Genomic DNA, 55,582 nt, shown 5'->3' with positions numbered 1-55,582 from the left:
TCGTCGCGAGCACGTCGTGCCCGTGGTCCTGGTGTGCGCGCTCTCCGACCTGGTGCTCATCGCGGCCGGGGTCGCCGGCCTGGGCGTGCTCGTCTCGAACGCGCCCGTGCTGCTCGCGGTCGTGCGCTGGGGAGGCGCCGCGTTCCTCCTGGTCCTGGCCGTGCAGGCAGCCCGGCGCGCGCTGCGTCCCGCGGCCCTCGAGGCGGCCGAGGGAGGCCTGCGGACGGCGGTGGGTGCCGCCGTCGGGACGGCGCTCGCCCTGACCTGGCTCAACCCGCACGTCTACCTCGACACGGTCCTGCTGCTCGGCTCGGTCGCAGCCGGGTACGGGGATGGCGGGCGCTGGGCCTTCGGGGTCGGGGCCGGGATCGCGAGCATCGTGTGGTTCACCGCGCTCGGCCTGGGGGCGCGCGTCCTCGCCCCGGTCTTCGCGCGACCGGCCGCCTGGCGCGTGCTCGACGGCGGGATCGCGCTCGTCATGGCGGTGCTCGCGGTCGTGCTCGTCGTGCGGTAGCCGGGCCGGGCAGGGAGTCGGGGCCTCCTGGCACGACAGCGGCCCTCTCCGGTGTCGTGCTCGGCGGGCGGGGCCTCGGGGACCATCGATGGGCACGGCCTCCGCCGGGCCTCGTCGTCTGGCACGCTGGGCGCGTGGACGAACAGAGCACCGAGACACCGGCCCGTGTGCAGATCACCTACTGCACGCAGTGCAGCTGGATGCTGCGTGCCGCGTGGCTCGCGCAGGAGCTGCTGACGACGTTCGGGACCCGGCTCACCGAGGTCGCGCTGGTACCCGGCACGGGCGGGATCTTCCAGATCCACGTGGGGGACGAGCTCGTGTGGGACCGCAAGGAGAGGAAGGGCTTTCCCGAGGTCCCGGTGCTCAAGCGGATCGTGCGCGACCGTGTGGCCCCGGGCCTCGCGCTCGGTCACACGGACCGTGCGGGCGGCACGCCCTAGCCTCGGCGCCGCACGTCGACTCCGCGTGCGCGTTCCTCCTGCTCCGGGCGGGTGGCGTCACCGGACGACCCGTCCGGGCCGCTGCCGGGCAGCCCGACGGTTCGCGGCACCCCGTGGGGTGCCACGAGTCGTCACTCGCTGCGGGGGGCCTTCTGCTCGGCCTCGCGGTTGGCGCGGGCGACCTTCTTGGCCTTCTTGAGGTCGCGCGCCTTGACGCGCTCCTCCTCGGCCCGGACCTCGGCCTGGATCTCGCGCTCGCGCACGAGCCACGCCGGCGGGTCCTCGCGGAGCTCGTTGATCTGCTCGGTGGTCAGCGCCTCCTCGACGCCGCCGCGGGCCAGGCCTGCGATCGAGACGTTGAGGCGACCCGCGACGACGGGTCGCGGGTGGGGTCCGTTGCGGCGGAGGTCGACGAGCCACTCGGGCGGGTTGGTCTCGAGCTCCTCGAGCTGGCCGCGCGTGATGGTCCCCTCCTGGAACTCCGGGGGAGTGGCGGGAAGGTACACCCCGAGCTTCTTCGCCGCGGTCGCGGGCTTCATGGTCTGGGAGGAGTGCGGGGTGCTCATGGTCCCAGGGTATCGGTCCCGGCCCCGTTCCCTCGTCCCGGGGCGGCTAGGGTTGTGGGGTGGAAGAGACTGCGCGCAGCGCCGAGCACGACGCCGACCTACCGGCCGAGGACGTCACCGACGCGCAGACCCCCGGGTTCCGCCTCGCGTACGTCCCCGGCGTGACGCCCTCGAAGTGGGTGCGGACGTGGATCGACCGGGTCCCGGACGTGCGCCTGGAGGCGCTCGCCGCCCCGGCATCGCAGGTCGAGGCCCTGCTGCTCGACGGCGGGGCGGACGTCGCGATCCTGCGTCGTCCCGTGCGCAGCGAGGGCCTGAGCCACATCGCGATGTACACCGAGGTGCCCGTGGTCGTGGTCCCGCGCGACCACGTTTTCGCAGCCCTCGAGAGTGACGAAGCGCTCACCGTGGCGGACCTCGCGGACGAGGTCGCGCTGCACCCGCTCGACGACGTGCTGGGCTGGGCGGACCCCGCAGAGGGATCTGCCGCCGACGACGAGGCCCGTCCTGCCCTGCCCGGCCGGCCCGCCCTGGAGCGCCCGGCGACGACCGCGGACGCGATCGAGCTCGTCGCCGCCGGGATCGGTCTGCTGGTCGTGCCGCAGTCCCTCGCGCGCCTGCACCACCGCAAGGACCTCACGTACCGGACGCTCGAGGGCGGGCCGGAGGCGCCCGTCGCGCTCGGGTGGGTGACCGAGGAGAAGTCGAACCTGGTCGAGGAGTTCATCGGGATCGTCCGCGGCCGCACGGCCAACAGCTCGCGCGGGGTCGCGGGCCCCACCCCGCCCACGCCCGAGGCGGACAAGAAGCGCGACGGCCGGACGCCGTCGGGCGCCAAGGGTGCGGGGGCGAAGTCCGGGCAGGCCACCAAGGGGACCCGGACCGCGAGCGCGGCGCGCAGCGGCGCCAAGCAGGCGCCGAAGGGCGGCAAGAAGTCGGGCAAGTCCGTCGCGAAGCGGCTCGGCAAGTCGCAGTCGATGAAGGGTCGCAAGAAGGGCCGCTGAGTTCCTTCACTCTTGACTTATATAAGCCGTGGATGAATGATCGATTGATGGAAGCGTTCGACGTCCTCGGCGACCCCGTCCGGCGACGGATCCTCGAGCTGCTGTCCGGCGGCGAGACGTCCGCCGGTGACCTCGCGGCCGTGATCCGCGACGAGTTCGGGATCAGCCAGCCCGCGGTCTCCCAGCACCTCAGGGTGCTGCGCGAGAACGGGTTCGCGACCGCCCAGGCGGCCGGCACCCGCAGGCTCTACGCCCTGGACCCCTCCGCGCTCGACGACGTCGACGACTGGCTCGACGGGCTCCGACGGTCCTGGGACCAGCGTCTCGACGCGCTCGGGACCGAGCTCGCACGCGGGCGCCGCGCCCGCCGTCGGGCCGCCTCGCACGAGCCGGACGCTCCCCGCACCGCCCCGGCCGCGGACCCGCGACCGGACCCCGCGAAGGAGGCCACGAGATGACGTTCGACCTGAGCACCGAGATCGACAAGGCCCGTCGGGTCACCGGCGACCGCGACGACGCCCGCGTCGTGCTGCTGAGCCGCACCTACGACGCCCCCGTCGAAGACGTCTGGGACGCGTGCACCGACGCCGACCGCATCGCGCGCTGGTTCCTGCCCGTGACCGGAGACCTGCGCCTGGGCGGGCGCTACCAGCTCCAGGGGAACGCGGGCGGCGAGGTGCGCGAGTGCGAGCCGCCGCGCCGGTTCCTCGTGACCTGGGGCATGAGCGAGGAGGACCGGAGCACGGTCGAGCTCCGCCTCGCGCCCGCCGACGGCGGGGCCACCGAGCTGACGCTCGAGCACGTCGCGGTCGTGCCGCCCGAGTTCTGGGACAGGTTCGGCCCCGGGGCCGTGGGGGTCGGGTGGGACCTCACGCTCGTCGGGCTCGCCGCGCACCTCGCGGGCGTCGACCTGGGCGACCCTGCCGAGCTCGAGACGAGCCCCCGGATGCGCGCGCTCCAGACCGCCAGCGCCCAGCTCTGGCGTGCCGCCCACGAGTCCTCGGGCGCGGACCCCGCCGCGGCCGAGGCCGCGGCCGCCGCGACCACGGCCTTCTACGTGCCGCCGCTCGACGGGGGAGCGACCCCCGCAGGGTGACCCGAGGTGCTCGCGACAGCGGGCGGGTGCCGGGCGAGCCCGCGGAGGGCGGCTCAGCGCCCGCCCGTGACGAACACGTCGAACAGCTCCGGGTGGTGGGCGTGCACCAGGACCGCGAACACGATCGCGTCGAACAGCAGGTGCACGCACACCACGTACGTGAGCGACTTGGTGCGCGCGAAGATCCAGCCCTGGACCAGCGCGAACGGGATGGTCAGGAGCGGGCCCCAGCTCCGGTAGCCCAGCTCCCACAGGAACGACACGAACACGGCCGCCTGCAGGAGGTTCGCGGGCCACAGCGCGAAGTGACGGCGCAGCAGCGCGAACACGACGCACACGAAGAACAGCTCGTCCCAGATCCCCACGGCGTTGACGCCCACGAAGAGCCGCGCGATCTCCTGCGGCGTCTCGATCGCGGGCCAGTTCCGGTACGACCCGGACCCGATGAAGTACGCGGGCAGGATCAGGTAGCCCGCCACCAGGACGACGAGCAGGTACACGATCTGGGTACGGTTCCACCGCCTGCCCGTGCGGACGGGGAAGCGGATCGCGTCGTCGCGGTACACGTAGCGGGAGACGGCCCACGGCACCAGGACCGCGAGCGACAGCACGACGGCGAAGCGCGCGATCCCCGCGTCGCTCAGGTCCGCAGCGAGCGGGATGGTGCTGATGATGCCCATGCCGACCGCGATCAGCAGCAGGTCGCGGCCGAGCCGACGGTCGATCACGAGACCCAGGGCGACGCCCGCGACGAGGGGCACGTACCCGAGCGGCCGGACGTGCACCGCGAACAGCAGGACGGCCGACCCGCACACGAGCGCCGCGGCGAGGAGGCGGGCTGCGACGAGCAGGGCGGTGTCGGCGGGCGCGGCGGTGCGCGTGTCGGTCACGCGCCCCACGATGCCACGGCGCGCTCGTGGAGGCGGAGTGTGGACCGCGCGGGGGATGCCGGGAGGTCGCCGGATCCGACCGCGGTCGGATGTCCGGGCGGCGCAGACGTCCGTACCATTCCGGGGTGAAGTCCCCCAGATCGTCCCTGCTCCTGGCCCTGCTCTGGCTGCTCGCGGCCGCCGTCGTCGTACCGTCCCTGCTGCTCCTGCGCGGGCCGAGCACCGAGCTCTACCTCGCCGTGACCGCCCGGACGGCGGACCTGCCCGGGGTCGAGCTCGTCGCCGAGGTCGGCGTGATCGCCCTGGCCCTGCTCTGGCTCCTCGCTGCCTGGCAGGCGCGCGGCGCGGGGACCGGCGCGGTCGCGACCGCCCTGGCCGGCGGCGTCGCGGCCGTGGTCGCGTACGCGACGTCGGAGGTCGCCAAGACGATCGTCCAGCAGCCCCGCGGTTGCTGGGACCTCATCGAGATCGCGCACTGCCCCGAGGCGGGCGACTGGTCGTTCCCGAGCAACCACACGACCATCGCGTTCGCGCTCGCGACCTCGGTCGTCCTCACGGCGCTCGCCACGGGCCGCCCGCGCGACTCGCTCGGCACGACGACGGCGCTCCGGTTCCGTCGAGCCCGTCGCCTCCCGCCCTACCGGGTCCTGGTCGCCGCGCCCGTCGTCCTCGCGGTCGTCACCGGGGCGGCGCGCCTGGTGCAGGGGGTCCACTTCCCGCACGACGTCCTCGCGGGCGCGACGGTCGGGGTGTGCGTCGTCGTGGCCCTCGTCCTGGCGCTGCGGGGGCCGGCGGCCGCGGGGCTCGCGGTGCTGTGCCGCAACGAGGCCGTGGGTCGGCTGCTGCTCGCGCAGGGGGCACGGGGTGACGCGGAGGTACCCGTCCGGCGCTGACGCCGGGGGCCGGTCCAGGGGTGTCCCGGGCGCTGCCGCGGGTCCCCTCGATACCTGTTTGTTCGAGTTGCTGACAATTGTGACCGTCGCTACCTTGTGACCGCGGCGCCAGCCGTTCACAAGAATTGTTCAGCGAAGAGCAAATGGGGGCTCGAATGTTTGGCAAGAGAACTGTCTCCGGCATGCGCCGAGGAGCCGCGATCGTGGCGGCCGGGCTCGTGAGCGCGGTCGTCGCGACGGCCGCCGCCGCACCGGGGGCCGCGACGACCGCTCCGACCGCTGCGCCGCTCACGGCCGTGACCGCCACCGCGGCGCCCGCGAACCCGTGCGCCGCGCCGTGGAGCGAGAGCACGGCGTACCAGGGCGGGGCCACGGTCTCGCACCACGGCCGCAACTTCACCGCGAAGTGGTGGACGCAGCGCGAGAACCCGGGCGCCGCGACGGCGTGGGCCGACAAGGGGGCCTGTCAGGGCGGCGAGTCCGACTTCGTGATCAGCGAGGCCGAGTTCGACGCGATCTTCCCGAAGCGCAACGCGTTCTACACGTACCAGGGGCTCGTCGACGCCCTGGCCGCGTACCCGAGGTTCGCCAACACGGGGACCGAGACGACGCGGACCCAGGAGGCGGCGGCGTTCCTGACGCACGCCGACTTCGAGTCGGTCGGGCTGCGGTACGTCAAGGAGATCAACGAGGCGAACTACTGGATCAAGTGCGACTACTCGCAGCCGTTCGGCTGCCCGGCGGGCCAGACCGCCTACTACGGCCGCGGCCCGATCATGTTCAGCTGGAACTTCAACTACAAGGCGGCCGGTGACGCGCTCGGCATCGACCTGCTGAACAACCCGTGGCTCGTCGAGCAGGACCCGTCGATCGCCTGGCAGACGGCGCTCTGGTACTGGAACACCCAGAACGGTCCCGGGGTCATGACGTCGCACGAGGCGATGGTCGGCGGGGCCGGGTTCGGCCAGACGATCAACTCGCTCAACGGCGCGCTCGAGTGCAACGGCGGCAACCCGGCGTCGGTCCAGAGCCGCGTCGACCGCTACCAGAAGATCACGGCGATCCTGGGCGTCGTGCCGGGGTCGGGGCTGACCTGCTGACCTGCTGAGCGACTGAGCGGGGTGCCGAACCCGAGGTTCGTCAGGCTGGCGTGGGGACGTGCCAGACGAACCTCGGGTTCGGCATCAGCGGGGGGACGACCAGGGCGTCACGCCGCGTCGGGGAACGGGATCCCCGTCGTCGCGTGGCAGCGGTACCCGTTGGGGTTCTTGTCCAGGTACTGCTGGTGGTAGTCCTCGGCGTAGTAGAACGTGCGGCCCTCGGCGGGCGCGACCTCGGTCGTGATGGGGTCGAGCCCACGCGCGGTCAGCACCTTCTGGTACCGGGCCTCGGTCTCACGGACCGCGGCCTCCTGCTCGGGCGTCGTCCAGTAGACCGCCGAACGGTACTGGGTGCCGACGTCGTTGCCCTGCCGGTAGCCCTGCGTGGGGTCGTGACGCTCCCAGAAGATCTTGAGCAGCTCCTCCTCGGTCACGACCGTCGGGTCGTACGCGACGAGCGCGGTCTCGGTGTGGCCCGTGCGCGCGGTGCAGACCTCCTCGTACGTGGGGTTGGGCGTGGTGCCGCCCATGTAGCCGACGGCCGTCGAGACCACTCCCGGCACCTGCCAGAAGATCTCCTCCGCGCCCCAGAAACAGCCCATCGCGAGGTACAGCACGCGCGTGCCCTCGGGCCACGGTCCCGTGATCGAGGTCCCGAGGACCGTGTGCGGGCGTGCCACGGGCAGCACGGGCTCGTCCCGTCCGGCGAGAGCCTTCTCGGGTGCGACCATCTGGGTCTTCATCGAGGACCCGAACAACGACTCGAACATCTTTACCTCCACCTGTAGCCGACACCTGGGCAACACCCTGCCGCCGGTGCCTGTTCCCCGCGCCCGGCCCGCGCCCGGCCCGCGCCCGGCCCGCGCCCGGCCCGCGCCCGACCGGACCCGACCCGCACCCGTCCCCACCTCCGCCCACGGTCCGTGCACAACCCACACGTCCGCTCTCCGAGAACCGTCGTGTTCCGCAGGAAGCTGCGGCCCCCGGCCACGTAGGCTCACAGGATGAGCAGCGCGAGCACTCCCCACCCCGACTGGTCGACCTCCGGCTTCTCGACCCGCGCCATCCACGCGGGGCAGGACCCGGACGCAGCGACGGGGGCCGTGGTGCCCCCGATCTACCAGGTCTCCACCTACAAGCAGGACGGCGTCGGCGGTCTGCGCGGCGGGTACGAGTACTCCCGGTCCGCGAACCCGACCCGCACGGCGCTCGAGGAGGCGCTCGGCGCCGTCGAGACCCCGGCGGGGGCCGCGCAGGCGCGCGGCTTCGCCTTCGCCTCGGGCCTCGCGGCGGAGGACACGCTCCTGCGTGCGACGCTCCGCCCGGGAGACCACGTCCTGGTGCCCGACGACGCCTACGGCGGCACGTACCGCCTCGTCGCCCGGGTCTTCGGTCCGTGGGGGATCGAGCACACGGCCGTGGACCTCACCGACCTCGACGCCGTGCGGGCCGCGGTCCAGCCGGGCCGCACCAAGGTCCTGTGGGTCGAGACGCCCACCAACCCGCTGCTCGGCATCAGCGACATCGCGGCCCTGGCGCAGATCGCGCACGAGCACGGCGCGACCCTCGTGGTCGACAACACGTTCGCGACGCCCTACCTGCAGCAGCCCCTCGGGCTGGACGCGGACGTCGTCGTGCACTCGACGACCAAGTACATCGGCGGGCACAGCGACGTCGTCGGGGGAGCGCTCGTCGTGGCCGACGGCGCCGAGCTCCCGGGCGACCTCCTCTCGCCCGCGGGCACGCGGGGCCTGGCCGACGCCGTCGGGTTCCACCAGAACTCGTCGGGCGCGGTCGCCGGGCCGTTCGACGCGTGGCTCACGCTGCGCGGCCTCAAGACCCTCGCCGTACGCATGGACCGTCACTCGGCCAACGCGGCCGCGGTCGCCGAGTTCCTCGAGGCGCACCCCGCGGTGACCCAGGTCGTCTACCCGGGCCTCGCGTCGCACCCGGGTCACGAGCTCGCGACGCGGCAGATGCGCGGGTTCGGCGGCATGGTGTCCTTCCGGGCGGGGAGCGAGGAGAAGGCGCTCGCGGTCTGCGCCCGCACGCAGGTGTTCACGCTCGCCGAGTCGCTGGGCGGCGTCGAGTCGTTGATCGAGCACCCGGGGCGCATGACGCACGCGTCGGTCGCGGGCTCGGCGCTCGAGGTCCCGGACGACCTCGTGAGGTTGTCGGTCGGTATCGAGGACGCGGCGGACCTGATCGCGGACCTCACGCGGGCGCTCGCGTGAGCGCGGCACCGCGCAAGGGGCGCGACGCCGAGGCCACCGCCCAGGGCCCGACGACGGCGCCCGCCACCGCGGGACCGTCCCTCTCGCCGGGGCCGGGGCAGCCGGCGGTCAGCACGAGCATGCGGGACGGCAGGCCGCACGGTGCCGACGCGGTCCCGCCGTCGATCCAGACCGCGGCCGCGTGGTCGTGGCGGCTGCTCCTGATCGGTGCGCTCGTCACGGCGGCCTTCTACGTCACGACGCTCTTCAAGGTGATCGTGGTCCCGGTCGCGATCGCGCTGCTCCTCACGGTCCTGCTGACTCCGGTGCGCCGCGTCCTGCAGAAGCACTTGCGCTTCTCGCGCGGGCTGGCCTCGATCACCGCCCTGCTGGGCATGCTCGCGGTGGTGGGTGGGCTCGTGACGGTCGCGGGCAGCACGATCGTGAGCGGGATCTCGGAGCTCCGGGAGAAGGCGATCGACGGGTTCAACGAGTTCATGGACTGGCTGGAGGCCGGGCCGTTCGGGATCGGCACGGACCAGATCAACGGGTACCTCAAGGAGCTCGAGGGGGTCATCAGCTCGAGCCAGGACACCATCGTGTCCGGGGCGCTGGGAGCCGCCACGACGGTCGGGCACGTCGCCGCGGGCGCCGTGATCGCGCTGTTCTGCACGTTCTTCTTCCTGCTGGACGGGCGGACGATCTGGTCGTGGTGCGTCGGTCTGTTCCCTGCGCGCTCCCGCTTCACCATCCACCAGGCCGGGCGTCGGGGCATCGTCACGCTGTCGGCCTACACCCGCACCCAGATCCTCGTGGCGCTGGTCGACGCGGTCGGCATCGGCATCGGTGCGGCGTTCTTCGTGCCGTCGCTCGCGCTCCCGCTGGGCATCCTCGTGTTCGTGGGCTCGTTCATCCCGATCATCGGTGCCGTCGTCACGGGCGCGGTCGCGGTGCTCGTGGTCCTGGTCGCGAACGGGTGGGTCGCGGCGCTCATCATGCTGGGCATCGTGCTCGCGGTCCAGCAGATCGAGAGCCACGCCCTCCAGCCGTTCCTCATGGGGCACGCGGTCTCGCTGCACCCGGTCGCGGTGCTCCTCGTGGTCGCGGGCGGTGGGTTCGCGGCCGGCATCGTCGGTGCGCTGTTCGCGGTGCCGCTCGCCGCGACGATCAACACCGTGATCCTGTACTTCAACGGGCACGACAAGTTCCCCGACCTCGGGACCGACGACACCCTCGTGATCCGCGGCAGACCTGCGCTCCCGGTCATGGTGCGGCGTGCCGAGGAGGACTTCGGTACCGACGAGGTCGCCCCCGAGGCCCCGCGCGGTCGCAGGCCTGCGCGCCGCGGGCGAGCGACGCCGTCGGGCCCTTCGACGGGTGCTCCGACGAGCGACGGCGGCGACGCGTGACCCGTGCTCAGCCCGGTGTGACGCTCGACAGCATCCGCGACGCCGCCCGCATGCTCGACGGCGTCGCGTACCGCACCCCCGTCCAGACGAGCCGCGCGATCAGCCAGGTCGCCGGTGTGCCCGTGGTCCTCAAGTGCGAGAACCTCCAGCGCGCCGGATCCTTCAAGATCCGCGGCGCGTACATCCGCATGGCCCGGCTCACGCCCGACGAGAAGGCGCGCGGCGTCGTCGCGGCGAGCGCCGGGAACCACGCCCAGGGTGTCGCGTTCGCGGCCGGGCTGCTCGGCATCCAGGCCGTGGTCTACATGCCGGTCGACGCCGCGCTGCCCAAGGTCGCCGCGACGCGCGAGTACGGGGCCGAGGTGCGCTTGGTCGGCGTCGACGTCGACGAGACGCTCGCCGCCGCGAAGGCCGAGGCCGAGCGCACGGGGGCGGTCTTCATCCACCCGTTCGACCACCCGGACGTCGTCGCGGGCCAGGGCACGCTCGCGCTCGAGATCCTCGAGCAGGTGCCCGACGTCCGCACCGTCGTCATGCCGCTCGGCGGCGGCGGGCTGGTCGCGGGCGTCGCGGCGGCCATGGCCGAGGCCGCGCCGCACGTCAAGGTCGTGGGGGTCCAGGCCGCGCGCGCCGCGGCGTACCCGGGCTCGCTCGCGGCAGGTTTCCCGACGACGTCGCTCGCCCGCTCGACCATGGCCGACGGCATCGCGGTGGGCACCCCGGGCCCCGTGCCGTTCTCGATCGTGTCCGAGCTGGACGCCGAGGTGCGCACCGTGACCGAGGACGAGCTGTCCCGGGCGCTCCTGATGATCACCGAGCGTGCCAAGCTCGTCGTCGAGCCGGCGGGTGCCGCCGGTGTGGCGGCGCTGCTCGCCGACCCGACCGGGTGGGAGGGGCCAGTGGTGGCGATCCTGTCCGGCGGGAACATCGACCCGCTGGTGCTGCTGCGCGTGCTGCGGCACGGGCTCGCTGCCGCGGGCCGGTACATGCAGATGCAGGTCCTGCTCGACGACCGCCCCGGGGCGCTCGCGCAGATGCTCGACGTCATCGCGGGGGTCGGCGGCTCGATCATGCACATCGACCACGACCGCACCGACGTGCACCTCGCGATCGGCGAGGCCTGGGTGCGGATGCAGGTCGAGACCAAGGGGCAGGAGCACTGCGAGGCCCTCGTCGCGCGGCTGAGGGGCGCGGGGTACCGGGTCCTGACGGGCTGAGGTCGGCCTCGTCGGCCGGCTCCCTCGTCGGCCGGCTCCCTCGTCATGACGCACGCAGGCCCGGGAACCGTGAGGTTCCCGGGCCTGCGTGCGTCACCTGGCGGACGAGCCGTGGGGTGGAAGCCACCGTCGGTGGTGGCTGGTGGGGCTCGTCAGCGGTGGATCACGCCTCGAACGGCTTGGCGGCGAGGATCTCCACCTCGATCTGGTTCCCGTTGGGGGCCGCGTAGGCGACCTTGTCACCGATCGAGGTGCCGTTGATGGCCTCGCCGAGCGGCGACGTCGGGGAGTAGACGCGGATGTCCGTGCCGCCGGCGATCTCTCGCGAGCCGAGCAGGAAGGACATCTCCTCGCCGGCCACGAGGGCCGTGACGAGCATGCCCGGCTCGACCTTGCCGTCGTCCGGAGGAGTGCCGATCTGCACGTTGCGGAGCTTCGCGGTCAGCTCGCGGATGCGGGCCTCGTTCTTGGCCTGCTCCTCGCGGGCGGCGTGGTAGCCGCCGTTCTCCTTGAGGTCTCCCTCGTCGCGGGCGGCTGCGATGCGCTCGGCGATGTCGGTGCGGCCGGCACCGGACAGGTGAGCCAACTCGGCCTGAAGCCTGTCGTGTGCCTCCTGGGTCAGCCAGGTGACGCTGGTCTCGGTCACGGTTCGCTCCTTCCTTTCCTTGCGTTCCGGCGGTCGACGTCGGTGGACGTGACCGCACAGGGTGAGGCAGTGGGTGCGGTTGAGAGCGACTCGCTGCCTGCCCGGGGTGGTGACGTCGGCTGGTCGCCGACGCCGCGTGGCGGGTTTCGCTGGTCCTGATGCTTCTGGGGCAGCGTGAATCCCTCAGGATACCAAATGTCCGCTGCATCACACCGATGCTCACCCCTGCGGTGCTGCGGGACGTGCTGCGGGGTGCCCCGCCGCCCGCACGTCCATCCTCGCACCCGGCGAGGAGCGTGGGCCAGCGGTTCCACCGACCTGTCAGGGCAGGGGGCGGCAGCTCTCGACGATCCCGGTCGTGGCGAGCTCGGAGGTCGCGACGCTCACGGTGTAGCGGCCCTCGAGCTGGTCGTTCGGCCCGACGACGACGTCGACCGTCCCGACCTGTGCGTAGCTCTCGGCGAGCGCGTCGATCGTGCACTCGGCCTGCGTGCCGGGCTCCATCGAGACCTGGAAGGTCACGTCGATCTGCTCGGAGCTGACGACCTTGAAGCCGAAGTCGTCGTAGCGCACCGGGGTCGAGGCCTGTCCGAGCCCGATCCAGATCGTGATCCCGACCCCGACGACCGCGGTGGCCACGATGCCCGCGATCGCGAGCCGTCGGCGCGTGGCCGTGGGCTCGGGGCCGTAGCGGCCCGCGGGGGGCCGCGGTCCGGCCGTCCGGGGGGCGAGCCCGATCGGGTTCTCGTGCTCGTCGAGCGCGTCGGGGCCCGTGTGCGGGGAGGTTCCCGGCGGGGGAGTGCTGTTCGTCATGGTGAATCGAGGTCCAGGGGTTGGGTGGACTACCTGCTCATGAGACATCATTGTCTCTGAACTTCTTCGCACCGGAGTACCCCCTGGAGGACCTGTGACCGAATCGACGGCGCGCCCGAGCACGGCTTCGGCGCCCGGGACGGTCGACGGCGCACCGCTGCGGCTCATGGCCGTCCACGCGCACCCCGACGACGAGTCGAGCAAGGGCGCCGCGACGTCCGCCCGTTATGCCGCGGAGGGCGTCGAGGTCCTCGTCGTGAGCTGCACGGGTGGCGAGCGCGGTGACGTGCTCAACCCGAGCTTCGGTGAGGTCCCCGGGACCCCCGAGGGCATGGCCGAGCTGCGTCGCGCGGAGATGGCGGCGGCGGCCCGGGCCCTCGGTGTGCGTCACCGCTGGCTGGGCTTCGTGGACTCCGGGCTGCCGGAGGGCGACCCGTTGCCCCCGCTGCCCGAGGGCTGCTTCGCGCTCGTCCCGCTCGAGGAGGCCGCGGCGCCGCTCGTCGAGCTGGTCCGTGAGTTCCGCCCGCACGTCATCACGACGTACGACCCGAGCGGCGGCTACCCGCACCCGGACCACATCATGTGCCACAAGGTCGCGTTCGAGGCGTTCCATGCCGCGGGGGACCCGGAGCGCTACCGGGTGGAGGGCGGGGCGCCCGCGTGGGAGCCCCTCAAGCTGTACTACAACCACGACTTCTCGATGAACCGCATCCGCACGATCCACGAGGCCGTCGTGGACGCCGGTCTCGAGTCGCCGTTCAGCGACTGGGTCGAGTCCCGGGCGGCGCGCGAGATCCCCGAGCGCGAGGTCACGACGCGGGTCGAGGTCGCGCAGTACTTCCCGCAGCGGGACGCGGCGCTCATCGCGCACGCGACGCAGATCGACCCGGACGGCTTCTTCTTCGCGATCCCGCGCGACCTCGAGGTGGCCGTGTGGCCCATCGAGGAGTTCGAGCTCGCGGAGTCGCGCGTCCCCACCACGCTTCCGGAGGACGACCTGTTCGCCGGTATCCGCACCGAGGAAGGTCTCGCATGAGCCCGACGCCGCAGCTCGCGGTCGACCTGTCGTCGCACCTCCCGGGGGGCCCGGGTTGGGCCGCCGGCGTGACGGCCGAGACGACGCCGTCCCCTGCCCCGACGGGCGGTGACCTGCGCCCCGGCCTCGAGCCGACCGACGTGTCCCCGGGCCTGCCGGGGTTCCTGACGATCTTCGCGGTCGCGCTCGCGTGCGTCGTGCTGTTCGTGTCGATGAACAAGCAGCTCCGCAAGGTCCGTCACTCCGAGCGGACCGGCACCGGCCGGGACGGCGCGTCGTCGGCCGGGGACCCGGGTGCTGGTGACGGCCCGGACGGCTCGGGCGGCGACTCCGGCGGCGACGACTGACATGACGCGCACGCCGCGTGGTCCGGTGCGGGTCACGATCGCCCAGATCGAGGTCTCGGACGACCACGCGGCGAACCTGCTCGTGGTGCGCTCGGCCTTCACGGAGGCGCAGCGTCTGCGTGCCGACCTGCTGGTCCTGCCCGAGTACGCCTCGGGGTTCGACCCGCGAGGCGTCGGCGTCGAGCACGCCGAACCGCTCGACGGACCGTTCGTCACGACGCTCGCGCGCTGGGCGGCCGAGACCGGGGTCGCGGTCATCGCGGGCACGACGCTTCCGGGCACGGGCACGGTTGCGGCCGCCGGCGCGAGCGTCGGCCCCGGGGCGGACGCCGCCTCGGCTCCGGCTCCACGGGCGGTCAACGCCGTCGTCGCGATCGACGGCTCCGGCGACCTGGTCGGGGTGTACCGCAAGGTGCACCTCTACGACGCGTTCGGGCACCGCGAGTCGGACCGGCTGGAGCCCGGCCCGGTCGACGCGCCCCCCACCACGATGACGGTGGGCGGGCTGACGTTCGGTGTCATGACGTGCTACGACCTGCGGTTCCCCGAGTCGGCGCGCAGGCTGGTCGACGCGGGCGCGGACGTCCTTGTGGTCCCGGCGGCGTGGGCCGCGGGCGAGCTCAAGGCCGACCACTGGCGGACCCTGGCCCGGGCCCGGGCGATCGAGAACACGTCGGTGGTCCTCGCCGTCGGGCAGGCCGGGAAGGGCGTGACCGGTCGGTCGCTGCTCGTGGGGCCCGACGGCCGGGTGGGGCTCGAGCTCGACGAGCGCGCGGACCTGCGGACCGCGGACGTCGACCCCGACGCCCTGGACGTGGTGCGCGCGGCGAACCCGTCGCTCGCGAACCGGCGCTACGCCGTCGGGCCGCGGGAGCCGTAGCGACGCCGGGAGGCGGGGCCTCAGGCGTTGAGCGCCGCGATCATGATCGCGGCGTAGTGGCAGCCGAAGCCCACGACCGTCAGCACGTGGAAGATCTCGTGGAACCCGAACCAGCGCGGGCTGGGGTTGGGGCGCTTGAGGCCGTAGACGACCGCGCCGAGCGTGTACGCGAGGCCGCCGACCGCGACGAGCCACACGATCGCGGGGCCGCTCGGGGTGGTCCAGAACTGCGGCATGTACCCGACCGCGACCCAGCCGAGGGCGATGTAGATCGGCACGTAGACCCAGCGGGGCGCGTTGAGCCAGATGATGCGTGCCGCGAGCCCGAGCAGCGCCCCCGCCCACACGATGACCAGCAGGATCGTCGCGGTCTGCTTCGGCAGGAGCAGCACCGCGAGCGGGGTGTACGTGCCCGCGATGATGAGGAAGATGTTCGAGTGGTCCGCCCGGCGCAGGATCCCCGCGACCCGGGGTGACCAGTTGCCGCGGTGGTACACGGCGCTCGTGCCGAACAGGAGGCACGCGCTGAACCCGAAGATCGCGCACGCGACCTTGCCCGCGACCGGTGGCGCGAGCACGACCAGGACGATGCTTGCGACGAGCGCCACGGGGAACGTTCCGGCGTGGATCCAGCCGCGCAGGCGGGGCTTGACCGAGTCGACCAGGTCGGCGACCTTGCCGCTCGCGCTCGCCACGGCCTCGGTGGCCGACTCCAGGGCGTTCTCGACGGCGTCGCCGGTGGTCGGGCGGTCGGAGGGTCGTGCCACGGAGAAGCTCCTACTCGTTCGGCGGTCGGGTGGGGCGGGACGTCCCTGACCCGGGGAGTGCGCGTGAGTCGACGTGCGTGGCTCAGGAACAACCTACGCCATCGTAAGTTACGTCACCGTAGGTTGCTGCGCGCGACTGTGAAGATCCTGCGCAAAGCCGCCCGTCGATGCGGACGTCGGGACAAATCGACAGTTGCCTCGGGTACCGTGTGGCGAGCGACGAACCCGAGCACCCTTCCGTGCTCGTGCCGTTCGCGCGACGCTCCCGGGCACCGCCCGGCCCCGTCGCCGCTCATCCATTACACACCGCGAAGGACCTCACGTGCGCATGCCCCACCTGCTCTACGGGCTGTACGAGCGACGACTCGCGGCCTCCCTGCCGCGTGAGGCCATGCCGCGCCACGTCGGCGTCATCCTCGACGGCAACCGGCGGTGGGCGAAGTCCTTCGGCGAGACCGCCGCGACGGGGCACCGCCGAGGGGCCGACAAGATCGCCGAGTTCCTCACGTGGAGCGAGGACCTGGGCATCGAGGTCGTCACGCTCTGGATGCTCTCGACGGACAACCTGTCCCGCTCGCGCGAAGAGCTCAGCGCGCTGCTCGACATCATCGAGGACGCCGTGTGCGACCTCGCGGAGACCGGCCGCTGGCGCCTGCGGGTCATGGGCCGACTCGACCTCCTGCCCGAGCGCCTCGCCACCGCGCTGCGCGACGCCGAGGAGCGGACGGCCGGCATCGACGGGCTCCAGGTCAACGTGGCGATCGGGTACGGCGGGCGGCACGAGATCGCCGACGCCGTGCGCGCGTACCTGACCGAGCAGGCCGCGAGCGGCGCCTCGCTCCAGGACCTGGCGGAGAACCTCGACGTCGAGCACATCGAGGAGCACCTCTACACCAAGGGCCAGCCGGACCCCGAGCTCGTGATCCGCACGTCGGGCGAGCAGCGGCTCGGCGGGTTCCTGCTGTGGCAGAGCGCGCACGCCGAGTTCTACTTCTGCGAGGCGTACTGGCCGAGCTTCCGTCGCGTCGACTACCTGCGCGCCCTGCGCTCGTACTCGCAGCGAGAGCGTCGGCTCGGCAGGTAGGGGCGTGCCGCCGGGGCGGTCCGGAATACACCTCTCGCCCCGCCGGTTGTACCGCTCGAGTTCATACGAACGCATCTACCCGGGGTGACGCGTGCCGCGCAGGCGAGCACCGCCGTCGGGCAGGCGCACGCCGCAGGATCGAGAGACACATGACCAGCCCCACCACCGTCGCCCCCACCGTCCGCGACCGAGCCACCACGCGCGAGGCCGCCGAGACCTGGGAAGCCCTCTTCCGCACCCAGGTCGCGCTCATGCGCCGCTTCCAGGCCGACGACATCTGGGACGAGCTGACCATGCGCGAGTACGACGTGCTGTTCACTCTCGCCGGCTGTCCCCAGGGCGGCACCCGCCTGCGCGACCTCAACGAGTTCGTCCTCATCAGCCAGCCCTCGCTGAGCCGCATGGCCGAGCGCCTCGAGCAGCGCGGCCTCGTGGAACGCGTCCCCGCGCCCGACGACGCCCGCGGCACGATCGTCCGGCTCACCCCCGAGGGGGCGCGGCTCCAGAAGGAGATCGGGCGCAAGCACGTGCGCACCATCAGCGACTACGTGGGCGGCGCGCTCGACGCCGACGAGCTCGCGACCCTCAAGGGGCTGCTCGACAAGCTGCGCAGCGCACAGGCCGACATCCCCGCGCGCCGCGCCTGACCTGCGTCGCCGAGGGAGCGCCCCCGGCAGCGCGCCCGACCGCGCACCCTCGACGTGACCATGGTTCGACCCGCCACGTGTCGACCTCCCCCGAGTCTGCTAGCGTCCGCCACGCAGGCAAGGATGCCTGCGCTCGGAGGACGGGGTTCGACCCGTCTCAGCGGGGATCCCGAGTGCCGTCCATGAATCAGGGGATAGACATGAGTCGGAAGATCAAGACCACCATCGTCGCCGCGCTCGGGGTGGCCGCCCTAGGAGCACCTGCGGCTGCCAGCGCGGCCGTGCTGCCATCCGTCGTACCGGCCATCACCGGTGCCCTGTCAGTACCTGGCTGAACCCGGGGCCTGACGCCCGGTACCCGTCGTCGGGCGGGACGTGGGAATACGGCTTCTGGAACGTGAAGGTGCGCTCCTGCTGCACCGTCGACAAGTGCCACGGGTCCACCGTCGTGCTCAACGGCAACCAGTCGCGCAGCGCCGACACGGCCTCGGGCCAGCGGTCGACCGCGGAGAAGTCGGCCGTGAACATCTGGAGCAACGACGACGCCTACTGCTACCGGACCTGCTGACGGACGAAGTGATCACACCGCTGCCGGGAAGGCGTGAGGCCTTCCCGGCAGCGATCGACGAACGTCGCGGGGAACCGGTCGTGGCCGGGACGCGGGTTCTCAAGGGGAGCAAGTTGCACAGGAGCATCGTCTTCGGGGTGTCCACAGTCCTTTTCGCGCTGCTGGCCACGCTCGCGGTCGTGATGACCGACCTGCACGACCGGGCGTTTCCTCAGTCGATCGGGGCGCACGCCACCGTCAGCATCGACGTGAGCGCGTCCTCGATGGACGACGACGAGGTCTTCGCCGAGCTCGGTGCTCTGAGCGACGACCTCGGTCTAGGACTCGTCAAGGTGGCGCCGGACCTGTCCGGCGACCAGAGCGGTCGTGTCTTCGTCGTCGTGGGGGAGCGAGGGCCGGGGGTCTCGGCCGCGCCGCTCTTCAACGACGGGACCGCGCAGATCCGTGGCAGCGAGGCGCTCGCCTCGTCGTACGCCAGTGGTCAGTACCTGGTCACGGGCGACACGGCACGCGTGGCAGGGCTTCGCGAGTGGCTGGACCGTGAGGCGATCACCGCCCGGTGGACCGACGACACGACGGCCGGGACGCTCCGCGCGCTCGTGGTCCAGCAGAGCTTCGGCGTCACGGTGCTCGCCGCGATCTCGCTCCTCGGAGAGGTCGACGACGCGCTCGCCCAGAACCCGGGTCTGGTCGAGGACCTCGAGAGCATCGGGTCCTCCGTGAGCGTGGAGACGGGGCTACCGTGCGACGACCAGCCCGATCGCGCGCTCGTCCGGATCATCTACACGTCGGGCGACCAGCGCGGACAGATCGACACGCTCCTCCAGCAGGACACGTTCGGCGTCCCTGCGCAGGTGATCCAGCAGTAGCGGGGGCCGGGGCCGGGATGAACTTGCGCGTCGCCCGTGTTCGAGAGGTGACGCAGACCAGCCCCGCAGTCCCGCAGTGAAGGAAGCCACGATGCCCGCAGCACCCGCTCAGCCCGTACCGACCGGACAGCGTGCGCTGAGCGTCGTCGCCGTGACCGGCGGGGTGAGCTTCCCCTCGACCACGCGCGCCCTGACGGACCTGCTGCTCGACAAGACCGTGGCCCGGCTGGCCGCGACGGGTGTCCAGGTCGACGCCCGCACGATCGAGGTCCGCGACCACGCGCAGGACGTCGCGACCGCGACCGTGATCGGGATGCGCAGCGAGGAGCTCGAGCTCGCGCTCAAGAGCGTCGAGCAGGCCGACCTGCTGATCGTCGCCACGCCCGTGTTCCGTGGCTCCTACTCCGGGATCTTCAAGTCCTTCTTCGACCTCGTCGACTCGCTCGCCATGGTCGACAAGCCCGTGCTGCTCGCCGCCACGGGCGGGACGGCCCGGCACACCCTCGTGATCGACCAGGCCCTGCGTCCCCTGTTCGCGTTCATGGGAGACCTGATCGTGCCCACGGGCGTGTTCGCGTCCAAGGAGGACTGGACGATCGAGCTCTTCCCCATGCCGTGGCTCGACGAGCGTGCCGAGCGCGCCGTGGGGCAGCTCGTACGGTTCGCGGACCTGCGCGCGGACGGCTGAGCGGCGCGAGGCCCGCGCCCGAGCCGGGCAGCGCGCTGCCGCGAGCTGCCCGCGGCGGCGACTCGCCGCGCCGAGACGGACATTTACCCCGTCCTTCCCTGGGTGGCCCTTCGCCGTTCACCCCGTCGCCACCTCTGACCGCTTGGCTCTGGAGTGCCGGCCGGAACTCGACTCCGGACCGGACCAGACCTCGACAGGGAAGAGACCATGACTTCACGTGTACCGATGAAGTGGCTGCGGGTCGCCGGGACCGGCGTCCTCGCGGCAGGTATCGCGATCTCCTCGACCACGCCAGCGCTCGCCGCGCCGTCCGCCGACCCCGGGGCGCCGGGACCGAAGAACATCATCCACCTCATCGGTGACGGGATGGGGTTCAACCAGGTCGACCTCGGCAGCCAGTTCGAGCATGGCCGGACGGCCTACCAGACCACGGTGAAGCCCGGCGGCGCCTCGACGCCCGTACCCGGACAGGCCGGTACGCAGGTCTACCAGGAGTTCCCGGTCGCCCTCGCGATGTCCACGTACCAGTTCGGCAACACGTACGACCCGGTCCAGAACTGGAGCAGCTTCTCCGCGCCGCTCAAGAGCTCGACCGACTCCGCGGCCGCGGCCACGACGCTCGCGACGGGCGTCAAGACGCTCAACAACGTGATCGGCCAGGACGAGAACCACGAGGACCTCGCGACCGTCGCCGAGCGCGCGCTCGAGCTGGGCAAGGCCACGGGCGTCGTCACCTCGGTGCCGTGGACGCACGCGACGCCCGCGTCCTACCTGGCGCACAACGAGCACCGCAACAACTACCACGACATCGCGGCCGACATGATGGACTCGGGCGCGAACGTGATCTTCGGCGCGGGCAACCCCTGGTACGACGACAACGGTGACAAGCGGGCCACGCCCAGCTACAGCTACATCGGCGAGACCGAGTGGAACAAGCTGGTCGACGGCCAGAGCGCGTTCGACCTGGTCCAGTCCAAGGACGACTTCCTGGCCCTCGCCGAGGGGGACACGCCCACGCACGTCCTGGGGACCGCGCAGGTCGCCGGCACGCTCCAGGCGGACCGCACCGCGCTGAAGTCCGGCGACGTGCCGTTCACGGCTCCCCGGAACGACAACGTCCCTTCGCTCCCGCAGATGACGGACGCCGCGCTCAACGTGCTGTCCAACGCGTCCGACGAGGGCTTCTTCGTGATGATCGAGGGTGGCGCGATCGACTGGGCCTCCCACGACAACAACACTGCGGGCGCCGTCGAGGAGCAGGTCGACTTCAACCGGACCATCGAGACGGTCGTGGACTGGGTCGAGGAGAACTCGAGCTGGGACGAGACCCTCGTGGTCATCACGGCCGACCACGAGTGCGGCTACCTCTCCGGTCCCGCGGCGAACCCGGCCTGGACCCCCGTCCAGGGCGCGCAGGGCGCGGCCCCGCAGGTCAGCTGGAACAGCGGCGGGCACACCAACCACCTCGTGCCCGTGTACGCCAAGGGCCCCGGCTCGGAGCTCCTCGCGGCTGCCGCGACCGGCACCGACCCGGTGCGTGGCGCCTACCTCGACAACGCCGACGTCGGGCGCGTCTCCCACGAGCTGTGGGCCGCGACCGAGGCGGACGGGATCCCGCTGCTCGCGACCGTGCCCGAGCCCGGCACGGTCGGCGGCAAGCTCACGCTGTCGGTCGCGGACGTCGGCGCGGGCGTGGCGCTCACGGGCGGCGAGAACGTAGGCGACCGGCTGCGGTTCGCGGGTCGGCTCCCCGAGGTCTCGGTGACCGACTCCCGTGCGGGGTCGGCGGGCGGCTGGACCGTGTCGGGCCAGTCAGGCGACCTGTCCTCGGGCCCCCGCACGCTGCGCGCCCAGAACCTCGGCTGGACCCCCGGCCTGGTCACGGCCAAGGACGGCGTGAGCGCGGGCTCGCCCGTGGCCTCCCTCCTGGGCGGTGGTGCGGGCCTCGCCGCTCCGGCCACGCTCGCGACCGCGACCGCCGACGGGCGCCTGGGGACCACGACGGTCTCGGCCGACCTCGCGCTCGAGGTCCCGGTCGACACCCGCGCGGGCGACTACGCAGGCACGTTGACGGTCTCGCTCTTCCCGGTCGACTAGCCGCCGGAGCCGGCGGGCACGGGTGCGCTGCGGCGCGCCCGGGCCTGCCGGCCCGTCCTGCCCCCGGCGCCCGACGGCGGCACGCACCGTCGTCGGGCGCCGCGAGCTCGTCCCCCCCCTGCCCGACGGCGCCGCCCACGTCCCGCTCGCGGGTCGCCGCACGGCGCCGGTCCCGTCCCTCCCGCTCGGAGCCCGCCGATGAACGTCACCTCACGCCCCGCCCCCCGTCCGAGCCGCGCGGTCCGCCCGTCGGCCCCGGCCCGCCTCCCGGCCCGGGGACGACTGGTCCGGGGACGACTGGTCCGGACCGTGGGCGTCGCAGTCCTCGCGGGGGCCCTGTTGACCGGTGCGACCGCGACGACGGTCGGCGCAGCCGCCGCGACCCCCGACGAGCGCACGACCTGGGCCGTCGAGCCCGCGACCGCCGACGGGCCCGACGGGCGCGTGTCCTACCGGCTGACGGTCGACCCCGGCGCTCAGGCCGTCGAGCACGTGACCGTGACCAACTTCAGCGACCACCCGGCGACGTTCGACGTGTACGCGAGCGACGGCGTCGTGACCGCGGACGGCCAGTTCGACCTGCTCCCCGCCGGCACCACCCCCGTCGACGGCGGGGCGTGGATCACGCTCGGCGAGGGCGGGACCGCAGGTCCGTCCCGAAGGATCGAGGTCGCCGCAGGGGACTCGGCGACCGTCCCGTTCACCGTCGCCGTGCCCGCCGACGCGACCCCCGGCGACCACCCGGCCGGGGTCGTCGCAGCCCTGGCGAGGGCGGAGGACGACGGGACGGCCGTCACGTTCGACACGCGCGTGGGTGCGCGCCTGCACCTGCGTGTCGCGGGCGACCTGGCCCCGGCCCTCGCGCTCGCCGACGTCCGCGCGACGTACGAGCCGAGCTGGAACCCGTTCGCGCCCGGCGCGGTGCGGGTCGACTACACGGTCGCGAACGAGGGCAACGTGCGTCTCGGCGCGGACACGCAGGCGACGATCGCGGGCCTGTTCGGCTGGAACGCGCGCGACGTCACGGCCCCCGCGCAGCGTGAGGTCCTGCCGGGCCAGGACGCGAGCGGGACGGTGGTGATCGAGGGCGTCTGGCCGCTGGGCAGGGTCTCGGGCGACGTGACGGCGATCCCGCTCGTCGTGGGCGACGACGTGGTCGAGGTCGCACCCGCACCCGCGACCGGCACCTACGGGGCGTGGGCCCTCCCGTGGGTGCAGGTCGGAGCGCTGCTCGTGCTGGTGGGCCTGGTGCTCGGCGTGGTCCACGCACGGCGCCGCCGGGAGGCGCGCACGCAGGCGCGGATCGCGGCCGCGGTCGCAGCGAGCACGGCAGCACCGGGCCGCGCCGGCACAGCCGGCGCCCGGTTGTCCCCCTGACGAGGATCCGCCCGGCGCGGTCCGAGCCCGCTGGCTACGATCGGGGCGTGCCTCCGACGACGAACGCCACCCCGACCGTCGACCCTGCGCGCACCGGGTCGCGACCAGTGCGCGTCGTGATCGCGCCCGACGCGTTCAAGGGGTCCGCGACCGCGGCGGAGGTGGCCCGCCACCTCGCCGACGGGGTCCTCGCGGCCGCGCCGGACGCCCAGGTCACGCTCCTGCCCATGGCCGACGGGGGAGAGGGCACGCTCGACGCGCTCCTGTCCGTCTGGGGGGTCGAGGCGCGCGAGCTCACGACGGTGGACGCGATCGGGCGCCCGCACCGCGCCCGGTACGGCGTGTCGGCCGACGGCCGGATCGGCGTCGTCGAGCTCGCGGCGGCGAGCGGCCTGCCCGGGGTGAGCGACGTCGGCCTGCAACCCCTCCACGCGCACACGCGCGGCACCGGAGCGCTCGCCGCCGCGGTCCTGGACGCCGGCGTCGAGGAGGTCGTGGTGTGCCTCGGGGGCTCGGCCTCGACCGACGGGGGCGCGGGCCTCCTCACAGGGCTCGGCGCCCGGCTGCTCGCGCACGCCCCGGCCACCGTCCCGTCCTCGACGGACGACGAGCTCGCGGGCAGGGTCGTTCCCGACGGCGGCGAGGGGCTCGCGCGCGTGGTCGGTCTCGACCTCGACGCGCTGCACCCACGGGCGCGGGAGGTGCGGTGGCGGCTGGCGGTCGACGTGACGAACCCGCTCGTGGGGGAGCGCGGGGCGGCTGCCGTCTTCGGTCCGCAGAAGGGCGCGAGCGAGGCGGACGTGGCGTTCCTCGACGCGGCCCTCGGACGCTGGGCGGACCTGCTCGAGCGGCAGACCGGGGTGCGGACCCACGACCTCCCCGGGGCCGGTGCCGCGGGCGGGGTGCCCGCCGCGCTCGTCGCGGTGCTCGGGGCCGAGCTCGAGCACGGGGCGACGCTCGTCGCGGAGGCGATCGGGCTGCCGGCCGCCGTGGCCGACGCCGACCTGGTCCTCACGGGTGAGGGGTCGTTCGACTCCCAGTCGATCAGCGGCAAGGTCGCGGACGCGGTCGGGGCGCTCGCGGCGGCGTCGACCGGGCGCCCGCCCGTCGTGGTGATCGCAGGGCAGGTCCTGCTGCCCGCTCGTCGCGCGCGGGCCGCAGGGATCACGGCGGCGTTCTCGATCGCTCCGGGGCCGATCGACCTCGACGAACTGATGGGCCGGACGCCGACCCGGCTGACGGAGGTCGCAGCCTCGGTCACGAGTCTCTACCTGGGGTCCTGGCGCTGAGTGCATGATCCGGCTGCGACACGCCCGGCGAGTCGCTGCCGAATCATGCACTCAGCGGTGAAGGGCGTCAGTCCGTGATCGCGAACGCGTCGATCTCGACCAGCATCTCCTCGCGGGGCAGCCCCGTGAAGACCGTGGTGCGGGCCGGCAGCACGCCGCCCGGGCAGTTGGCCTCGACGAACGCGCCGTACGCGTCGTTCATGATCGGGAAGTCCTCACGCTTGGTGAGGTACACGCGGAGCATCACGACGTCGTCGAACGTGGCGCCCGCGCCCTCGACGATGGCCTTGACGTTCTCCAGGGTCCGCGTGGTCTGCGCCGCGACGTCGCCGGGGTACAGGTACTCGCTCGTCGCGGGGTCGACCGGGCCCTGACCCGAGACCTGGACGAACGGGCCCTTGCGCACCCCCTGGTGGAACGTGTGGGCGGGCGCCGGTGCGTGCGGGGTGCTGATCGGGGACTTGGCGGTGCTCATGGTGTCTCTTTCTCTCTGGATCCTGCGGGAGGTGCCGGGTGGTCCGGCGCGGTCAGAACTCGGTGCCGACGATGTCGATCACCTGGTCGTCGTCGGTCACGACGGCGGCCACGCGCCACTTGTCGAAGAGCGTGCACGGGTGCGAGATCCCGAACCCGACGACGTCGCCGGGCCGGATCCGTGCCGTGACGGGGGTGCTGCCCGCGGGCGTGGGGTCGATCGTGAGGTACAGGTGCTGGTCGTTGAGACCCGTGACGCGCGTGCCGGCGAGGTCGTGCGCGGGGCGCAGGTCACCGTTCTCGTCGAGCGTGCGGACCCACAGGGCAGTGGGCAGGTCGATGTCGTAGGACACGTCGCGCCGCCCGACCCCGCACAGGACCAGCCCGGGCTCCGGCACGGAGAGCACCTGACCCCACACGACCGCAGCCGCGTGCATGGGCTCGCCGCCCGGGATGCGGTCCCACGGGTCCATGCGTGCGCAGAACCCGTGGTCGTGCGTGAGGTAGGCGCCCGAGCGCACGACGACGCGCACGTCACGCGTGATCGAGGACCCGTCCGGCCCGTCGGTCCCGGTGCTGCCGGGGACGGTGAGCGGCCCCGGCAGCTCGGCGAGCACGACGTCGAGGAACGAGCTGCCGCCCGCGGTCACGACCACGGGCTCGTCGTCGGGCACGAGGCCCTCGCGGACGAAGGCCGCCGCGACGTCGCGCAGCCCGCGGCAGTAGGCCGTGACCTTGGCCAGGTCCTCGGGCGTGGTGCCGCCCGCGGCCGAGCCCTCGTACCCGGCGACGCCCGGCAGGCGCAGGCCCGCGGCACGCACGGCGCGGGCCAGGCCCAGCGCGTCGGCGGTGCTGCGCACGCCCGTGCGCCCGCCCGGGACGCCGACCTCGACGAGCACGCCCAGCCCGGCGACGACCTCGGGGGAGGCCCCGGCGAAGCCGCGCGTGAGCAGACCGACGCCCTCGATCGAGTCGACGTAGACCCACACCTCGAGCGGCGTGCCGCCTGGGGCGACCGAGGCCTCGAGCTCGCGGCGCAGCCACGCGATGTCGCGCGGGTCCACGAGCTCGTTCGCGAGGAACACGCGCTCGACGCCCCACGTGCGGACCACGCGCAGCTGGGACGGGTTCGCGACCGTCGCGCCCCACGCCCCGGCGCGCGCCTGACGGGCGTAGAGCCCGCGGGACATCGCGGTCTTGACGTGCGGCGCGTGCTCGACGCCGTGCTCGGCGCACAGCCGCGCCATGAGCGCGACGTTGTGGTCGAGGGCCGCGTCGTCGAGCGTCAGCAGCGGCCACGAGAAGGTGTCGTCGGTGATGCGGGGCGAGCCGGCGAGGACGTCGGCGACGGTCCGCTCGGCGTCGAGCCGCAGGCCCTTGGTCGCGGGCCCGACGACGAGGCCCGGGTCCTCCGGCACGGTCGCGCGGCCGGACGGCTGGGTGGGGTGGGTCATGCGTTCCTCCCGGTGGGTTCGTAGCCGCAGCGCACGGAGCCCATGCCGGCGGAGACCGCGCGGGCGGCCAGCACGACGAGCGGGCCCAGCTCGCGCACCCGGGCGGGTGGCATGTGCGAGGCGAGGGCGGAGACGGAGAGCGCGCCGATCGCGGTCTCCGTGTGGTCGACGACGGCGGCCGCGACGCAGCGGACCTCGGCCTCGTTCTCGCGGTCGTCGATCGCGTAGCCGCGCTGGGCGACCGTGCGGATCTCCGCGCGCAGGTGGTCGGGGTCCGTCACGGTCCGGTCGGTGACGGCGGGCATGGGGTGCTCGACGACGGCGTCGAGCAGGTCGACGTCGCTCGCCGCGAGGATGGCCTTGCCGACGCCCGTGCAGTACAGCGGCATGCGGCGGCCGATGCGCGAGGCCATGCGCACGACCGCGGTGTTCTCCTTCTTGTCGATGTAGACGACGTCGAGGCCGTCGTGCACCACGAGATGGCACGTCGCGCCCGACGCGCGCATGAGGGCCGCGAGGTGCGGCTCCGCGACCGTCCGCAGGTCCAGCCCCTCGAGGTAGGCCTGGCCCAGGCGCAGCGTCCCGGCGCCGAGGACGAACCGCCCGCTGGGCGTCCGCCGGACCAGGTGGACCTCGACGAGCGGGGCGAGCAGCCGGGAGACGGTGCTCTTGTGCGTCCCCAGGACGTCGGCGAGCTCGATCAGGCTGAGGCCCCGGGCGGCGTCGTGGCGCAGGGCGTCGAGGATCGCGAGGGCTCGACGGAGCGACTGCGACGAGTTCCGGGCGGCGTCGGAGGCCGGGCTCCCGGCGCCCGGCGCACCGGAGGTCGTGGCGCGTGCACCAGCCGTCATGCGCGGCCCGCCGGGACGGTCGGCCGCAGCGCGCGCCCCGGGGTCGCACCGGTGGGCTGCCCGCCCGCGAGCACGGGGACCCCGGCGACGAGCACGTCGTCGATCCCGGTCGCGGGCCGGCGCGGGTCCTCGTACGTCGCGACGTCCTGCACGGTCTGCGGGTCGAGGAGCACGACGTCGGCCCGGGCACCGGGCGCGAGGCGGCCCCTGTCGGTGAACCCGAACCGCTCGGCGGCGGCCGTGGACAGGTGCCGCTCGGCGTCGTGCCACGTCCAGTCGCCGAGCGTGCGCACGTGCTCGGCGAGGAAGCGTGCGAACGCCCCCCAGCCGCGCGGGTGGGGGCGGCCGCCCTGGTAGATCGCGTCCGACCCGCCCATCTGCGCCGGGTGGCGCAGCAGCGCCCGGACGGACTCGGGCGAGTTGGTCGGCGGCTGGGCGAACACGCAGCCCGCGCGCAGGTGGGTCGAGACGAGGATGCGCAGGGTCGTGTCGACGGGGTCGAGACCCAGGCGGTCCGCGACGTCGAGCAGGGGCATGCCCTCGCTCCACCGCAGCTCGCCGGGGACGGCGGCCATGGTCACGCGACCCCAGAGGTCCGCGAGGCCGGGGAAGTGCTCGGCCTTGAGGCGCGCGACGACGTCGGGGTCCTGGAGCATCGCGACCGTGGCGTCCGGGTCCGCGATGGGCAGCCACGTGGGGAGCGAGACCATCGAGAGGATCGAGCAGCCGCGCAGGTACGGGTACGAGTCGAACGTGACGTCGAGCCCGGCCTCGCGGGCGTCCTCGACGTAGCCGATCAGCTCCGCCGCAGGACCGTGGTAGTGCGAGACGTGGGTCGCGACCCCGGACGCCCGCGCGACGCGGACCAGCTCGGCCATCGCGGTCCCGGCCTTGTCCTCGTAGCCGCGCATGTGGCTCACGTGGGGCAGGCCGCGCTCGGCGAGGACGCGGGCCAGGGCGACGAGCTCGTCGTCGGTCGCGTTCGACGCGGGGGCGTACTCCAGGCCTGTCGACATGCCGCACGCGCCGTCGTCGAGGGCCTCGCGCAGCAGGTCCGTCATGCGGTCGATCTCGGTGGGGGTCGCGGGCCGGGCCGCGCCGCCCAGGACGCCGTACCGGAGCGTGCCGTGCGGCACCAGGTAGGCGACGTTGAGGGGGGTGCTGCCCTCGTAGGTCGCGAGCAGGTCCGCGACCGACCCGCCCCGGAACGTGGGGTGCTCGCCGTTGATCGCGCTGAAGTACCCGGTCGCCCAGGTGTGCGCGTCGGGGGTGCCGGCCGCGACGGGCAGCGGCGCGGAGGGGGCGTACGACACCCCGTCCTGCCCGACGACGATGCTCGTCACGCCCTGGCGCAGCATCGCGAGCTGCACGTCCGGGTCCAGGACCGCGGCCTCGCCGTGCACGTGCGAGTCGATCAGCCCGGGCAGCGCGACGCGTCCCGCCGCCTCGACCACGTGTGCGCCTGCGGGTACCTGCACGCTCCCCGCGGCCACCACGTCGAGGATCGTGTCGCCCGCGACCAGCAGGTCGACGGGCTCCGAGAGCCCGTCCGGGGTCGTGAGCCGTGCGCCGCGCACGACGAGCGTCACGCCCGCGTCCCGTCCGCCGGCGTCGCCCGTCGTCTCCGTGGTGCTCATGCCTGTCCCTCCGAGTGCTCGTCCCGTCCCTCGACCCAGCCGCCCACGCCTGCCCAGCCGCCCGCGGCCATCTCCTGGTCGAGGTGGCGCAGGAAGCCGTGCACGCCGGGGCGCTGCTGCCACGGCGTGGGCCCGCCGAGCGGGCGGTACTCCACGCCGGCCGCGTCGAGGCGCGGCAGGTGGTCGTGCTCGAGCCGCGCGAGGAACTCGGCCGAGGCCGACCCGCCCGGGGTGCGCTCCGCCGTCGGGCTCCAGACCACCTCCGCGAACGCCGCGAGGCGCGGGAACGTCGCGTAGTCCACGCGGCGCGGCGAGTCGAGGTGCTCGGACCAGACCTCGGCCTGGGCGCCCAGCAGGCGACCGGGCGCGGAGTCGAGACCCGGGTGCTGTGCCAGGACCTCGGGCGGGAACGGGTCGAACGCGTAGACGTCCTCGACCGTGCGCAGGAAGCCGACGGGGACGGGCTCGTCCTCGCCGTCGCCCGCGCGGTGGTCGAGGTAGACGACCTGCTCGGGGGCCATGACGACGTCGTTGCCCGCCTCGAGCGCGTCGGCACCGACCGTGAAGCCGCGCCACGCGGTCACGACGACGTCGCGCGGGAGCTGCTCGCCGAAGCCCTCGTCCCACACGACCGCACGGCGCCCCCTGGCCGTGACGTGCTCGCTCAGGCGGGCCAGGAACCAGCCCGCGAGGTCGGCGACGTCCGCCAGGCCGCGCCGCTCCGCGAGGGCCACGATCGCCGGGTTCTCGCGCCACAGCGTCGTGGGGACCTCGTCGCCGCCGATCGCGATCCAGGGGGAGTCGAAGACGCTGCAGACCTCGTCCAGGACGTTCTGGAAGAACTCGAGGGCCTCGTCCGACGGGTCGAGGACCTCGGTGCTCACGCCCCACGTGGTGCGCACCGTGTGCGGGGTCTTGCGCGTCCCGAGGAACGGGTAGGCCGCGACGGCGGCCTCGACGTGCCCGGGAGCGTCGATCTCCGGCACGACGACGACGCCCCGCTCGCGCGCGTAGGCGACGATCTCGCGCAGGTCGTCCTGGGTGTAGAAGCCGCCGTGCGGGCGCCCGTCGAAGACCCCGGTGCGCCACGTCCCGACGTTCGACTCGGCGCGCCAGGCGCCGACCTCCGTGAGGAGCGGGTAGCGGTGGACCTGCATGCGCCAGCCCTGGTCGTCCGTGAGGTGGAGCTGGACGACGTTGAGCTTGTGCGCGGCCGCGAGGTCGATGAACCGCATGACCTCACGCGGGGGCAGGAAGTGCCGGGCGACGTCGAGCAGCACGCCGCGCCAGCCGAAGCGCGGGTGGTCCTCGATCGTGAGGGCGGGCAGGAGGGCGGCGGACGCGGGGGCGTCGGTGGCCGCGGTGACCGGCGCCGTGCGGTACGCCTGCGGTCCCGCGAGCTGGCGCAGCGTCTGGACGCCCGCGTGCGCGCCGGCCACGTCCGCGGCCGTGAGCAGCACGGCCTGCGGGGTGATCTCGAGGCGGTAGCCGCCTGCGGGCCGCGAGGCGTCGAGGGCGAGGGTCACGCCTGCCGGGCCGGCGTCGTCGGGCTGCGCTGCGGAGCGGGGCGCGGCGCTCACGGCGAACGGCAGGTCCAGGCCGAACGCGTCCTCGGTGGTCCGGCGCCACCAGCGCGCGGCCGGGGCGAGGGCCGGGTCCGTGCGGACGGGCGTGCCGTCGGTCAGCGGAAAGGTGCCGGTGGCGGGGTGCAGGCTCACGGGCGCGGGCAGGAGCCCGGGCGAGAGGGTGGGGGCGCTCACGCGTCGAGCCTAACCACGGCCTGGCGCTCGTGAAGTGCCGCGCACACGGGTTGTTGTGCAGTGCACACCGCTCGTGCGGGAGATTCGCGTGTCGGCGGCCCGGCCTAGGCTCGCGGACATGTCCGCCCAGAAGCTCCGCCTGCTCGACTCGTTCTTCACGCTCGCCCACGAGCCCCACTCCGCGTTCCCCGACGACGACGAGTGGGTCGCGCTCGTCCGCGCCCCCGAGGGGCTCACGGTCCTGCGCGAGGCCTCGCCGTTCGGCGGCGACGGAGACCGGTGGGCCGGCTTCTACGGCGACGCCCACGGGCTCGGCAAGCCCGGGATGCTCGCCGCGATCGTCGGGCCGCTCGCCGACGCGGGCATCGCGGTGTTCGTCGCCTCGACGTTCCACGCGGACCTCGTGCTGGTCCCCGAGGACTCGGTCGAGGCCGCCACGGACGTGCTCACCGACGCGGGGCACACGGTCGCGCGAGGCCGCTGACGGCACGACGCGCGATGGTGGCCGCCCGTCGGGTTGCGCAAGCGAACGCAAGCCGCTTGCGCGCTGCGTATAGTCAGCAGCATGTCCAGACGACTTGCCGAGGTGGCCAAGAAGGTCGGCGTCAGCGAGGCCACGGTCAGCCGCGTGCTCAACGGCAAGCCGGGGGTCTCCCAGGCGACGCGCGACTCCGTCCTCACAGCCCTCGACGTGCTCGGGTACGAGCGCCCCACCAAGCTGCGCGGTGAGCGCGGACGGCTCGTGGGCCTCGTGCTCCCCGAGCTCGCGAACCCCATCTTCCCCGCGTTCGCCGAGGTCATCGGCGGTGCGCTCGCGCAGCAGGGGTTCACGCCCGTGCTCTGCACGCGCACCGCGGGCGGCATCACCGAGTCCGAGTACATCGACCTGCTGCTCGGCCAGCAGGTCTCCGGGGTCCTCTTCGCGGGAGGCTTCTACGCCCAGCGCGAGGCCGACCACGAGCCGTACCGGCGCCTCGCCGAGCGCAACCTGCCCGTGGTGCTCATGAACGCCTCGATCGAGTCGCTCGACTTCCCCCGGGTCTCGTGCGACGACGTCGTGGCCATGAACCAGGCGCTCGGGCACCTCCTGTCGCTGGGGCACCGCAGGATCGGGCTCCTGCTCGGGCCCACCGACCACATCCCCTCCGAGCGCAAGCTCGCCGCGGCCCATGCGCTGGCGGCCCGGCACGGCGTGACCATCGACCCCGCGCTCGTCCAGCACAGCCAGTACTCGCTCGAGAGCGGCCAGGCCGCCTCGGTGCGGCTCCTGGACGCCGGGGCGACCGCGATCGTGTGCGCGAGCGACCCCCTCGCGCTCGGTGCGATCCGCGCGGTGCGCCGGGCCGGCATGCAGGTCCCGACCGACGTGTCGGTCGTGGGCTACGACGACTCGGCGCTCATGAACTCGACCGACCCCGCGCTCACGACCGTCCGCCAGCCCATCGAACCCATGGGGCGAGCCGCCGTGGACCTGCTCGCGAGCATGATCGCGGGCGCCGACGTGTCGCGCGACGAGCTGCTGTTCGAGCCCGAGCTCGTGGTGCGCGGCTCGACCGCGCCGCTGCGGAGCGCCAGGACCGACTAGCCTGCTCGGCCGCTGACGAGGGCGCCGTCCCGGGGACTCCCCGGGGCGGCGCCCTCCGTGCTGCCTGCCCGCCTCGGCGCGTGCTCGGCGACCAGCCTCGGCTAAGGTCGCGTTTTGATAACGCTGCTGTCGAGTTCTTGCGTGCTTGCTGTCGAGTGATTACGTTGATGCCCAGGACGACCGATCCCCGGATCAGGAGTCCACGGCGAGCCCGCCCGGGTCGCCGCGCTCGACGCAGAGCACCCGTTCACCGCTGAACGGGACGGACGGAAGACGAGGACACGGTGCGCGAGGACGACTCGACCCGAACGACGGCCGACCCCACCTGGTGGCGGGACGCGGTCATCTACCAGGTGTACGTGCGCAGCTTCGCGGACGGTGACGGCGACGGCACGGGGGACCTGGCCGGCGTGCGGCAGCACCTGCCCTACCTGCGCGACCTGGGCGTCGACGCGATCTGGTTCACCCCCTGGTACCTGTCCCCGCTCGCCGACGGCGGCTACGACGTCGCGGACTACCGCGAGATCGACCCGCAGTTCGGCACCCTCGCGGAGGCCGAGCAGCTCGTCGCCGAGGCCCGCGCGCTGGGCATCCGCACGATCGTCGACGTCGTGCCCAACCACGTCTCGGCCGCGCACCGCTGGTTCCAGGCCGCGCTCGACGCAGGCCCCGGCTCGCCCGAGCGCGAGCGCTTCTGGTTCCACCCCGGCAAGGGCCCGGGCGGCGACGAGATGCCCACGCACTGGGTCTCCGACTTTCAGGGCACCACCTGGACCCGCACCGCGAACCCCGACGGCACGCCCGGCGAGTGGTACCTGCACCTGTTCACGCCCGAGCAGCCGGACCTCAACTGGAACCACCCCGACGTCCGGAGCGAGCACGAGGACATCCTGCGGTTCTGGTTCGACCGCGGCGCCGCCGGCATCCGCATCGACTCCGCCGCGCTGCTCGTCAAGGACGCGACGCTCCCCGAGGTCCCGGCCCACCCCGGCCCGGGCGAGCACCCCCACGTCGACCGCGACGAGATCCACGACATCTACCGCGGCTGGCGCGCCGTCGCCGAGTCCTACGACGAGCCGCGCGTCCTGGTGGGCGAGGTCTGGCTCGCCGACCGTGCCCGGTTCGCGCAGTACCTGCGTCCCGACGAGATGCACACCGCGTTCAACTTCGACTTCATGGCCCGTCCCTGGGACGCCAAGGCGCTGCGCGAGTCCGTCCAGACGACGCTCGACGCGCACGCCCCCGTGGGCGCGCCCTCCACGTGGGTCCTGTCCAACCACGACGTGACCCGCCCCGTGACGCGCTACGGCCGCGAGGACAGCGCGTTCGCCTTCCCGGCCAAGCGCTTCGGGACGCCGACCGACCTGGCCACCGGACGCCGTCGGGCACGGGCAGCCGCCCTGCTCTCCGCCGCGCTGCCCGGCTCCCTGTACGTCTACCAGGGCGACGAGCTCGGCCTGCCCGAGGTCGAGGACCTCCCGCTCGACGTCATCAACGACCCCATGCACTTCCGGTCCGGGGGAGTGGACCCCGGCCGCGACGGCTGCCGCGTCCCCCTGCCGTGGACGCGCGGCGGGAGCAGCCACGGGTTCGGGCCCGACGGCGGCGCTCACCCCTGGCTGCCCCAGCCCGCCGGGTGGGGCGACCTGTCCGTCGAGGCCCAGGCCGACGACGACGCGTCGATGCTCAGCCTCTACCGCCGCGTCCTCGCCCTGCGCCGCGCCGAGCCCGCGTTCCGCAGCGGCTTCGCGTGGGCCGACGACGTCCTGGCCGGCGACGCGACCGGCCAGGTGCTCGCCTTCACGCGCGGCGACGTGCTGTGCGTCGTGAACCTCGGCCCCACCGTCCCGCTGCCCGCCGGGTACGAGGTGCTCCTGGCGAGCGACGACCTCGAGCAAGGGCCCGCGGGCGCCGAGCTCCCCACCGACACGGCCGCGTGGCTCCGGCGCACCCCGCCCGGCCGCGCGACCGGCACCACCCCCGCCTGACAGCGCCCGACACGCACCACCCGACACGCACGACCCGCACACCCGCCCGACAAGGAGCAGAGACAATGAAGTCCACACGCCGCGCGATCGCCCTCACCCTCGTGGGGGCCCTCACCGCCACCGCACTCGCCGCCTGCTCGAGCTCCGGCTCGGGCGACGACGAGTCCGCCGACGGGAAGACCACCCTCAAGGTCGTGTCCCTCCTGCCCGGCTCCGAGCCCGAGGCCGTCGCCGCCTTCAACGAGCAGGTCGAGCAGTTCGAGGACGCCAACCCCGACATCGACGTCGTGCCCGAGGAGTACGAGTGGAAGGCGACCACGTTCGCCGCCCAGCTCGCCGGCGGCACCCTGCCCGACGTGTTCGAGATCCCGTTCACCGACGCCAAGACCCTCGTCGAGAACAAGCAGATCGCCGACCTCGACACCCAGTTCCGCACCCTGCCCTACGCCGACGCGTTCAACCCGGCGATCATCGACGCCGGGACCGGCCCCGACGGGCACGTCTACGCCATCCCCGCCAAGAACGTCTACGGCGTCGGCCTCCACTACAACCGAACCCTGTTCGAGTCCGCGGGCCTCGACCCCGACTCGCCGCCGACCACCTGGGACCAGGTCCGGGAGTACGCCAAGAAGATCGCCGACGCCAACCCCGGCGTCGCGGGCTACGCACAGATGACCCAGAACAACACGGGCGGCTGGCAGCTCACCGTCAACACCTACTCGCGCGGCGGACGCGTCCAGGACGTCGACGACGACGGCAGGGCCACCGAGTCGCTCGACAACGACGGCACCAAGGAAGCCCTCGAGTTCCTCCAGGCCCTGCGCTGGGAGGACAACTCCATGGGCAGCAACTTCCTCCTCGACTGGGGCACCATGAACGAGGCCTTCGCCGCCGGGCAGGTCGCGATGTACACGTCGGGCTCCGACGTCTACACCTCGATGGTCCAGTCCAACGGGCTCGACCCCTCGACCTACGGCCTCACCGCGCTGCCCCTCGACGGCGACGACGCCGGCGTCCTCACGGGCGGCACGCTCGCCGCGATGCCCGCCCAGGCCACCGACGACAAGAAGGCCGCCGCGGTCAGGTGGATCGACTTCTTCTACCTCAACAAGCTCGTCGACCAGGACGCCGCCGTCAAGGACGCCCAGACGCTCGTCGCGAGCGACCAGCCCGTCGGCACCCCCGTGCTCCCCATGTTCAGCAAGGAGCAGTACCAGGAGAACCAGACGTGGATCAAGGACTACATCAACGTCCCGCTGAACCAGATGACCGGGTACACCGACACCATGTTCGACCTGCCCCTCGTCGGTGAGCCCTCGCAGAAGACGCAGGAGATCTACGCGCTCCTGGACCCCGTCGTCCAGGCCGTGCTGACCGACGAGAACGCCGACATCGACACGCTGCTGGCGGACGCGAACAAGCAGGCACAGGCACTGCTCGACCAGGGGTGACGTGCTGGGTGAGGTGACGCGGGGGACGGGGCCGGGCCTTCCATCCGGCCTCGTTCCTCGGCCTCCCGCCAGACCCGCCACGGCCCGGCCCCGTCCCCCGCATCCCCTTCCGGCCCTGCCCCCTGTCTCGCCCGGGCTCACCCGGAGCTCGTGAGAGCTCGTGGCCCGGCCCTCGTTCTCCCGGTCGGTCGCGAGCCCCCTGGCGACCGACCGGGAATCCTCCTCTTCTCCCCGACCCCGAAGGACCTTCCGTGACCGCGACCAGTGCACCACCGCGCAGACGCCACGAAGCGCCTGCCGACAGGCCCGCCCGACGACGGTCGCCCGCGACCTGGGTGCGCGGGGGCGGGCTCAGCAACCTGATCTTCCTGCTGCCCGTGATCGTGATCTTCGGGGTCTTCTCGTGGTTCCCCATCGTGCGCGCGCTCGTCATGAGCGTGCAGGAGACCAACCTCGTCGACACCCGGTTCGTGGGGCTCGACAACTTCCGGTACGTCCTGGCGGACCCGTTGCTGTGGACCGCGGTCAAGAACACGGCCTACTTCGCGTTCCTCGCGCTGCTGTTCGGCTACCCGATCCCGCTCGTGGCGGCGGTGCTCATGAGCGAGGTGCGGCGGTACAAGGGGCTGTACTCGGCGCTCGCGTACCTGCCCGTCGTCGTGCCGCCCGTCGTGGCGGTGCTGCTGTGGAAGTTCTTCTACGACGGCAGCCCCAACGGTGTCTTCAACACCATCCTTGGCTGGGTGGGGCTGGGCCCCTACCCGTGGCTCCAGGACGCGACGACCGCGATGCCCTCGCTCGTCCTGGCGGCCACGTGGGCAGGAGCGGGCGGCACGATCATCATCTACCTCGCGGCCCTCACGAGCGTCCCGCCCGAGCTCTACGACGCGGCCGAGGTCGACGGCGCGGGCGTGTGGCGCAAGGTGTGGCACGTGACCATGCCCCAGCTGCGCGGGGTCCTGTTCATCACCCTGATCCTGCAGGTCATCGGGACCGCGCAGGTGTTCCTCGAGCCCTACCTGTTCACGGGCGGCGGCCCCGCGAACTCGACCATCACGATCCTGCTGCTCATCTACAACTACGCGTTCGCGAACAGCCTGGGCGGCAACTACGGCGCGGCGACGGCCCTGTCGCTCATGCTCGCGCTCGCCCTCGCCGCCTTCTCCGCCCTGTACTTCCGCCTGACCCGGTCCTGGAGCACCTCATGACGACCTCGCGCACAGACCGTCCCGCCTCGCCCGTGGAGGTCTCGGCCCAGGGCGGCGGCCCGATGGCCGGGCTCGCCGAGAAGGCCTACCTGACCCGGCGCGAGGGCGACGCGGCGCGTGAACGCAGGCGGCGCCGTCGGGCCCTGGACGCCGTGGCGGACCGGGGTGCGGTGTCCGTCGCGGACTGGCGGCGCCCCTCGGTGCGGTTCGGGATGGGCGGCACGCACGTGCTGCTGCTCGTGCTGCTCGTCGTCGCAGGGCTCGGGCCCATGCTGCTGCTCGCCAAGTTCGCGGTCACGCCCACCCAGGACATCCTGCGCACGCCCATGGCGATCTTCCCGAACGGCATCGCGTGGGACAACCTCGACAAGGCGTGGAACGAGGTCCAGGTCAGCAAGTACTTCTTCAACACGATCTGGCTCGCGCTCGGCTCGTGGGCCGTGCAGATGGTCGTCGCGACGACGGCCGGGTACGCGCTGTCGGTCCTGCGCCCGCGCTACGGCAGGGCGATCCAGGCGGCGGTGCTGTCGACCATGTTCATCCCGGCCGTGGTGCTGCTCGTCCCGCTGTACCTGACGATCCTGGACCCGCCCCTGCTGGGCACCTCCCTCATCAACAGCTTCTGGGCCGTGTGGCTGCCCGCGGGCGCGAGCGCGTTCAACGTGCTGCTCGTGCAGCGCTTCTTCGACAACCTGCCGCGCGAGGTCTTCGAGGCCGCGCGGGTCGACGGCGCGGGACCCTACCGGCTGTTCTGGTCGATCGTGCTGCCCATGTCCAAGCCCATCCTGGGCGTGGTCTCGGTGTTCGCGATCATCGCGAGCTGGAAGGACTTCCTCTGGCCCCTCCTGGTCCTCAAGGACCCGCTGATCCAGCCGCTGTCGGTGCGTCTGCCCGCGATCGCGGCCACGACCGACAAGGGCGTGTTCCTCGCGGCGCTCGCGATCTCGACCATCATCCCCGTGCTGCTGTTCCTCGTGTTCCAGCGCACGTTCCTGCAGGGGGCGGGGCTCGGGGGAGCGGTCAAGGGGTAGCCCCGGGGCGGCGGTCCCACGCCCCCGCCGAGGACGAGGCGCGTTCTGACGAACTGTCCCGTCAATGTCACGTCGGCCTCGATCCTCTCGGGCGGGGAACGTCCAGGAACGACTGAGAAGATGGCGACATGCCCTCGTACTCGCCCCAGACGACGGCCGCCGGACCCGGTGCACGGACCAGCACCGCTCCTGCCGCTGCCGCAGAAGTCCGCCCCTACGACGCCCTCCTCCTGTACTCGTTCGGAGGGCCCAACAAGCCCGAGGACGTCGTGCCGTTCCTGCGCAACGTCACGGTCGGCAAGGGGATCCCCGACGAGCGTCTCGAGGAGGTCGGAGAGCACTACTACGGGTTCGGGGGCAAGAGCCCCATCAACGAGCAGAACCTCGCGCTCAAGGCAGCGCTCGAGGAGGAGCTCGCGGACCGCGGGATCGACCTGCCCGTCGTGTGGGGCAACCGCAACTGGGAGCCCTACACGCGCGACGCCGTCGAGCAGCTCGCCGAGGCCGGCGCCCAGCGCGTCGTGGCCCTCGTGACCTCGGCCTTCTCGTCCTACTCCGGGTGCCGTCAGTACCGGGAGGACCTCGCGCTCACGCTCGACGCGCGCGGTGAGCTCGGTGCCGACGGCTCGACCGGCATCCAGTTCGACAAGGTGCGCTCGTACTTCAACCACCCCGGGTTCGCGCAGGCGAACATCGACGCGGTGCTCGAGGGCTACGAGGCGCTCGCGGCCAAGGGGGGCGACGTCACCGAGGCCCGCCTCGTGTTCGTCACGCACTCGATCCCCCTGACCATGGAGGCCGCGTCGCGCATCTCGCACGCGACCTACTCGCGCCAGCACCTCGACCTGGCCCGCGTCGTCGCGGAGGAGGTCTCGGCGCGCCTCGGCCACGAGGTCGAGTGGAACCTCACGTTCTGCTCGCGCTCGGGCCCGCCCGCGCAGCCGTGGCTCGAGCCCGACGTCAACGACCACCTGGAGTCGCTGGCCGCCGACGACGTCACGAACGTCGTGCTCTCGCCCATCGGCTTCGTGTCCGACCACATGGAGGTCGCGTACGACCTCGACACCGAGGCCATGGAGACCGCGGCGCGGCTCGGGATCACCGCGGTGCGCGCCGGCACGGTCGGCACCCGTGCCCCCTTCGTCAAGGGACTCGTGGACCTCGTGCTCGAGCGTGCGGCGATCGCCCGCGACGAGAAGTTCACGGAGGCCGTGGTCGGAGAGCTCGGCCCGTTCCGCTCGGTGTGCGCGCCGGACTGCTGCCTGCGCCGCGACGGGGAGCCCAGCGGCATCCCGGCGCTGTGCAGCACGGACCTGCACCGCTGACCCGACCCGCACGACTCCCGGGACGTCGACGGACCGGGAGCACGACGTACTTCAGAGAGGCACGACGATGAACGACGCACACCGCGTCCCCGTGGACCACGAGCAGATCAACGACTCGATCCGCTACACCATGTGGTCGGTCTTCGCGCTGGCCGAGTCCCTGCCGGCCGATCCCGCCGAGCGCACCGAGATGGTCGAGGCCGCGCTCGCCGCGGTCGGCGGCGGCGACGACCCGGCGGCCGTCGACGGCGACCTCGTGGTCCGCGGGTGGTACGACGTGGGCGGCCTGCGCTCCGACGCGGACCTCATGGTCTGGTGGCACGGCCCGACCGTCGAGTCCGTCCAGGGCGCGTACCAGCGCCTGCGGGCCAGCGAGCTCGGCCGTCACCTCGAGCCGGTCTGGTCCAACGTCGCGCTGCACCGCCCGGCCGAGTTCAACCGCGGGCACGTCCCGGCCTTCCTCATGCACGAGGAGCCGGGGGCGTACCTGTGCGTGTACCCGTTCGTGCGGTCCTACGACTGGTACCTCCTGCCCGACGCGGAGCGTCGCACCATGCTGCGCGACCACGGTCTGGCGGCCCGTGACTACCCGGACGTGCGCGCCAACACGGTCGCGTCGTTCGCGCTGGGCGACTACGAGTGGCTCCTGGCCTTCGAGGCCGCCGAGCTGCACCGCATCGTCGACCTCATGCGCGAGCTGCGGGCCACCGAGGCGCGCCGCCACGTGCGCGAGGAGACACCGTTCTTCACGGGCCCCCGGACGACGCTGATCGAGTGGGCGGGGCGTCAGCCGCTGTCCTGAGCCCGGGTCGTGCCGCTGGGTGCGGAGCGGCCGTCGCGGATCCTGCCGATCTGCGACAGCCGCTCCGCACCTAGCGTTCGAGCGAGTCCCGGGCGTCGAGGGTGCGGCCGAAGGCCCCGAACAGGTCGACGGACATCGGCACGTGGCCGTGCTCCCAGGCGGGCGTGACGTACTGCTGCTCGGCGAAGGTCCGGTCCGTGGACGACGCCCCGGTCGTCTCCGGGGCGAGGAGACGGACGAGTGCGCCGAGCCCCGCTCGCAGCATGCTGTTCATGTGGTTCTCCGACGGCGGGCCGCGGCGCGGCGATGTGCTGGCGCCGGAGCGTAACCGTTCAGGGGCTTGTCGCACCAGCGGAGCGACCCCAGGATGCTCAGCATGCTGAGTATTGGCATGCTGGGAGCATGAGCACCGTCCGAGGAACCATGTCAGCCCAGCCCGTCGAGGCCCCCACGACCGCCGACCGGGTCCGTCAGGTCACCGTCCTCGTCGGGGCGGCGGTCGCGATCGTCGGCGCCGCGTACGGCTCCGGGGCGTTCGGCGGCCAGGCGATCCAGGACGCCGCCGGGGGAGCCCTCGCGGCCGACGCGACCGTGGTCGCCCCCGACGGTCCCGCGTTCTCGATCTGGTCCTTGATCTACCTGGGGCTCGCGGTGTTCGCGGTCTACCAGGTGCTCCCGCGCCAGGCCACGGACCCCCGGCTCCGGGCGGTGTCCTGGTGGGTCCTGGCCTCGATGCTGCTCAACGCCGCGTGGATCGGCGTCGTCCAGACCGGGGTCCTGCCGCTCAGCGTCCTGGTGATCGGCGTCCTCGTCGCGGTCCTCGCCGTGATCCTCGTCCGCCTCGTCCGGACCCCTCCCATGACCGCTCTGCAGGCCGTCGTCCTCGACGGCACGGTCGGGCTCTACCTGGGCTGGGCCAGCGTCGCGACGCTCGCGAACGTCGCCGCGACGCTCTCCGACGCCGGCGTGGGGGAGCTGGCCCTGGGGGTGACCGCCTGGGGCGTCGTCGTCGTCGCAGCCGGAGCCGTGCTGGCGATCGCCTACGCGGTCTTCGCGGCACGCCGCCCCGTGGTCGCGATCGGCATCGGGCTGGCCATGGCCTGGGGGCTCGGCTGGATCGCCGCCGGCCGGGCCGCCGGTCCGCTCGTCGACGGCACGGTCGCGGTCGCCGCCGGCGTCGCGGCGGCCGTCGCGCTCCTCGCCCCCGTCGTGACCACGCTGCGCGCACGACGCGGCTGACGCTGCGCCGTCGGGCGCCGTCGGGCGCCGGCGGGCGAGCGGGCGCCGACCGCGCAGGCCCGCACGACGCAGGGGCGGTCCTCGCCGCGCGAGGACCGCCCCCGTCGGGCGCCGGGCGATGACCGCTACGGGTAGAGCCCGCGGATCTGGTGCGCCTCCGCGGTGCGCTGGATCCCGATGACGAGCGCCGCGTCGCGCAGGCTCATCTCCCCGCGGCGGGCGAGCGACGAGACCCCCTGGTACGCGACGTGCATGCGGTGCTCGAGCTTCTCCCCGATCTCCTGCTCGGTCCACCAGTACGCCTGGTTCGCCTGCACCCACTCGAAGTAGGAGACGACGACGCCGCCCGCGTTCGCGAGGATGTCCGGCACCACGGTGACCCCGTTCTTCGCGAGGATGCGGTCGCCGGCGGCGGTCGTCGGACCGTTCGCGCCCTCGACGACCCAGCGGGCCTTGACGGTGTGCGCGGTCTCGTCGTCGAGCACCCCCTCGACGGCGGCAGGGATGAGCACGTCGACCGGCAGCGCGAGCAGCGCGTGGTTGTCGATCGGCTCCGAGTCCTCGAAACCGACCACGGTCCCGGTCTCGGCGACGTGCCGGAACAGCGCGGCGACGTCGAGCCCGTCCTCGTCGTGGACGCCGCCGTACTGGTCGCTCACCGCGACGACGCGGGCGCCCTGGCCCGCGAGGATCGCTGCCGCGTGCGAACCCACCTTGCCGAATCCCTGGACAGCGACCGACGCGTCCGAGACCTCGAGGCCCGCCTCCGCGAGCGCGGCCTTGGTCGTGTGGACCACGCCCTGGGACGTGGCCGTGGTGCGCCCGAGCGAGCCGCCCACCGGGATGGGCTTGCCCGTCACGACGCCCGGGATCGTGTACCCCTGGTTGACCGAGTAGGTGTCCATGACCCACGCCATGGTCTGCTCGCTGGTACCCATGTCCGGGGCCATGATGTCCCGCTCGGGGCCGATCACGGGCATGATCTCGCTCGTGTACCGGCGGGTCACGCGCTCGAGCTCGGCCTGCGAGTACTGGCGCGGGTCGATCGAGACCCCGCCCTTGGCCCCGCCGTACGGCAGGTCCACGACCGCACACTTCCAGGTCATCCACATCGCGAGCGCACGCACCTCCTCGATGTCGACGCTCGGGTGGTAGCGCAGGCCGCCCTTGCCGGGGCCGCGCGAGACGTTGTGCTGGACGCGGTATCCGCTGAACAGCACGATCTCCCCGCTGTCACGTCGTAGCGGCACCGAGACGTGGACCTCGCGGCGCGGGGTCGCGAGCATCTCGTGCAGGCCCGGGTCGTACCCGAGGATCTCGACCGCGCTCGCGAGCTGGCTGTGGGCCGTCGCGAGGGCCGAGGCCTTCTCGTGGGACGGTTCAGGGGCGGATGCTGCCTGGGGGGTACCGCTGGTGGGCGGCGTTGACGTCGTCGTCACTCTTCCTCCGGGTGATGAGGTATCCCGGCCTCCGAGGTGAGAGGCCGCGTCCGACCAACGTACCGCCAGGTCGGTCGCGGTTTCACGTCCGCGCCCGCGTCGGACGTGCCCGGTTCACCCCAGGGCGTCGATGCTCGCGAGCTCGTCGGGGCTCAGCGAGAAGCCGGAGACGTCGAAGTTCTCCTCGATCCTGGCCGGGGTCACGGACTTGGGGATCGCGACGAACCCGTGGTCCAGGTGCCAGCGCACGACGACCTGCGCGGTGCTCACGCCGTGCGCCCGGGCGACCGCCTGCAGGGCGGGGGAGTCGAGGTTCGTCCGCTTGAACGGGCTGTACCCCTCGATGACCACGCCGCGCCTGGCGTGCTGCTCGACGAGGTGCGCGTCGTAGTCGTCGGGCCCCCAGGGGATCTGGTTGACCGCGGGGGTCTCGCCCGTCTGCTCGGACAGGATGTCGAGCTGGTCCACCGAGTAGTTGGACACCCCGACCGATCGCACGAGGCCGACGTTCCGCGCCGCGAGCAGCTCGGCCCACACCCAGGGCGAGGCGTCACCGGACGGCGGCCAGTGGATGAGCCACAGGTCCAGGTAGTCCGTGCCGAGCAGGCGCAGCGACTGGGCGAGGGTCTCGTGCTCGCGCCCGACGTCGGCGGGACGCAGCTTGGTCGTGAGGAACACGTCCTCGCGCGGGACACCCGACGCGGCGAGGGCACGGCCGACCTGCTCCTCGTTGCCGTACATGGTCGCGGTGTCGATGTGCCGGTACCCGGTGTCGAGCGCGTGGCGGACCGCGCGGTAGCAGTCGTCGCCCTCGGACTGCCAGGTGCCGAGGCCGAGCAGGGGGATGTCGCCGCCGGGCAGGGCAGCGGTGGGGATCGAGGTCATGGTTCCCAGTCTTGGCACGGCCCGGGCGGGGACGCGAGCGGGGGAAGGGCGACGGGCGGACAGGTCGCGAGGTGCTGGTCGGTCTCGGCGCCGGACGCGGTCGTCGTCGCACCGGGGCGCAGGTGGCCGTACGACGCTTCCCGTGCAGCGGCACCGCTCGCCCGGACGGCGGCGTCCTGCGCGGTGCCCGATGCGTACAGCGCGGCAACGAGCACGATCGTGAGTCCGCCGACCAGCTTCGACCACCCCGGGAGCGCGAAGGTCGAGATGCCCGCCACGACGGCGCCGATCACGACCGGCACCGGGATGCCGTGGAGCGGGGCGAGGGGGAACTCGCCCTGCGCCACGAGCTCCGCCCCGATCCCCACGGGCACGAGCAGGGTGAGCACGATGCCCAGCCCGATCCGGCGCCGACCCGTGGCTGCCCGCAGGAGAGCGACGTTGGCGAATCCCATCCCGACGAGCAGCAGAAGCCCGAACGGAAGCATGACGACCGGGGCGAACATGGCCCCGACGAGGATGCCCGGGCCCGGTGTGGCGCCGAACGCGGCAAGGGCTCCGCAGCCCAGCGGCACAGCGACGGGAGCGAGACGGTCCTGCCCGGTGCGGCCGTCCTCGGAGGCGGGCCGTGGCGCTGTCATCCGCCGATGCTAGCGCTTGCGCGCGGGGACCAGGGCCGTCCCGGTGGACCGACCGCGAGACGCGGGTCCGACAGCACCTACCGCCGCGCCCGCCGCCGGAACGACGACGGCGTCTCGCCCGTCAGGCGCGCGAAGGTGCGGGTGAACGCGGGCTGGTCGTAGAAGCCCGTGGCGACCGCGACCTCCGCGATGGGGAGGTCCGTCCCGGCGAGCAGCTCGGCCGCGCGGTCGACCCGGGCGCGGAGCACGAGCTGTCGCGGGCTGAGCGAGAAAACGCGCCGCACGCGGCGGTCCAGCACGGCGGGCGTGCACCCCGCCAGCGCCGCGAGGTCGGCGACCGTGAGCGCCTGCCCCAGGCGCTCCTCGATCCCTGCGACGAGACGCGCCATCGAGTCCATCGAGGCGTCGTCGGCGTCGTCCTCGCGCAGGTCCTGCGAGACCGAGACCAGCCCGACGAGGTGACCGGCGCCGTCGTGCACCGGGAGCTTGGACGTCAGGAACCAGCCGGGCGTGCCGCCCAGGCGGCGGATGAGCTCGAGCTCGTTGCGCAGCGGGCGCCCCGAGCGCAGGACCTCGGCGTCCTGCTGGTCGTAGCGCTCGGCGAGCTGCGGCACGAACAGGTCCGTGGCACGCCTGCCCACCACGGCGCGCCGGGAGCGCTCGTTGGTGCGCGCCACGAAGACCCGGTTGACCAGCACGTACCGGCCCGTGACGTCCTTGGCGCAGAACATGGTCGACGAGAGCTCGTCCATGAGGTCGACCATCGCCGGGCTCAGGGCGGCGAGCAGCGCCTCGCCCTCGGGCCAGGTGCGTGGTGGGGTGGACTTGTCCGGAAGCGATGCCATGACAGCCCGGATCGTACAAGACGAAGCGTCAGCAACCGAGGCACGCTAGGACGATGAGCAACGAAGCATCGCCTGCCCCCGCGGCAGCACGCGCGGAGGACCGGTCACGAGCCGGCGCCCCCGCGTCCCCCGACCGCGTCGGCGTCCCGACGACGACCCCGATCGACCACCTGACCGACGACGCCGCGCGCCTGGCCCGCAGCTGGATCGCCGCGGCGAGCGCGGCCTCCGAGGGCGCGCGCGAGCGCAGGACCGCCGAGCGCCTCGGCGCCCTGGTGTCCGACCCCGCGGGTCTCGAGCTCGCGGTGCGCTTCGTCGACAACGTCGCGCGCCCCCAGGACGTCCAGGTCGCCGCGCACGAGCTGGGCCTGCTGGGCGGGCTCGCGGGCGGCGCCAAGGGGTTCCTCGGCCCGGTCGACACCGCGCTCCTGCGGCTCGGCGCGCGCATGGCGCCCGTGCTGCCCCAGGTCGTCGTGCCCGCCGCGCGGATCCGCCTGCGCCAGCTCGTGGGCCACCTCGTGGCCGACGCCGGCCCGGGGCTCGGCAAGCACCTCGCGCGCACGCGCGCCGAGGGTTACGCGCTCAACGTCAACCTCCTCGGGGAGGCCGTGCTCGGCGAGGACGAGGCCCAGGCCCGGCTCGCGCGGACCATCGCGCTCGTCGAGCGCCCCGACGTCGACTACGTGTCCGTCAAGGTGTCCTCGGTCGCGTCGCAGCTCGTCACGTGGGACCTCGAGGGCTCGCGCGACCGCGTCGTCGAGCGCCTCCTGCCGCTGTACCGGGCGGCGCGCGACCACGGGGTGTTCCTCAACCTCGACATGGAGGAGTACCGCGACCTGGCCCTGACGACCGAGGTCTTCCAGGCGGTCCTCGGACGCGAGGAGTTCCTCGGCCTGGAGGCCGGGATCGTGCTCCAGGCGTACCTGCCCGACGCGCTCGGCGCGCTCGACGGCCTCACCGCGTTCGCGACCGAGCGCGTCGCGGCGGGCGGAGCCCCCGTCAAGGTGCGCCTCGTCAAGGGCGCGAACCTCGCGATGGAGAAGGTCGAGGCCGAGCTCCACGGCTGGGAGCAGGCGCCCTACCCGACCAAGCCCGACGTCGACGCCAACTACGTGCGCCTCGTCGACCACGCGCTGCGCGCCCCGCGCACCGACGCCGTGCGGATCGGCGTCGCGAGCCACAACCTGTTCCACGTCGCGCTCGCGATCCTCGTCGCGCGGGCGCGCGGCGTCAGCCACGCGCTCGACGTCGAGATGCTCCAGGGCATGGCGCCGGGCGAGGCCCGGGCCGTGCGGGACGAGGTCGCCCGGGACGGCGGCCGCGTCGTCCTCTACACCCCGGTCGTCGCCCGCGAGGACTTCGACGTCGCGATCTCTTACCTCGTGCGCCGCCTCGAGGAGAACGCGGCCGAGCAGAACTTCCTGCACGCCATGTTCGCGCCCACGGACCACTCCTCGGACACCGCGATGGACCGCCAGGAGGCCGCGTACCGCGCCTCGGTCGAGCTCGGCACCCGGTACGCCGCCGCGGACGTGACGCCGCGTCGCCAGGCGCGCGACGCCGTCGGGCCCGCCTCGCCCGGGGAGCGCTTCACCAACGCCGCCGACACCGACCCGGCCGTCGCGGCGAACCGCGCCTGGGCCGCGCGGATCGTCGGACCGGACTCCGGGTTCGTGCCGGCGCAGTCGCCCGTGGTGACCAGCACGGACGAGGTGGACGACGTCGTCGCGCGCGCCGCCGGGGCCGCCGCGTCGTGGGCGCAGGTCGTCCCGGCCGACCGCGCCCGCGCGCTGCGCGCCGTGGCCGCGCGGCTCGAGGAGGCCCGCACCGCCCTCGTGACCGCCATGGTGCACGAGCCCGGCAAGACCGTCGCCGAGGCCGACCCCGAGGTCAGCGAGGCCGTCGACTTCGCGAGCTACTACGCGCGCTCGGCCGAGGCGCTCGACCAGGTACCCGGTGCGACGTTCACGCCCGACGGCGTGACCCTCGTGACCCCGCCGTGGAACTTCCCCGTCGCGATCCCCGTGGGCGGGATCGTCGCGGCGCTCGCGGCCGGCTCGGCCGTGATCGCGAAGCCGGCCCCGGCCACGCCGCGCTGCCTCGAGGTCGCGGTCGACGCGATCCACGCGGGACTCGCGGACGCCGTGGCGGGAGCCCCCGCCGGGAGCACCCTGACCGCCGAGGCCGTGCGCGACGTCGTGCAGCTCGCGCGCGTGCCCGACGGCGACCTGGGGCGCCATCTCGTGACGCACGAGGGCGTGGCCCGCGTGATCCTCACGGGGGCGATCGAGACGGCGCAGATGTTCGCGTCGTGGCGCCCCGACCTGGACGTGCTCGCGGAGACCTCGGGCAAGAACGCGATCGTCGTGACGCCCTCGGCGGACCTCGACCTCGCGGCGGCCGACGTCGTGCGCTCGGCGTTCGGGCACGCGGGCCAGAAGTGCTCGGCGGCCTCGCTCGTGATCCTCGTGGGCTCGGTCGGCGACCAGCGCACCGAGACCGGTCGCCGGTTCGCGGTGCAGCTCGTCGACGCGGTCCGCTCGCTCGCGGTCGGCCCGGCCACGGACGTCTCGACGACCATGGGCCCGCTCACCGAGGCGCCCGGCGACAAGCTGCTGCGCGCGCTGACGACGCTCGAACCCGGCGAGCAGTGGCTCGTCGCGCCGCGCCGCCTCGACGCCGCCGGCCGCCTCTGGACCCCGGGCCTGCGCTCGGGCGTCGCGCCGGGCTCGTTCTTCCACCTCACCGAGGCGTTCGGCCCGGTGCTCGGCATCATGACCGCCGCGACGCTCGACGAGGCGATCGAGCTGCAGAACGCGGTCTCGTTCGGCCTCACGGGCGGCATCCACAGCCTCGACGACACCGAGGTCCACACGTGGCTCGACCGCGTCCAGGTCGGCAACGCCTACGTCAACCGGGTCATCACGGGGGCCATCGTGCAGCGCCAGTCGTTCGGCGGCTGGAAGCGCTCGGCCGTGGGCCCGGGCGCCAAGGCGGGCGGCCCCAACTACGTGGCCGAGCTGGGCACGTGGAGCGACGCCGTCGCCGGGGGCTCGGGCTCGGCGGGCGAGGTGCCCGACGGCGGCCCCGTCCCCGCGCGCGACGTCTCGCCCGAGGCGTGGCTCGCCTGGGCGCGGGCCGACGACGCCCGCTGGTGGGCGCACGAGTTCGCGGTCGAGCACGACCCCTCGGGCCTGCACGTCGAGTCGAACGTGTTCCGGTACCGGCCGGTCGACGTCCTGACGGTCCGTGTCGGCACGGGGGCTGCGCCGGTCGAGGTCGAGCGCGTGCTGTCCGCGGCCCGCACGGCCGGGGTGCCGGTCGTGGTGAGCCGCACTGACGGTTCGTCGCCGGTGAGCGACGCCGGCTTCGCGGAGGCCGTCGCGCGAGGCGAGGTCACGGGCCGCGTGCGTGTGGTGGGCTCGGCGCCCGGGCTGCGTGAAGCGGCCGGGGGCCGGGTCGGCGACGTGACCGTGCTCGACCACCCGGTGCTCGCGAGCGGTCGGCGCGAGCTCCTCACGGTCCTGCGCGAGCAGGCGATCAGCCGGACGATGCACCGGTTCGGTCACGTCACACGCTGACCCCTGGGGTGTACCGAACCCGAGGTTCGTCCGGCGACCGCCGCTGGTCGCCGGACGAACCTCGGGTTCGGCACGATCAGGTGCGGCGTTCGAGCTGCGGCAGGTCGTCGTCGTGGAGCACGTCGGACAGCCGACGGCCGTCGAGCTCGGCCGCGTACGCGAGGTCGGCGCCATGGGGTCGCGCCTCCTGGAGCACGTGACCGCGGACGCCCAGCGCGGAGAGCCGGCCGCAGAGGTCGAGGACGTCCTGGCGCGAGTGGACCGTGGGGTCGACCGTGGTCCTGATCTCGTGCGCGACCCCCGAACGCTGCAGGGCGGCGAGCGACCGGTAGGCCGCCTCTCCCGACGGGCGGGCCCCGGTGATCCGCTCGTACCGGTCCGGGAGGTGCTTGATGTCGAGCCCGACCCAGTCGACGAGCGGCAGGACGTGCTCGAGGCGTACGGGCCACGCGCCCCCGGTGTGCAGCCCGACGCCGAGGCCCAGGTCGCGGACGTCGGCGATCGCTGCGGGGAGAGCGGGCTGGAGGGTGGGCTCGCCGCCCGAGAAGACGACCCCGTCGAGGAGCCCGTGCCGCCGCTCGAGGAACGCGACGACGTCGGGCCAGGGGATGGGGCTCCGGACCGCGCGCGGTGCGACCGAGACGAGGTCCGGGTTGTGGCAGTAGGTGCAGCGCCAGGGGCAGCCCTGGAGGAAGACGGTCGCGACGGCGCGACCGGGCCAGTCCACGGTCGAGAAGGACGTCATGCCCGCGACCGCGAGGGGCGCGAGGGCGCGGCTCGGGGACGTCCGGTGCTCTGCGGCCGGTGCTGCGACCGGTGGGCCGGAGGGACCTGGGGGAGAGCTCGCAAGGGCGGCCATGACAGGTCCTTCCGTCCGTGGATGGGCGTCGTGGAGCCCTCCGGGCGTGCTCGGGTCGGCGTCGACGCGACGTTCCTCGACGGTACGCGCGTGTGACCGGCGACTCACCGGGCGTGCTTGTGAGAATCTTCACAAGGGACCCCGAGCGGCGCACACTGGATGCCTCGGCGGTGCTCGCGCTTGTCCTCATGTCAAGCGTCCTTTACTCTCGGTGCATGCTGCATCGAGCACTCCGGACCGCCGCCCTGACCGCCGTCGTGATCGTGGTGCTGGGCGCCGCCCTCGGGGTCGCGGCCACCGGGTCGGACGGCGGGGCGCTGGCCCGCGGTGCTCGTGGGGCCCTCGTCGGCCTGCTCGTCGCGGCGGTCGCAGGGGTCCACCTCCTCGTCCGGACCCTGTTCGCGCGCGTCCCCGAGTCGTCAGGCCCCGAGCTGGCCGCGGGGTCGGTCGAGAGCGAGGTCTTCCTGCGCGCCGGCACCCAGGCGTTCCCCGACGCCGTGAGCGTCCTGCTGCTCGTCGCCCTCGTGGCCGCGCTCGCGGGAGGCGACCTCGCCCGCTGGCTCCCCGCCGCCGGGCTGGTCGTCGTGCTGCTCGACTTCGCGCTGCGCGCCCGTGCGCACTGGACGCAGCTCGTCGCGGCCTGATGGACAACCACGTGCGCGCGCGCCGCGCGGCCCTCGGGCTGACACAGGCCCAGCTCGCCGAGCGGCTCGGGGTCTCGCGCCAGACCGTCATCTCGATCGAGCGGGGTCGGTTCGACCCGAGCCTCCCGCTCGCGTTCCGCCTGTCCGCCCTCCTCGGTGCACCGATCGAGGAGCTGTTCGTCCCCCCGGACGACGACGTCGCCGTCCACCCCACCTAGGAAGAGGCCCCCGTGCTCGCAGTCTGGATACTCGTCGCCGTCGCGCTCCTGGTCGTGTGGCTCACCTGGCTCGGGGCCACCGACCGCATGACGCGCAACGGTCTGATCGGGATCAGGACGCCCGCGACGCAGCGCAGCGACGCGGGGTGGATCGCCGGGCACCGGGCGGCGCTCCGGGTCGTGGTCCCAGGAGGGGTCGTCGTCGCCGCGGTCGCGGTCGTGGTGTCGGTCCTGGAGCCCGACGGCGCCACGGACGCCGCGTTCTTCGCCGTCGCCGGCGCGTTGCTCGTCGAGGTGGTCGTCGCTGCCGTGGTCGCCGAGGTCGCGGCGCGTGGTGCGGGTGCGGACCTGGGGGACGAGCGCGTCGAGCAGTGGGACGTCGACTAGAGCGTGCGGTCAGGTCGCGGTGACCTTGGCCCGGACCGACGGATCGACGCGCGTCAGCCCCGCGAGGCGGGAAGCCGACCGCCCTCCTCGGTCGTGAGGAACCGGATCCGAGCGGGACGAGCACCGGCGGCCGCCCGCGCGCCCATGATCAGTCCGACGCCCCGCGGATGAGCTCGGGGGAGAAGACCCGCGGTGACCGGGAGACGGGGTGGCCCGCGATGAGGTCGAGCAGCATCCCGGTCGCGGCCTTGACCATCTCCACGACGGGGTTCTGCACCGTGGTCAGCGCGGGGCTCGTGGTCGCGGCGACGCCCAGGTTGTCGAACCCGACCACGGCCACGTCGCCGGGCACGGACTTCCCCCGGGCCCGCAGCACGCGCAGCGCGCCCTCGGCCATGAGGTCCGAGGCGGCGAAGACCGCGTCGATGTCCGGGTGGCGGTCGAGGAGCTCCTCCATGGCCGCCGCCCCGCCGGCCGCGGCGAAGTCCCCGGCGGCGACCGCGTCGTCGGGCAGGCCGGCCGCACGCAGAGCCTTGCGCCACCCCGTGAGGCGGTCCACGCCCGCCGTCATGTCCTGCGGGCCGGAGATCGTCGCGATGCGCCGGTAGCCGCCGTCGATCAGGCGCTGGGTCGCGATGCGTCCGCCCTCGACGTTGTCCACGTCCACGTAGACGAGGTCCTCCATCGCCGTGAACGGGCGACCGACGAACACCGCGGGCAGCGGCGAGGCGAGCACCGCGCCCTCGAGGTCGTCCTCGCGGTGGTGCGAGGTGATGATCGCGCCGTCGACGTGGCCGCTGCGCAGGTAGCGCACGATGCGCCCCGCGTGCTCGTCGGGACGTGCGATGAGCAGCACGAGCTGCAGGTCCGTGGGGGCGAGCGCGGCGCTGACGCCGCGGAGCGTGCCCGACAGGAAGGGGTCCGTGAGGATGCGCTCGTCGGGCTCGGGGACGACGAGCGCGATCGAGTCGGTGCGCCGGGTCACGAGGGACCGCGCCGCGCGGTTCGGGGTGTACCCGAGCTGGGCGACCGCGGCGTCGACGGCGGCCTGCGCCTCGGGGGAGACGCGCAGGCCGCCGTTGATGGCGCGCGACGCGGTCGAGCGGGACACGCCGGCCGTCTGTGCGACCTCGTCCAGGGTCGGCGCGGAACTCAGGGTGCTCATGGTCTCAGTATCCTGCCAGGCCTGGATGAGAGAACTGCCACGTTTCGGAGCGTGCCTCAGGGGCGCGCGGGGACGGCGTTCTGCGACGCGACCTGCGCGAACCAGCGACCGCTGGCCTTGACGGTGCGCTCCTGGGTCTCGTAGTCGACCCGGACCACCCCGAACCGCTTCGAGTAGCCCCAGGACCACTCGAAGTTGTCCAGGAGCGACCACGCGAAGTAGCCGCGCACGTCCGCACCGTGGTCGATCGAGTCCTTGACGGCCCGCAGGTGGGCGTCGAAGAACTCGATCCTGTCCTGGTCGTCGACCGACCCGTCGGCCTCCACGACGTCGTCGAACGCGCAGCCGTTCTCCGTGATGTAGAGCGGCACGCCCGCGGGCCCCGTGTAGTCCTTCTGGAGGCGGTCGAGCAGCCGGGTGAGCCCCTCGGGCTGGATCTCCCAGTTCTGGTCCGTGACCGGCAGGCCGCGCGGGTGGTTGAACACGCCGTCGGCTGCGGGGTACGGGCTCGACGTCGGGCGTTCGACGGGCGCCGAGCCGTCGAGCGAGGTCGACGCGGGCCGCGAGGACACGAGCTCGCCGTGGTAGTAGTTCACGCCCAGCGCGTCGATGGGCGACGAGATGATCTCGAGGTCCCCGTCCCGGACGTGGTCCGCGAAGCCGTGCTCGGCGACGTCGGCCAGGACGTCGGCCGGGTACTCACCCTTGATCACGGGGTCGAGGAAGATCCGGTTGAACTGTCCGTCGATGCGGCGGGCCGCGTCGACGTCCCCCGCGTCCTGGGGGTCGACCGGGTCCGCGACCGTGAAGTTGAGCGTGATCCCGAGGTTCGCCTCGGGTGCGCGCTCGCGCAGCGCCTGGATCGCGAGGCCGTGGCCCAGCAGCAGGTGGTGCGCCGCGGCGAGGCCGTCGGGGCGGCTCTGGCGGCCCGGTGCGTGGGCGCCGGCCGTGTACCCGAGGAACGCCGAGCACCACGGCTCGTTGAGGGTCGTCCAGACCCCGACGCGGTCCCCGAGCGCCTCGTGCATCGTCACGGCGTAGTCGGCGAACCGGTAGGCCGTGTCGCGGTTGGTCCATCCGCCCTGGTCCTCGATCGCCTGCGGCAGGTCCCAGTGGTACAGCGTGATCCACGGCAGGAGGTCCTTGGCGAGGAGCTCGTCGACCAGGCGCGAGTAGAAGTCCAGGCCCTTCTGGTTGACCGCGCCGCCACCGGGCTGGACGCGCGACCACGACGACGAGAAGCGGTAGGTGTCCAGGTTCAGGTCGGCCAGGAGCGCGACGTCCTCGCGGTAGCGGTGGTAGTGGTCGCACGCGACCTCGCCGTCGTCGCCGCCCAGGACCGCGCCCGGGACCCGGCAGAACGTGTCCCACACGGAGTCCTCGCGACCGTCGGTGTGCGCGGCCCCCTCGATCTGGAACGCGGCCGTGGCGGCGCCCCACAGGAACCCCTGGGGGAAGTCGACGCGGCCGGTCGTGCCCAGGTGGCGGGGGGTGATGATCTCGGTCATCCCTTGACAGCTCCTTGCATGATGCCGGCGACCAGCTGGCGGCCGGTGAAGATGAACAGCACGATGAGCGGCAGGGTCACGAGGAACACGCCGGCCATGACGAGCGAGTAGTCCACGAAGTAGTTCGCCTGCAGCGACCGCACCACGAGCGGCAGTGTCGGGTTCTCCTGGTTCAACACGATGGACGGCCAGAAGAAGTTCGTCCACTGCTGCACGAACGTGAACAGCCCGAGCATCGCGGCCGCGGGGCGTGCCGCGGGCAGGGCGATCGACCAGAAGGTCCGGAACATCGAGGCCCCGTCGACGCGCGCGGCCTCGATGAGCTCGAACGGCAGCGACTCCGACAGGTACTGCGTCATCCAGAACACGCCGAACGCGGTGACCAGCGAGGGCACGATCACGGCCTGCAGCTTCCCGATCCACCCGAGGTCGGACATGAGGATGAACATGGGGATCACGCCGAGCTGGGTCGGCACGGCCATGGTGGCGATGACGAAGACGAGCAGCGGGCCGCGGCCGCGGAACCGGAGCTTGGCGAACGAGTAGCCCGCGAGCGTGGAGAACAGGACCACGGACAACGAGGTGATGACCGCGATGATCACCGAGTTGGTGAACGCCTTCCAGAAGTTGATCGCCGACGAGCCGACGACCTCCGCGAACTGCGTGAACAGGCTCATGTCCGGCAGGAGCTGCGGCAGCGCGTCCTTGGAGATCGCCTCGGGGGTCGAGGAGCCCAGGATGATCGTGAAGTACAGCGGGAAGACCGAGACCAGCAGCACCAGGCCGAGGACCGTGTAGGTGACCCAGCCGGGTCGGCGCGTGTAGCCACCCGTGCCCTTGCGGACGGGGCGTCGGTTCGGGCGCCGTGCGGCGGCCCGGGCGGCGCCGGCGCCGGCGGTCTGGGCGACGACGGGGATCGAGCTCATCGCTTCTTCCGTTCGTTCGGTGCGCCGGTGGGGGCGCTGGGTCGGCGGGGTGGTGTGCCGGTGCGCTGGCGGGACGCGTTCTGGGCGCGGACGGCGGCCGCCGCGGCCTTGCGTCGGGCGCGCTGGACGGCGCGTGGTGCCTTCTTGCTGGGGCCCGACGTCGAGATGCTGCGCGTGATCGCGAAGTTCACGAGGCCGATGAGCAGGATGACGATGAACAGGATCCAGGCGATCGCGGCCGCGCGGCCGAAGTTCTTCTGGTTGCCCCACGCGACGTCGTACAGGTAGAGGACGGTCGTCATCCACTGCCGGTCGGCGCCGCCGAGGCCCTGGGCGTCGAACGCGCGGACCTCGTCGAAGATCTGCAGGCCGCCGATGGTCGAGGTGATGATGACGAAGATGATCGTGGCCCGGATCTGCGGGACGGTCACGGAGAAGAACTGGCGGAAGCGGCCCGCGCCGTCGATGATCGCGGCCTCGTAGAGCTCGCGCGGGACGGCCTGCATCGCGGCGAGGAAGATGAGCGCGTTGTAGCCGGTCCAGCGGAAGTTGACCATCGACGCGATGGCGACGTGGCTCGCGAACGCGTCGGCGTGCCAGCGGATCGGGTCGACGCCGATCACGCCGAGCAGGCCGTTGATGAGGCCGTACTGGTCCGCGAACAGGCGGCCGAAGATGAGGCTGACGGCGATGGGGGCCACGACGTAGGGCAGCAGGACGCCCATGCGCCAGAAGGTCGCGGCGCGCAGGTTCTGGTCGAGCAGGGCCGCGATGATGATCGCGCAGATCACCTGCGGGACGGAGGACAGCACGAAGATCGAGAACGTGTTGCGCAGCGACTTCCAGAAGGTGGGCTGCGCGAGGACGTCGACGAAGTTCTGGAACCCGACGAACTCTCCCTGCCCGCCCAGCAGGTTCCACTCGTGGACGGACACGAACGCGGTGTACGCCAGGGGGAAGAGGCCGGTGACGGCGAACAGGATGAAGAACGGGGAGATGTAGAGGTAGGGGGAGAGCTTGACGTCCCAGCGACCGAGGCGCTGGGAGAAACCGACGCGGCGCGCGGTGGGGCGCGGCGGTCCGTCGAGGCCCTGGTTGGGCTGGGTGGGAGTGAGGACGCTCATCCGACTTTCCTGTGCTGGGTCGGGTTGGGGACGTGGTGCCCGACGGCGGCTGGGGGGTGGGTGCGCGGGGTGACCACCCCAAGTGGTCACCCCCCGCCCCGG

General features: G+C 73.1%; 55 protein-coding genes (1 of these 55 cut by a window edge). 34 read left to right on the top strand and 21 right to left on the bottom strand.

The annotated features are described in order from the left end of the window. Positions 1 to 514, top strand: the 3' portion of a protein-coding gene (locus tag NHG27_RS12290) for a LysE/ArgO family amino acid transporter (protein ID WP_497016476.1). 98 nt of this gene lie to the left of the window's left edge; only the last 514 of its 612 coding nucleotides appear in the window; the start codon falls outside the window, past its left edge; its stop codon occupies positions 512 to 514. Between the two features lie 134 nt (positions 515 to 648). After that, positions 649 to 957, top strand: a complete 309-nt coding sequence (locus tag NHG27_RS12285) for an Rdx family protein (protein WP_321575283.1) — start codon at positions 649 to 651, stop codon at positions 955 to 957. Positions 958 to 1,088: 131 nt separating this feature from the next. On the opposite strand, the gene NHG27_RS12280 is transcribed toward NHG27_RS12285, so the two are convergent. Then, positions 1,089 to 1,523 carry a DUF5997 family protein gene (locus NHG27_RS12280; RefSeq protein WP_497016475.1) on the bottom strand — a complete coding sequence of 145 codons (435 nt, stop codon included), beginning with the start codon at positions 1,521 to 1,523 and terminating at the stop codon, positions 1,089 to 1,091. A gap of 59 nt (positions 1,524 to 1,582) precedes the next feature. Here NHG27_RS12280 and NHG27_RS12275 point away from each other — a divergent pair, with 59 nt between their 5' ends. The 3 genes from NHG27_RS12275 to NHG27_RS12265 are packed head-to-tail and all read left to right on the top strand — an operon-like array spanning position 1,583 to position 3,623. Continuing rightward, a complete protein-coding gene (locus NHG27_RS12275) occupies positions 1,583 to 2,527 on the top strand; it encodes a LysR family substrate-binding domain-containing protein (protein WP_497016474.1) in 945 nt (314 codons plus the stop codon). Between the two features lie 32 nt (positions 2,528 to 2,559). Continuing rightward, positions 2,560 to 2,985, top strand: a complete 426-nt coding sequence (locus NHG27_RS12270) for an ArsR/SmtB family transcription factor (protein ID WP_497016473.1) — start codon at positions 2,560 to 2,562, stop codon at positions 2,983 to 2,985. Beyond that, positions 2,982 to 3,623 carry an SRPBCC family protein gene (locus NHG27_RS12265; RefSeq protein ID WP_193718917.1) on the top strand — a complete coding sequence of 214 codons (642 nt, stop codon included), beginning with the start codon at positions 2,982 to 2,984 and terminating at the stop codon, positions 3,621 to 3,623. Before NHG27_RS12270 ends, NHG27_RS12265 begins: the two co-directional genes overlap by 4 nt. 53 nt (positions 3,624 to 3,676) lie before the next feature. On the opposite strand, the gene NHG27_RS12260 is transcribed toward NHG27_RS12265, so the two are convergent. After that, a complete protein-coding gene (locus NHG27_RS12260) occupies positions 3,677 to 4,513 on the bottom strand; it encodes a CPBP family glutamic-type intramembrane protease (protein WP_193718916.1) in 837 nt (278 codons plus the stop codon). A 125-nt stretch (positions 4,514 to 4,638) separates the two neighbouring features. On the opposite strand from NHG27_RS12260, the gene NHG27_RS12255 reads away from it, so the two are divergent. Both NHG27_RS12255 and NHG27_RS12250 read left to right on the top strand, forming a co-directional pair. Further along, positions 4,639 to 5,406, top strand: coding sequence for a phosphatase PAP2 family protein (locus NHG27_RS12255; RefSeq protein WP_497016472.1), 768 nt, complete (start codon positions 4,639 to 4,641; stop codon positions 5,404 to 5,406). Positions 5,407 to 5,588: 182 nt separating this feature from the next. After that, on the top strand, positions 5,589 to 6,506 hold the full coding sequence (locus NHG27_RS12250) for a glycoside hydrolase family 19 protein (RefSeq protein ID WP_193718914.1): 918 nt from the start codon (positions 5,589 to 5,591) through the stop codon (positions 6,504 to 6,506). A 107-nt stretch (positions 6,507 to 6,613) separates the two neighbouring features. Here the strand turns inward: NHG27_RS12250 and msrA are convergent, their stop codons facing one another. After that, on the bottom strand, positions 6,614 to 7,276 hold the full coding sequence (msrA, locus tag NHG27_RS12245) for a peptide-methionine (S)-S-oxide reductase MsrA (protein ID WP_497016471.1): 663 nt from the start codon (positions 7,274 to 7,276) through the stop codon (positions 6,614 to 6,616). 234 nt (positions 7,277 to 7,510) lie between these two features. Here msrA and NHG27_RS12240 point away from each other — a divergent pair, with 234 nt between their 5' ends. From NHG27_RS12240 to ilvA, 3 genes are read left to right on the top strand one after another with little or no spacing between them, the layout of a single operon-like run. Further along, positions 7,511 to 8,740, top strand: a complete 1,230-nt coding sequence (locus NHG27_RS12240) for a cystathionine gamma-synthase (RefSeq protein WP_497016470.1) — start codon at positions 7,511 to 7,513, stop codon at positions 8,738 to 8,740. Further along, the gene (locus NHG27_RS12235; RefSeq protein ID WP_497016469.1) at positions 8,737 to 10,128 is read left to right on the top strand and encodes an AI-2E family transporter; all 1,392 of its coding nucleotides are present in this window, start codon (positions 8,737 to 8,739) and stop codon (positions 10,126 to 10,128) included. Before NHG27_RS12240 ends, NHG27_RS12235 begins: the two co-directional genes overlap by 4 nt. A gap of 50 nt (positions 10,129 to 10,178) precedes the next feature. After that, the gene (gene ilvA, locus NHG27_RS12230) at positions 10,179 to 11,345 is read left to right on the top strand and encodes a threonine ammonia-lyase (protein ID WP_193719022.1); all 1,167 of its coding nucleotides are present in this window, start codon (positions 10,179 to 10,181) and stop codon (positions 11,343 to 11,345) included. A 163-nt stretch (positions 11,346 to 11,508) separates the two neighbouring features. Here ilvA and greA read toward each other — a convergent pair whose 3' ends face one another. Both greA and NHG27_RS12220 read right to left on the bottom strand, forming a co-directional pair. Then, positions 11,509 to 11,991: a transcription elongation factor GreA gene (gene greA, locus NHG27_RS12225; protein WP_193718911.1), complete on the bottom strand. Its 483-nt coding sequence runs from the start codon at positions 11,989 to 11,991 to the stop codon at positions 11,509 to 11,511. Between the two features lie 321 nt (positions 11,992 to 12,312). After that, positions 12,313 to 12,804, bottom strand: a complete 492-nt coding sequence (locus NHG27_RS12220; RefSeq protein ID WP_497016468.1) for a DUF4307 domain-containing protein — start codon at positions 12,802 to 12,804, stop codon at positions 12,313 to 12,315. Between the two features lie 166 nt (positions 12,805 to 12,970). On the opposite strand from NHG27_RS12220, the gene mca reads away from it, so the two are divergent. The 3 genes from mca to NHG27_RS12205 are packed head-to-tail and all read left to right on the top strand — an operon-like array spanning position 12,971 to position 15,067. Beyond that, a complete protein-coding gene (gene mca / locus NHG27_RS12215; RefSeq protein WP_193719021.1) occupies positions 12,971 to 13,840 on the top strand; it encodes a mycothiol conjugate amidase Mca in 870 nt (289 codons plus the stop codon). Then, positions 13,837 to 14,187 (top strand): hypothetical protein, encoded by a 351-nt coding sequence (locus tag NHG27_RS12210; protein ID WP_497016467.1) that lies wholly within the window; start codon positions 13,837 to 13,839, stop codon positions 14,185 to 14,187. The genes mca and NHG27_RS12210 overlap by 4 nt, the downstream gene beginning before the upstream one ends. A gap of 1 nt (position 14,188) precedes the next feature. Then, the gene (locus NHG27_RS12205) at positions 14,189 to 15,067 is read left to right on the top strand and encodes a carbon-nitrogen hydrolase family protein (protein WP_497016466.1); all 879 of its coding nucleotides are present in this window, start codon (positions 14,189 to 14,191) and stop codon (positions 15,065 to 15,067) included. Positions 15,068 to 15,087: 20 nt separating this feature from the next. Here the strand turns inward: NHG27_RS12205 and trhA are convergent, their stop codons facing one another. Further along, positions 15,088 to 15,834, bottom strand: coding sequence for a PAQR family membrane homeostasis protein TrhA (trhA, locus tag NHG27_RS12200; protein ID WP_193718907.1), 747 nt, complete (start codon positions 15,832 to 15,834; stop codon positions 15,088 to 15,090). 322 nt (positions 15,835 to 16,156) lie between these two features. Between trhA and NHG27_RS12195 the strand changes: the two genes are divergently transcribed. The 8 genes from NHG27_RS12195 (at position 16,157) to NHG27_RS12160 (ending at position 24,453) form a co-directional block, all read left to right on the top strand. Further along, positions 16,157 to 16,918 carry an isoprenyl transferase gene (locus tag NHG27_RS12195; RefSeq protein ID WP_193718906.1) on the top strand — a complete coding sequence of 254 codons (762 nt, stop codon included), beginning with the start codon at positions 16,157 to 16,159 and terminating at the stop codon, positions 16,916 to 16,918. A gap of 149 nt (positions 16,919 to 17,067) precedes the next feature. Continuing rightward, positions 17,068 to 17,565, top strand: coding sequence for a MarR family winged helix-turn-helix transcriptional regulator (locus NHG27_RS12190; RefSeq protein WP_193718905.1), 498 nt, complete (start codon positions 17,068 to 17,070; stop codon positions 17,563 to 17,565). 127 nt (positions 17,566 to 17,692) lie between these two features. Continuing rightward, positions 17,693 to 18,133, top strand: coding sequence for a lactococcin 972 family bacteriocin (locus NHG27_RS12185; protein ID WP_497016494.1), 441 nt, complete (start codon positions 17,693 to 17,695; stop codon positions 18,131 to 18,133). Between the two features lie 137 nt (positions 18,134 to 18,270). After that, positions 18,271 to 19,002 carry a hypothetical protein gene (locus NHG27_RS12180; protein ID WP_497016465.1) on the top strand — a complete coding sequence of 244 codons (732 nt, stop codon included), beginning with the start codon at positions 18,271 to 18,273 and terminating at the stop codon, positions 19,000 to 19,002. 91 nt (positions 19,003 to 19,093) lie between these two features. Beyond that, the gene (locus NHG27_RS12175; RefSeq protein ID WP_497016464.1) at positions 19,094 to 19,690 is read left to right on the top strand and encodes a CE1759 family FMN reductase; all 597 of its coding nucleotides are present in this window, start codon (positions 19,094 to 19,096) and stop codon (positions 19,688 to 19,690) included. A 207-nt stretch (positions 19,691 to 19,897) separates the two neighbouring features. Then, positions 19,898 to 21,787: an alkaline phosphatase gene (locus NHG27_RS12170; protein ID WP_497016463.1), complete on the top strand. Its 1,890-nt coding sequence runs from the start codon at positions 19,898 to 19,900 to the stop codon at positions 21,785 to 21,787. A gap of 198 nt (positions 21,788 to 21,985) precedes the next feature. Further along, complete coding sequence (locus NHG27_RS12165) at positions 21,986 to 23,164, top strand: hypothetical protein (protein WP_497016462.1); 1,179 nt, start codon at positions 21,986 to 21,988, stop codon at positions 23,162 to 23,164. A 47-nt stretch (positions 23,165 to 23,211) separates the two neighbouring features. Next, positions 23,212 to 24,453, top strand: a complete 1,242-nt coding sequence (locus NHG27_RS12160; RefSeq protein WP_497016461.1) for a glycerate kinase — start codon at positions 23,212 to 23,214, stop codon at positions 24,451 to 24,453. Positions 24,454 to 24,520: 67 nt separating this feature from the next. On the opposite strand, the gene NHG27_RS12155 is transcribed toward NHG27_RS12160, so the two are convergent. The 5 genes from NHG27_RS12155 to NHG27_RS12135 are packed head-to-tail and all read right to left on the bottom strand — an operon-like array spanning position 24,521 to position 30,629. Next, positions 24,521 to 24,928 (bottom strand): RidA family protein, encoded by a 408-nt coding sequence (locus NHG27_RS12155; protein WP_497016460.1) that lies wholly within the window; start codon positions 24,926 to 24,928, stop codon positions 24,521 to 24,523. Positions 24,929 to 24,980: 52 nt separating this feature from the next. Beyond that, complete coding sequence (locus tag NHG27_RS12150; RefSeq protein ID WP_193718898.1) at positions 24,981 to 26,381, bottom strand: type III PLP-dependent enzyme domain-containing protein; 1,401 nt, start codon at positions 26,379 to 26,381, stop codon at positions 24,981 to 24,983. Then, complete coding sequence (locus NHG27_RS12145) at positions 26,378 to 27,232, bottom strand: IclR family transcriptional regulator (RefSeq protein ID WP_193718897.1); 855 nt, start codon at positions 27,230 to 27,232, stop codon at positions 26,378 to 26,380. Before NHG27_RS12145 ends, NHG27_RS12150 begins: the two co-directional genes overlap by 4 nt. Continuing rightward, positions 27,229 to 28,869 (bottom strand): N-acyl-D-amino-acid deacylase family protein, encoded by a 1,641-nt coding sequence (locus NHG27_RS12140; protein WP_497016459.1) that lies wholly within the window; start codon positions 28,867 to 28,869, stop codon positions 27,229 to 27,231. Before NHG27_RS12140 ends, NHG27_RS12145 begins: the two co-directional genes overlap by 4 nt. Then, positions 28,866 to 30,629, bottom strand: coding sequence for a beta-N-acetylhexosaminidase (locus NHG27_RS12135; RefSeq protein WP_497016458.1), 1,764 nt, complete (start codon positions 30,627 to 30,629; stop codon positions 28,866 to 28,868). Before NHG27_RS12135 ends, NHG27_RS12140 begins: the two co-directional genes overlap by 4 nt. A gap of 118 nt (positions 30,630 to 30,747) precedes the next feature. On the opposite strand from NHG27_RS12135, the gene NHG27_RS12130 reads away from it, so the two are divergent. The 8 genes from NHG27_RS12130 (at position 30,748) to hemQ (ending at position 40,019) form a co-directional block, all read left to right on the top strand. Then, positions 30,748 to 31,113 (top strand): ACT domain-containing protein, encoded by a 366-nt coding sequence (locus tag NHG27_RS12130; protein ID WP_497016457.1) that lies wholly within the window; start codon positions 30,748 to 30,750, stop codon positions 31,111 to 31,113. Between the two features lie 81 nt (positions 31,114 to 31,194). After that, complete coding sequence (locus NHG27_RS12125) at positions 31,195 to 32,214, top strand: LacI family DNA-binding transcriptional regulator (protein WP_497016456.1); 1,020 nt, start codon at positions 31,195 to 31,197, stop codon at positions 32,212 to 32,214. 284 nt (positions 32,215 to 32,498) lie between these two features. Next, on the top strand, positions 32,499 to 34,202 hold the full coding sequence (locus tag NHG27_RS12120) for a glycoside hydrolase family 13 protein (protein ID WP_497016455.1): 1,704 nt from the start codon (positions 32,499 to 32,501) through the stop codon (positions 34,200 to 34,202). Between the two features lie 65 nt (positions 34,203 to 34,267). Further along, a complete protein-coding gene (locus NHG27_RS12115; protein WP_497016454.1) occupies positions 34,268 to 35,653 on the top strand; it encodes an extracellular solute-binding protein in 1,386 nt (461 codons plus the stop codon). 251 nt (positions 35,654 to 35,904) lie between these two features. Next, positions 35,905 to 36,861, top strand: coding sequence for a carbohydrate ABC transporter permease (locus tag NHG27_RS12110; RefSeq protein ID WP_497016453.1), 957 nt, complete (start codon positions 35,905 to 35,907; stop codon positions 36,859 to 36,861). A gap of 62 nt (positions 36,862 to 36,923) precedes the next feature. Then, entirely contained in the window at positions 36,924 to 37,892 is a 969-nt protein-coding gene (locus NHG27_RS12105) for a carbohydrate ABC transporter permease (protein ID WP_497016493.1), read from the top strand. Between the two features lie 128 nt (positions 37,893 to 38,020). Continuing rightward, positions 38,021 to 39,217 (top strand): ferrochelatase, encoded by a 1,197-nt coding sequence (locus tag NHG27_RS12100; protein WP_193718893.1) that lies wholly within the window; start codon positions 38,021 to 38,023, stop codon positions 39,215 to 39,217. A 67-nt stretch (positions 39,218 to 39,284) separates the two neighbouring features. Then, entirely contained in the window at positions 39,285 to 40,019 is a 735-nt protein-coding gene (gene hemQ / locus NHG27_RS12095) for a hydrogen peroxide-dependent heme synthase (RefSeq protein WP_193718892.1), read from the top strand. A 70-nt stretch (positions 40,020 to 40,089) separates the two neighbouring features. Here hemQ and NHG27_RS12090 read toward each other — a convergent pair whose 3' ends face one another. Further along, on the bottom strand, positions 40,090 to 40,293 hold the full coding sequence (locus NHG27_RS12090; RefSeq protein ID WP_497016452.1) for a hypothetical protein: 204 nt from the start codon (positions 40,291 to 40,293) through the stop codon (positions 40,090 to 40,092). Between the two features lie 128 nt (positions 40,294 to 40,421). On the opposite strand from NHG27_RS12090, the gene NHG27_RS12085 reads away from it, so the two are divergent. Continuing rightward, positions 40,422 to 41,258 carry a TspO-related membrane protein gene (locus tag NHG27_RS12085; RefSeq protein WP_497016451.1) on the top strand — a complete coding sequence of 279 codons (837 nt, stop codon included), beginning with the start codon at positions 40,422 to 40,424 and terminating at the stop codon, positions 41,256 to 41,258. Between the two features lie 125 nt (positions 41,259 to 41,383). Here the strand turns inward: NHG27_RS12085 and NHG27_RS12080 are convergent, their stop codons facing one another. From NHG27_RS12080 to NHG27_RS12065, 4 genes are all read right to left on the bottom strand, one after another. Beyond that, a complete protein-coding gene (locus NHG27_RS12080) occupies positions 41,384 to 42,697 on the bottom strand; it encodes a Glu/Leu/Phe/Val family dehydrogenase (protein WP_497016450.1) in 1,314 nt (437 codons plus the stop codon). Between the two features lie 114 nt (positions 42,698 to 42,811). Beyond that, a complete protein-coding gene (locus NHG27_RS12075; protein ID WP_497016449.1) occupies positions 42,812 to 43,582 on the bottom strand; it encodes an aldo/keto reductase in 771 nt (256 codons plus the stop codon). Next, positions 43,579 to 44,223, bottom strand: a complete 645-nt coding sequence (locus tag NHG27_RS12070; RefSeq protein ID WP_193718889.1) for a hypothetical protein — start codon at positions 44,221 to 44,223, stop codon at positions 43,579 to 43,581. Before NHG27_RS12070 ends, NHG27_RS12075 begins: the two co-directional genes overlap by 4 nt. A gap of 77 nt (positions 44,224 to 44,300) precedes the next feature. Continuing rightward, a complete protein-coding gene (locus NHG27_RS12065) occupies positions 44,301 to 45,068 on the bottom strand; it encodes an AraC family transcriptional regulator (protein ID WP_193718888.1) in 768 nt (255 codons plus the stop codon). 53 nt (positions 45,069 to 45,121) lie between these two features. On the opposite strand from NHG27_RS12065, the gene NHG27_RS12060 reads away from it, so the two are divergent. After that, the gene (locus tag NHG27_RS12060; protein ID WP_497016448.1) at positions 45,122 to 48,649 is read left to right on the top strand and encodes a proline dehydrogenase family protein; all 3,528 of its coding nucleotides are present in this window, start codon (positions 45,122 to 45,124) and stop codon (positions 48,647 to 48,649) included. Positions 48,650 to 48,725: 76 nt separating this feature from the next. On the opposite strand, the gene NHG27_RS12055 is transcribed toward NHG27_RS12060, so the two are convergent. Then, positions 48,726 to 49,508, bottom strand: a complete 783-nt coding sequence (locus NHG27_RS12055) for an anaerobic ribonucleoside-triphosphate reductase activating protein (protein ID WP_497016447.1) — start codon at positions 49,506 to 49,508, stop codon at positions 48,726 to 48,728. A 215-nt stretch (positions 49,509 to 49,723) separates the two neighbouring features. Between NHG27_RS12055 and NHG27_RS12050 the strand changes: the two genes are divergently transcribed. The 3 genes from NHG27_RS12050 to NHG27_RS12040 are packed head-to-tail and all read left to right on the top strand — an operon-like array spanning position 49,724 to position 50,757. Then, on the top strand, positions 49,724 to 50,152 hold the full coding sequence (locus NHG27_RS12050; protein ID WP_497016446.1) for a hypothetical protein: 429 nt from the start codon (positions 49,724 to 49,726) through the stop codon (positions 50,150 to 50,152). Further along, on the top strand, positions 50,152 to 50,370 hold the full coding sequence (locus NHG27_RS12045) for a helix-turn-helix transcriptional regulator (RefSeq protein WP_497016445.1): 219 nt from the start codon (positions 50,152 to 50,154) through the stop codon (positions 50,368 to 50,370). Before NHG27_RS12050 ends, NHG27_RS12045 begins: the two co-directional genes overlap by 1 nt. Before the next feature lie 12 nt (positions 50,371 to 50,382). Continuing rightward, entirely contained in the window at positions 50,383 to 50,757 is a 375-nt protein-coding gene (locus NHG27_RS12040) for an SdpI family protein (protein WP_497016444.1), read from the top strand. 148 nt (positions 50,758 to 50,905) lie between these two features. Here NHG27_RS12040 and NHG27_RS12035 read toward each other — a convergent pair whose 3' ends face one another. The 4 genes from NHG27_RS12035 to NHG27_RS12020 are packed head-to-tail and all read right to left on the bottom strand — an operon-like array spanning position 50,906 to position 55,480. Next, positions 50,906 to 51,922 (bottom strand): LacI family DNA-binding transcriptional regulator, encoded by a 1,017-nt coding sequence (locus tag NHG27_RS12035; RefSeq protein ID WP_497016443.1) that lies wholly within the window; start codon positions 51,920 to 51,922, stop codon positions 50,906 to 50,908. Between the two features lie 56 nt (positions 51,923 to 51,978). Then, on the bottom strand, positions 51,979 to 53,430 hold the full coding sequence (locus tag NHG27_RS12030; protein ID WP_497016442.1) for a GH1 family beta-glucosidase: 1,452 nt from the start codon (positions 53,428 to 53,430) through the stop codon (positions 51,979 to 51,981). Then, a complete protein-coding gene (locus NHG27_RS12025) occupies positions 53,427 to 54,356 on the bottom strand; it encodes a carbohydrate ABC transporter permease (protein WP_193718880.1) in 930 nt (309 codons plus the stop codon). The genes NHG27_RS12030 and NHG27_RS12025 overlap by 4 nt, the downstream gene beginning before the upstream one ends. After that, the gene (locus NHG27_RS12020; RefSeq protein WP_193718879.1) at positions 54,353 to 55,480 is read right to left on the bottom strand and encodes a carbohydrate ABC transporter permease; all 1,128 of its coding nucleotides are present in this window, start codon (positions 55,478 to 55,480) and stop codon (positions 54,353 to 54,355) included. The genes NHG27_RS12025 and NHG27_RS12020 overlap by 4 nt, the downstream gene beginning before the upstream one ends. Between the last annotated feature and the right edge of the window lie 102 nt (positions 55,481 to 55,582).

The organism is Oerskovia sp. 140933, assembly GCF_059651515.1.
Note: the sequence above shows the minus strand (reverse complement) of the source record. Positions and strands in the feature narration are given on the sequence as shown.

Bases quoted from the DNA above. Each gene is read 5' to 3' on its own strand.
- NHG27_RS12280 (WP_497016475.1), bottom strand. From the start codon at position 1,523: ATGAGCACCCCGCACTCCTCCCAGACCATGAAGCCCGCGACCGCGGCG.
- NHG27_RS12270 (WP_497016473.1), top strand. From the start codon at position 2,560: ATGAATGATCGATTGATGGAAGCGTTCGACGTCCTCGGCGACCCCGTC.
- NHG27_RS12265 (WP_193718917.1), top strand. From the start codon at position 2,982: ATGACGTTCGACCTGAGCACCGAGATCGACAAGGCCCGTCGGGTCACC.
- NHG27_RS12250 (WP_193718914.1), top strand. From the start codon at position 5,589: ATGCGCCGAGGAGCCGCGATCGTGGCGGCCGGGCTCGTGAGCGCGGTC.
- msrA (WP_497016471.1), bottom strand. From the start codon at position 7,276: ATGTTCGAGTCGTTGTTCGGGTCCTCGATGAAGACCCAGATGGTCGCA.
- NHG27_RS12240 (WP_497016470.1), top strand. From the start codon at position 7,511: ATGAGCAGCGCGAGCACTCCCCACCCCGACTGGTCGACCTCCGGCTTC.
- ilvA (WP_193719022.1), top strand. From the start codon at position 10,179: ATGCTCGACGGCGTCGCGTACCGCACCCCCGTCCAGACGAGCCGCGCG.
- NHG27_RS12220 (WP_497016468.1), bottom strand. From the start codon at position 12,804: ATGACGAACAGCACTCCCCCGCCGGGAACCTCCCCGCACACGGGCCCC.
- mca (WP_193719021.1), top strand. From the start codon at position 12,971: ATGGCCGTCCACGCGCACCCCGACGACGAGTCGAGCAAGGGCGCCGCG.
- NHG27_RS12210 (WP_497016467.1), top strand. From the start codon at position 13,837: ATGAGCCCGACGCCGCAGCTCGCGGTCGACCTGTCGTCGCACCTCCCG.
- NHG27_RS12205 (WP_497016466.1), top strand. From the start codon at position 14,189: ATGACGCGCACGCCGCGTGGTCCGGTGCGGGTCACGATCGCCCAGATC.
- NHG27_RS12190 (WP_193718905.1), top strand. From the start codon at position 17,068: ATGACCAGCCCCACCACCGTCGCCCCCACCGTCCGCGACCGAGCCACC.
- NHG27_RS12175 (WP_497016464.1), top strand. From the start codon at position 19,094: ATGCCCGCAGCACCCGCTCAGCCCGTACCGACCGGACAGCGTGCGCTG.
- NHG27_RS12170 (WP_497016463.1), top strand. From the start codon at position 19,898: ATGACTTCACGTGTACCGATGAAGTGGCTGCGGGTCGCCGGGACCGGC.
- NHG27_RS12165 (WP_497016462.1), top strand. From the start codon at position 21,986: ATGAACGTCACCTCACGCCCCGCCCCCCGTCCGAGCCGCGCGGTCCGC.
- NHG27_RS12155 (WP_497016460.1), bottom strand. From the start codon at position 24,928: ATGAGCACCGCCAAGTCCCCGATCAGCACCCCGCACGCACCGGCGCCC.
- NHG27_RS12150 (WP_193718898.1), bottom strand. From the start codon at position 26,381: ATGACCCACCCCACCCAGCCGTCCGGCCGCGCGACCGTGCCGGAGGAC.
- NHG27_RS12145 (WP_193718897.1), bottom strand. From the start codon at position 27,232: ATGACGGCTGGTGCACGCGCCACGACCTCCGGTGCGCCGGGCGCCGGG.
- NHG27_RS12140 (WP_497016459.1), bottom strand. From the start codon at position 28,869: ATGAGCACCACGGAGACGACGGGCGACGCCGGCGGACGGGACGCGGGC.
- NHG27_RS12130 (WP_497016457.1), top strand. From the start codon at position 30,748: ATGTCCGCCCAGAAGCTCCGCCTGCTCGACTCGTTCTTCACGCTCGCC.
- NHG27_RS12125 (WP_497016456.1), top strand. From the start codon at position 31,195: ATGTCCAGACGACTTGCCGAGGTGGCCAAGAAGGTCGGCGTCAGCGAG.
- NHG27_RS12115 (WP_497016454.1), top strand. From the start codon at position 34,268: ATGAAGTCCACACGCCGCGCGATCGCCCTCACCCTCGTGGGGGCCCTC.
- NHG27_RS12105 (WP_497016493.1), top strand. From the start codon at position 36,924: ATGGCCGGGCTCGCCGAGAAGGCCTACCTGACCCGGCGCGAGGGCGAC.
- NHG27_RS12100 (WP_193718893.1), top strand. From the start codon at position 38,021: ATGCCCTCGTACTCGCCCCAGACGACGGCCGCCGGACCCGGTGCACGG.
- hemQ (WP_193718892.1), top strand. From the start codon at position 39,285: ATGAACGACGCACACCGCGTCCCCGTGGACCACGAGCAGATCAACGAC.
- NHG27_RS12090 (WP_497016452.1), bottom strand. From the start codon at position 40,293: ATGAACAGCATGCTGCGAGCGGGGCTCGGCGCACTCGTCCGTCTCCTC.
- NHG27_RS12085 (WP_497016451.1), top strand. From the start codon at position 40,422: ATGAGCACCGTCCGAGGAACCATGTCAGCCCAGCCCGTCGAGGCCCCC.
- NHG27_RS12075 (WP_497016449.1), bottom strand. From the start codon at position 43,582: ATGACCTCGATCCCCACCGCTGCCCTGCCCGGCGGCGACATCCCCCTG.
- NHG27_RS12070 (WP_193718889.1), bottom strand. From the start codon at position 44,223: ATGACAGCGCCACGGCCCGCCTCCGAGGACGGCCGCACCGGGCAGGAC.
- NHG27_RS12065 (WP_193718888.1), bottom strand. From the start codon at position 45,068: ATGGCATCGCTTCCGGACAAGTCCACCCCACCACGCACCTGGCCCGAG.
- NHG27_RS12060 (WP_497016448.1), top strand. From the start codon at position 45,122: ATGAGCAACGAAGCATCGCCTGCCCCCGCGGCAGCACGCGCGGAGGAC.
- NHG27_RS12055 (WP_497016447.1), bottom strand. From the start codon at position 49,508: ATGGCCGCCCTTGCGAGCTCTCCCCCAGGTCCCTCCGGCCCACCGGTC.
- NHG27_RS12050 (WP_497016446.1), top strand. From the start codon at position 49,724: ATGCTGCATCGAGCACTCCGGACCGCCGCCCTGACCGCCGTCGTGATC.
- NHG27_RS12045 (WP_497016445.1), top strand. From the start codon at position 50,152: ATGGACAACCACGTGCGCGCGCGCCGCGCGGCCCTCGGGCTGACACAG.
- NHG27_RS12035 (WP_497016443.1), bottom strand. From the start codon at position 51,922: ATGAGCACCCTGAGTTCCGCGCCGACCCTGGACGAGGTCGCACAGACG.
- NHG27_RS12030 (WP_497016442.1), bottom strand. From the start codon at position 53,430: ATGACCGAGATCATCACCCCCCGCCACCTGGGCACGACCGGCCGCGTC.
- NHG27_RS12025 (WP_193718880.1), bottom strand. From the start codon at position 54,356: ATGAGCTCGATCCCCGTCGTCGCCCAGACCGCCGGCGCCGGCGCCGCC.
- NHG27_RS12020 (WP_193718879.1), bottom strand. From the start codon at position 55,480: ATGAGCGTCCTCACTCCCACCCAGCCCAACCAGGGCCTCGACGGACCG.